Origin of the sequence: Streptomyces sp. ISL-1, from assembly GCF_018614585.1 — a bacterium.
Taxonomy (GTDB): domain Bacteria; phylum Actinomycetota; class Actinomycetes; order Streptomycetales; family Streptomycetaceae; genus Streptomyces; species Streptomyces maoxianensis.
This window is the reverse complement of the sequence record NZ_JAGGOI010000004.1, coordinates 286160-343209: the sequence shown is the minus strand read 5'-3', so window position 1 is coordinate 343209 and position 57050 is coordinate 286160. Positions and strand designations below refer to the sequence as shown.

Sequence of the window (57050 nt, the reverse complement as noted above, 5' to 3'; positions counted from 1 at the left end):
AGGAGGGGAGCGGACGCGGCGAGGGCCTGCCAGGCGGCGCGGTCGACGGCGGGGTGTACGTACATGGGCACGAGCATGGTCATGCCGGTACGCCGCTCACCGGGAGGCCACCGGGTCGCCAGGTCCGGCCCCGCCCACTCATCGCGGGACCCCCGCCGGTGCCGGGCGCGCCCACAGGTCCTGCAGCGAGTCGACCAGAGCGCGCTTCGGCCGCCAGTCGAGGGCCCGGACGGCCGACGTGATGTCAGCGCACTGCCAGGAAACCGCCGTCGAGCGCGCGGACCCCGCGCCGGTCTCCTCCAGGCGGCCGCGGAAACCGGCCGCCCGGACCAGGCCATGGGCCAGGTCTCGTGCCGAAGTCGCCACGCCACTGCCGATGTTGAGCACCGGCGGCAGCGGGCCCTCGGCCGTCGCGGCGCGCACCACGGCGTCCGCCACGTCCCGTGCGTCGACGAAGTCGCGGTGCGCCGAGAGGTCGCCGACCCGCACCGTGTCGTCCTCTTCGGCGGCCCGCCGCAGCTCCGCGGCGAGCCGCCCGGGCAGGCCGGCGCTGGGCGCGCCGGGCCCCACCGGGTTGAAGACGCGCAGCACGACCGCGTCGAGCCCCGAGGCGCGGACGGCGACCGTGCCGGCCAGTTTGGTGGCGCCGTAGGGGCCCAGCGGCCTGGTCGCGGTCGCTTCGGTGACCGGCTCGCCGGGCGCGGTCGGCCCGTACTCCGCGGCGGAGCCGAGGTGGACGAGCCGGGCGTTCGGTGCCGCGTCGCCCAGGGCCTCGCAGAGCGCGGCCGGGCCGCGTGCGTTGACGTCGGTGAGGTGGACGGCGCTGCCGGCCACCAGGCCCGCGCAGTTGACGACGACGGACGGCCGGGCCGCCAGCAGCGCGTCAGCCAGGACACCGGGACCGGCGGTGAGATCGAGCCGTATGTCGGCCTCCGCGGACCGGCCGCCGACGAGCAGCCGCACGCCCGGCAGGGCGCGCAGCTGCTCGGCGGTGTGCCCGCCCAGGAATCCGGTGGAGCCCAGGAGGAGGATGCGCACGGACCGTCACGCTCCCTTGAGCAGCAGGCCGCGGTGCGTGGTGAACTCCGCGTTCGCCCGGTCGTAGTCGTCGGGCCGGCCGATGTCGAGCCAGTAGCCGTCGAACTCGTAGGTGTGCGGCGGGTTCTGCTCCTTGAGCAGGTCGAGCACCAACTCGTCGAAACCGAGCGGGAGACCGGGCGTGTAGTGGGCGAGCGTCTCGCGGGTGAGTCCGTACACACCCATGGAGACGCGGTAGTCCATGCTCGGCTTCTCGGCGAAGTCGACGACCCGGCCGGACTCGGTGGTGAGGACCCCGAAGTCGATGGAGACCTTGCGCGCGTATGTGGCGACAGTGAGCGGCGCACCGGAAGTCTGGTGCTGCTTGAGGACGTCCCCGTAGTCGAGATCGGTGAGGATGTCCCCGTTCATCACGAGGAAGTCGTCGGGCAGCCGGTCCATCATGGTGAGCAGCGGACCCATGGTGCCGAGCGGACTCTCCTCGGTGGAGTAGCCGACGCGCAGCCCCCACTGCGAGCCGTTGCCGACGTAGGCGCGGATGATGTGGCCGAGATGGCCGATCGCGATGGTGCAGCTGACGAAGCCGGCGGCGGCCAGCTGGCGCAGCACGATCTCCAGGATCGCGTGCTGGTCGCCGATCGGCACCAGCGGTTTGGGCAGAGCGGTGGTGTACGGCCGCAGCCGGACGCCCTTGCCTCCTGCGAGTATCACTGCGTGCATGGGGACTCCCCTGTCAGGTCCAGTGGTTCAGACGTGGCTCGGATGAGGCTCAGATGTTGTAGATGCCGGTTTTGTACCGGGCGAGATTCGCCGGATTCCGGAAGAACTCGATGGTGCGCAGCAGCCCTTGCTCCAGGTCGTGTCCGGGCTGCCAGCCGGTGGCGTCGCGCAGCCGCGTCGCGTCGGCGACCAGCCGCATCACCTCCGAAGCCGCCGGCCGGACGCGCTCCTCGTCCTCACGTACATCGAGGTCCGTGTCCATCAACTTGCCGATCAGCCAGCTGAGTTCGCCCACCGAGATCTCACCGCCGGTACCCGCGTTGAAGGTGCGGCCGACGACGGCTTCGGCGGGCGCCGTGCCGACGGCGAGGAAGGCGCGGGCGGTGTCCTTCACGTACAGGAAGTCGCGGGTGGGGCGCAGATCCCCGAGGGTGATGACCTGTTCGCCCGCCGCGACCTGGCCGATGACGGTCGGGATGACCGCCCGCATCGACTGGCGCGGCCCGAAGGTATTGAACGGGCGCAGGGTGACGACCGGAGTGCCGAAGCTGGCGTGGTAGCTGTCGGCGAGCCGGTCCCCGCCGGCCTTCGACGCGGCGTACGGGGACTGGGTGTTGATGGGGTGGTCCTCGGTGATCGGCACCGTCTGCGCGGTGCCGTACGTCTCGCTGGTCGAGGTGTGCACCAGCCGCGGGATCCCCAGCTTGCGCACCACCTCCAGCACATTGAGGGTGCCGGTGACATTGGTGTCCACGTAGCTGTGCGGGGCCCGGTAGGAGTACGGGATCGCGATCAGCGCGGCGAGGTGGTAGACGGCCTCGGCGCCCTCGGCGAGATCGTGCACGGAGCCGGCGTCACGGACGTCGCCGAGGACGATCTCGACCTGGTCGAGGGTGTCGGGGGAGAGCGTTTCCAGCCATCCGTATGAGGAGAATGAGTTGTACTGGGCCATGGCGCGGACCCGGTAGCCGGCGGCGACGAGGGTCTCGGTCAGATGCGATCCGATGAAGCCCTCGGCTCCGGTGACGGCGACAAGCGCGTTGGATGTCACGGCGGTTGCTCCTGTTGTCGTGGTCGGTAGTGAGTACTGAGCGGTCGGTGCGTTGAGGTGGGATGCGGTCAGCGGTGTGCGGTGGGCCGGCCGAGCATTCGGCAGGCCGCGGCGACCAGGGCGGCCGCCGCCGCGGTGCGACAGATGACTTGGGCGGGCCCGGACGACAGCCCGGCGAAGTGGGCCGCGGCTTCGAGGGCCGCGGCGGCGAGCGTGACCGCGGCCGGCGTCCAGGCCTGCGAGAACGCCTGCAGCAGCAGCGCGGTCCACAGCACGGCACCGAGGCCGAGCAGCGGAGCGGGCCCGGTCCCCGCGACCAGAGAGCCGATGCCGAGCACTGCCAGATACGCGCCGAGGCAGTACGCAAGGGCCCGTCCGGAGCGCAGCGTGAAGCCGCGACTGGTGGTGCTCGCCCGCAGCGCGGCCAGCGCGAGCGAGCGGTAGCGGTACAGCAGCCACTCGGCGAAGCCCATGCTGAGCGTGAGGACGACGACCGAGCGCGGGTCGTGCGACCCGGCCAGCGCCGCGAGCACGCCCGCGGCGAGACCGAACAGCCCGTACGGAAGCGAGCGCGGCAGTGCGGGGGTTGCCCCCGCGGCCATGGGCCCCGATCGCACGGCGTTGCGCACGGCGTGAGCGGCGGCCAGGACCGCGAGCGTCACCGTCGCCAGCAGCAGCCCGAGTGCGAGCGGTGGCGGAGGCGGCCACACCAGCACGGCTCCCGCACCCGCGGTCACGGGCAACAGGGTGAGCAGCAGGGCCCGTTCGCGGCCGAGGACCAGCAGGACGCTTGCCGCCGCGAGGTAGCAGGACTGACCGGCGGCGAAGGCCGCGCCGGTACCGGGACCCGACACGACCAGCCCGGTGACTGCCGCCCCCAGCGCACCGGCGGGCGCGCCCAGGCGAAGGGTCCGCCCGGCTGCGGCCTTCCCCTCGGCCGCGATCCGCAGATACGCCCGATGGCTGAGCGCCTGGTTCCATGCCCAGGCCGCGAGCGCGGAGGCGATGAGCCCGGACACGTCCGCCGTACCGTGCCACAACCCGGCCCCCAGCACATAGGCGAGGCCCGGCAGGGCGAAGACCAGACCGCGCAGCGCACAGCGCAGATGGTCGGGTCGCCAGGGGTCGGGCGCGGGCGGCGGCTCCGGGTAGAGGCGCGGCACGCGGGCGTACAGGTCCTCGGCGAGCGTGAAGAGGTCCGGACGGGCGTAGCGTTTGGTGATCTGCTCACCCGTCAGGCCGTCCGACTCCAGCAGCGCGGCCACCTCGTAGGGATGGACGGCGGTCGCGACCTGTTCGACCAGCCGCTCGGCGAGCTCGTCGATCGGGTCCTCGGCCCAACTGGGCCGGGAGCGGGTCCGGGCGCGTGGCCCGGGTATGTCGGGCAGGGCGTCGCCGTCGCCCGGCAGCAGGCGTAACGGGCCGCTCATGCGAGGACCTCCGCAGGCCATGCCGGGGCAACCGACTCATGGGCGCCGAGGGCGAGTTCGAGATAGATCGAGCGGAAGGTGTCGACGGTCTGCCGGAGCGTGAACTGCTCGATCACCCGCAGCCGCGCCGCCTCGCCCATCGCGGCCCGCCGCCGCGGATCACGCAGCAGCTCGAGCGCGGCGCGTGCCATCGCCTCCGGCTCCCGCGGCGGCACCACGAGACCGCTGTCGCCGACGGCCTCGCGCACCCCGCCGACATCCGTGGAAACGGTGGCGCGCCCACAGGACATGGCCTCTATCAGCGTGAACGGGAAGCCCTCGCTGATGCTGGACAGCATCACGACATTGCCGGCCGCGTACGCGTCCCGTATGTCGTCGACCCGCCCCTCGAAGGTGACGGCATCCGCGTGCCCGAGCTCGGCGGCGAGCGCCTCGCAGCGCTCCCGGTATGCCTCGCCGCCGCGCGGGGTGCCGCCGAAGAGCCGCAGTCGCGCGTCCGGCAGCTCCTTCCGTACGAGCGCGAAGGCCCGGATCAGGGTCTGAAGGTCCTTTATCGGGTCGACGCGGCCCGCCCAGCTCAGCGTGGGCACCTCAGGTTCGGGCCCGGCGGGCGGAAACGCCGCCGGGTCGACGCCGTTGTAGACCGTGCGTATGAGCTGCGGGTCCGCGCCACCGCGCTCCTCCCACAGCCGGTTGTAGCGATTGCCGGGAGTGATCAGCGCGGCCGCGCGGTACGTCTCCTCGGCGAGCAGCCGGAAGAAGCCGAGCAGCAGTGCCTTCACCGGCCAGCGGTAGGGGCCCGTGCGGTAGCCGAGATAGCGCTCGCGCAGATACACCCCGTGCTCGGTGAGCAGCAGCGGTACGCCGTGCAGCTGTCGGCCGACCAGACCGGGCAGGACCGCGATGCCGCCGCTGACCGCGTGCGCGACGCCCCGCTGAGGCGGCTCGGCCGCGAGCGGCCGCAGCGCGTGTTCCAGCAGATCGGTGGCGGTGAGCGCGTCGTGCAGGGTGGGCCTGGCCGCGTACACCGGCAGGTCGCGGCGGTTCCAGACGCCGGTCAGGGTGCGCACGGCCCGGTCGGTGCGCAGCACGGGCGCCAGCACCCCGTCCCGGGCCGCCCTGGCAAGTTCGTACAGCGCGGGAGCGAAGTGCGACTCGGCCGCCGGGTCGAGGAGCGCGGTCAGAAACCTTTCGTACGTCCCGATCAGCTGCCGCAGCCGGCGTCCGCGCGGCGCGGCCCCGGCCGGGTCGGGCCCCCACATGGGGACGCTCACGGGCTCGGCGACATGGGCGGGCAGCTCCCAGGCAACGGCCTCCCGGCCGGTGCCGGTCACCGCGATGACGCGGAAGTCGAAGTCCGGCATCGCGCCCACGAGTTGGTCGCACCACACGCTCACGCCGCCATGGCTGTGCGGGTAGGTGCCTTCGGTGAGGAGGGTGACCAAAGGCGCGCCGGATCGCGGCGCGTACAAGGATTCGGCCATGTGGAACTGATCCCCTGGGTACGAGAAAGGAAGGGGGCGCCTCGCCCCGAGAACGGTCAGCGGCGCGTCGATCGCGCGGTCCCGGGGGAGCTTTGGGCCCGGGACCGCGCGTGCCGAGGTGTCAGCCGGTCACGCCGTACGGGACTCGCTGGCGCACGCCCGCGGGCAGCGGCAGCTTCGGTGCGGACTCCTGGACCGGCGCTGCGATTGCCGAGCCGGCCGCGGTCGGCGCCGCGGCGGGCAGGGTGAGCGTGACCCGGTCCTGGAGCAGCCCCGGGCCGACCCATCCGGAGACCGCACCGGCGTACGCGCTGCCGAAGCCGGTGGTGCCGAGGAGCAGGTTCTGCCGGGTGCCGGCCGGCATGGTCGCGGTGACCCGGACGCCGCCGGGGGCCTGCACGGTGACGGTGTCACCGATGCGGTAGGCGGTCACCCGGCCCGCCTTGACGGCGGTGTTCCAGGCGGCCCGGTCGCGCAGTTCGGCGCCGATGTCGCGCTGGCGCAGATTCACCAGCGGGGTGCTCTCCGCGTACAGCGCCGCGTAGTCGTCGAGGACGCGGTTCAGCACGGGGTACGCGATGCGGTCCTCGGCCAGGTTGGACTGGTGGATGAAGTGCGGCCGGGGGTCGTTGGCCAGGGCGTGGCCCAGTCCGATGCGGGCCTCGAGCGGCACCACGTAGTCCGTGTACCCGGTCGTGGTGTCCAACGGCTCCGGCAGGCAGGTGGAGTTGGCGGCCGTCTCGCAGATGCCGCTGCCGCCGTCCGCCGCGCGGGTGTAGATCCAGTTGTACTCGTCGATCTGCTCGGCGGTGCGGCCCGCGTTGTAGAAGACGTTCATCGGGTAGCGGGGCACGGTCAGGGCGGGGCCGACCCGGCGCTGGGCGCGGTCGCGCGAGTTGTCGGAGCCGAGCCAGGCGACGGCGTTGTCGGCGAGGGCGGGGGCGAGGTTCGGATTGTCGTCCGGCTGCTGCGGCAGGATCCGCAGCCCGGAGTGCTCACCGGTGACCAACTCGTCGTTGCGCAGGGGGAGTCCGGCCCGCTGGGCCCACGAGCGGTTGTCCGCGATCTGGGCGGAGATGACGGAGCGGCTGACGTACTTCGTGCTCCCGTCCGCGTTCTTGGCGCACACCCAGGGAACGACGGTGACGTCCTGGACGCAGCCGAGGAAGGGGTGGTTGTAGGTGTGGTTGACCCATCGGTAGGCGTCCTTGTCGGCGGTCAGCTGCTGCGCGAGCGGATCGCTGCCGCCGGACTCCTCCTTGAACAGCTCGCTGCCTCCGCCGTTGTAGACCATGTCGAGGGTGAAGCCCTTGGAGGCGGACCACTGCGCCGTGTACTGCGCGTCGGCGGACGTCATCCGGATCGGGTCCGGCTCGCCCTGTCCCGGCGCGCAGTCCACGTCGCCGGGGGTGCAGTTGAGGACGCTGTCCCAGCGGTCGTCGGCGCCGAAGACATCGTCGACATGGACGGCGAAGTAGTTGCGGGCCGCGCCGATCTGGACGCCCTGCGTCAGCCAGTTCACGATGCCGCGGGCGAGCAGTCTGAACTGCTGCTGGTGCTGGTTGTAGACAAAGGTGACGACGAGCTCGCTGCGGCCGTCGTGGCGGTACTCGCCGACGATCGATCCGCGCTCTTGCGAGCCTGGGAGCGGCGCGTCCACATAGGTGGTGAAGTCGGCGCCCGCGGCCGGCTTGGCAACATGCGCGTAACTCTCGCCCACGGAGGGCGAGTTGTCCTCGAAGGGAACGGACCCGTCGAGATAGCCGAAGGGGCCGGCCTTGCCGGCGGCCGTCACCTCGGCCCGCGCGCCGTCGAGCGAGCCGCTGTAGCCGCCGTGGACGGGGTAGTCCAGGCCCACTTCGGGGCGCGCGTAGGTGTACGCGTCGACCTGTGGGATCGCGAAGCTCTTCTCGTACGAGGCGAGCGCGGCCATCTCCGCCGAGTCGGCCCCGAAGGGGTTGTCGTTGGGCAGCACCACGGCCTGGTACTTGGCGCGCGGACGCCCGGCCACGGTGTCGGCGAGGAAGCCCGCGTCGATCACGGGACGGTCCGCCTTACGCAGATCGAGCAGGGTGTACGGCGTTCCCGAGCCGTCGAGTTCGTCGGTGATGGCGGCGGTGGCCGGGCCTCCGTCGTCCACCACCAGGACTCTCAGATCGATACGTGGTGCCGGTGTCGCTGCGCCTTGGGCAGCCGGTGCGGCGAGTGCGAGCAGAAGTGCGCTCGTGGTGGACAAGGCAGCCGTACGGACGCTGCGCCTCATGTGTTGTTCCTCCCCGGAAGGGCATGCCGGACCCAGATCCGGCATGCCCTTGCCCCCCAGCGGTTCGTCGGCGCGTCAGAACGCCCCGCCTGTCCCGCTCTCTGTCGGATCACATAGTGGGGCGTAATTTGGGGAACCTGTGTGGGCTTTGTGAAACCTGGCGCAAAACGTATGCATGCCTCTTGCGGGGCGCCGCGCCGATCACCGTCTCTGACGGCCTGTTGGGTGCCTCCTCCGCCGCACGTCGGCGCCGGATGTGCAGGTCGGGGAAGCGGGAAGCGGCCCCTGGGTGCGAGGGGGCCGTGAAGGGTCTGGACCAAAGGGAATTCCGCAGGGTTTCTCACAGGATTCGGCCAGTTACGCTCTCCGACAATGAAATGAGTCTGGACAAAATAAGTTGTCGGTGAGACGGTGGAGACATGTTGGACGTGACCGTGATCGAGGACTCGGCGGCTGCCGCCGTCTCGCTGGACCCCATGCGCTCCAGGCTGCTCGCCGAGCTCGCCGGCGGACCGGCGTCGGCCGCCATGCTGGCCGGCCGGGTCGGGCTTCCCCGCCAGAAGGTGAACTACCACCTCAAGGCGCTGGAGCGGCACGGTCTGGTCGAGCTGGCCGGCGAGCGCAGGAAGGGCAATGTCACCGAGCGGCTGATGCGGGCCACCGCGGCCTCGTACGTCATCTCCCCGCTCGCGCTGGCCGCGGTGCAACCCGACCCGGCCCGCTTCCGCGACCAGCTCTCCGCGCGCTGGCTGCTCGCCGTCGCCGCGCGGCTGGTCCGCGATGTCGGCACCCTGATCACGGGCGCCGCCAAGGCCCGCAAGGGCCTCGCGACCTACGCGCTCGACGGCGAGGTGCGTTTTGCCTCCGCCGCCGACCGGGCCGCGTTCGTGGCGGAGCTGACCTCGGGCATCGGGGCCCTGATCGCCAAATACCACGACGAGAACGCCGCCGGTGGCCGCGACCACCGCATCGTCGTCGCCCTCCACCCAACCGTGAAAACCCCGCCCGCCATCGAGGAGTCGTCATCCCCGCCCGCCATCGAGGAGGCGTCATGAGGAAGCCGGTCGTCACCGATTTCCTGTGGCGGGCCACGAGTTTCGGTTCGGGCATCCAGCACATCGTCTACGCGCCGCAGTGCGCCTGAGTATCAGGAGTCACCATGTCCAAGGAATTCGAGATCGTCCGCGAGTTCGAGGTCGACGCGAGCCCCGAGCAGGTCTGGGACGCGATCACCACCGGCACGGCGGGCTGGCTGTGGCCCATGGAGTACGAACCCAAGGAGGGCGGAGCGGCCCCCTACGGCGGCACCGTCACCGCATGGGACCCGCCGCACCGCCTCACCGGCCGCACCGAGGACGCGGAGGGCGTGTCCCAGCAGACCTTCAACCAGCTCGACCATGTCATCGAGCCGCGCGAGGGCGGCGGCTCATGGGTGCGCTATGTGCACAGCGGCATCCTCATCGAGGACTGGGACAACCAGTATGACGGCGCGAACAAGCACACCGACTTCTATATGCACACCCTGCGGCAGTACCTCAAGCACTTCAGCGGGCGGGCGGCCACGTTCGCGACGCTGGATGCCCCCGTCGCCTCCAACGCTCCCGGCGGCCTCGAAGTCGTCAGCCGCGGACTCGGGCTGCCGGACGACGCGGTCCAGGGCGCGACGGTACGGGTCGAAGTGCCGGGCGCCGGACCGGTGGACGCGGTCCTGGACTACCGCAACCAGTACTTCATCGGGCTGCGCACCGACGAGGCGATGTACCGGATCTTCGGCCGTAACCACTTCGGTGCGCCGGTCGGCGTCAGCGTGCACGACTTCGCCGGTGGCGCGGACCCGGCGAGGAACGAGGACGCCTGGCGGACATGGCTGACCGGCCTGTTTGCGTGAGGCCCGGGTGGGAGAGCCGGGGGCTTGGACCCAAGCCCCCGGTTCCGGGATTTTGTCGTCACCCTTTTGCTCAGTAAAGTTGCGCTTTTGAGAACCCCAAGCGCACGAGTGATCGAGGAACGATTAAGGCAATGACGGTGACAGAGGACAGCCCGGTGTACGGCCCGGGCATCGACCCGGAGCGCCTGGCCGTCTGCCTCGGCGTGCTCGACGAACTCGACAAGCTGGACGTCGACCACCCCGACGCGATCAAGGTACGGCGCGCCACCGCCGGCATCTACCGCACCGTGAAGCAGCGCCGCCGCCAGGAGCGCCGGGCCGCCAAGACCGCGCACGACAAGACGGTCACCGAGGCCACCGCCACGGGCTCCGCCGAGCGCATCGACGACGAGACGGAGGGCTTGCTGCCGTCCTCGTCCGTCATCGGCGAGATCGCGGGGATACTCCAGCGCCCCCGGTCCTGCTACATCTGCAAGACCCGCTATATCGAGGTCGACGCCTTCTACCACCAGCTCTGCCAGGAGTGCGCCGCCGAGAACCGGGCCCGCCGTGACGCCCGCACGGACCTGACCGGCAAGCGCGCCCTGCTCACCGGCGGCCGGGCGAAGATCGGCATGTACATCGCGCTGCGACTGCTGCGTGACGGCGCCCACACCACGATCACCACCCGCTTCCCCAGCGACGCGATCCGCCGCTTCAAGGCGATGCCGGACAGTGACGAGTGGATCCACCGGCTCAAGATCGTCGGCATCGATCTGCGCGACCCGGCGCAGGTCGTCGCCCTCGCCGACTCGGTGGCAGCCGAGGGCCCGCTGGACATCCTGATCAACAACGCCGCGCAGACCGTACGCCGCTCCCCGCAGGCGTACAGCGAACTGGTCGCCGCCGAGTCCGCCCCGCTGCCCGTGGGCGAGCTGCCGCCCGCCCAGGTCATCGGCACCTTCGGCAGCGGCGCCGTGGTTTCCGTCGCAGCCCTGCCGTCCGCCGCCGGCGAGGGCCTCACCGCCCAGGACGTCACCGGCCTCGCGCTGGTCTCCGGCTCGGCGTCCCTGGAGCGCATCGCGGCGGGCACCGCGATCGACGCCGGTGGCCTGGTCCCCGATCTGCACGACACCAACAGCTGGATCCAGACCGTTTCCGAGGTCGAACCGGTCGAGCTGCTCGAAGTGCAGCTGTGCAACTCCACCGCGCCGTTCATCCTGATCAGCCGGCTGCGCCCGGCCATGGCCGCCGCCGAGGCCAAGCGCACCTACGTGGTGAACGTCTCCGCCATGGAGGGCGTCTTCAGCCGCGGCTACAAGGGCGCGGGCCATCCGCACACCAACATGGCCAAGGCCGCGCTGAACATGCTCACCCGCACCAGCGCCCAGGAGATGTTCGAGTCCGACGGCATTTTGATGACCGCCGTCGACACCGGCTGGATCACCGACGAGCGCCCGCACCCCGACAAGATGCGCCTTGCCGACGAGGGTTTCCACGCCCCGCTCGACCTGGTCGACGGCGCCGCACGCGTCTACGACCCGATCGTGCGCGGCGAGGACGGCGAGGACCTCTACGGCTGCTTCCTCAAGGACTACGCTCCGGCGAACTGGTAGCCCGCAGCTGGTCATGGACGGCGTACGAGCCCGTGCCCGCCGCCGCGCGCACCCTCGTACCGCCGTCCACCAGCAGATCGGCCCCGGTCACCCACGCGGACTCGTCCGAGACCAGCCACAGCACCGCCCGCGCCACATCGTCGGGCTCGCCGATCCGTCCCAGCGGCATCCCCTCGGCGATCCGCCGCTCGGCGCCCTCCCACACGAAGCGCGCCATCTCGGTGCGAACGAGACCCGGTGAGACCGCGTTCACCCGTACCGCCGGGGCGAGTTCGCCGGCGAGCTGCTGTGTGAGATGCCGCAGCGCCGCCTTGCTCGTGCCGTACGCACCCACCCGCGGGCCCACTCCGTGCGTTCCCTCGGTGCAGATGTTGACCACCGCGCCGCCGTGCTCACGCATCCAGGCCCGCCAGGCGAGTTGCACCAGCCGCAGCGCCGCCTCCACATTCACCGCGAACGCCTGCCGCCACTGGTCGGGATCGGCCTCCATCAGCGGACCGTAGGGTGCGTTCGTGGCGGCGTTGTTGACCAGGATGTCGAGCCGCCCGAACTCCCGCACGGCGAGGGCGGTGCAGCGATCGAGATGGGCAGGGTCGGCCACGCTCCCGGCGCAGCCCGCCGCCCGCGCTCCCGCGTCCCGCAGCTGGGCAACGGCCGCTGTTACTCCATCCGGGTCCCGGGCGGTGACCACCACACCGGCCCCCGCACCGGCCAGTGCTCCGGCGATGGCGAAGCCGATGCCACGGGAAGCCCCTGTCACCAGGGCTGTCCTGCCTTCGAGGCAGTTTTGCGCGGGCCAGGAAATCATCCGCGCACGATCCCATGAAGCACCGCACAGGGAAAGATCGTTGGCCGGAATTAAGTCGGTTTACCAGAGGTTTACAGGCCCCATCGAGCGGAGCTCTGCTCATTTGGTTACTCTTGGGTGAACGGACGCCACCAAAGGGCCCACGAAACCCCCTTGGCCGTCCTGGGACAGGTCTGCAACCAGGCTGCGGTCCCGCCCGAATACCGGCGCCACCGCGACCGAACTGCCCTTGTCCCAGTTACGCGACACAGAGGAGTGCGCGGTGACATCAGATGTGAAGAAGCACGAGAAGCGACCGCCGGAACGCGGCGGCGAGCGGGTCGCCCGGCCCGACGAACTCGGCAGTCTGGAAGTCTGGGCCCGTTCGGCCCCGATCAGGCTGGCCGGCTACGAGGACGACCTGGCCGAGCCGCACATCCTGCCCGGCATCGACTGAGCGGATCGCTTCGCCCCGTACCCCCTGCCGCACGGGCGGGGGGTACGGGGCGTTCGGGGGCCGAGAACCGGGCCGCGCCCATCGCGGTGACCGTCAACAACCATTCGGGGATCCGCCCGCACGACTTCACGACTCCTGAGCACATGAGCGCGTCCGGGTGCTCAACGTAGCCTGGTCGGCCTGAGGAACTCGCGCACATAGGTCCGGTGCCACCAGGCGCCGGTGGCCCGCAGTTCGCGCCAGGTCGTGTACCGGTAGCGGTACAGCCTGGCGCGGACGTACGCGGGCGGGGCGTGGGGGAACGGATTGCGGCGCAGCAGCCGCAGCGTGTCCCGGTCACCGTCCAGCAGCCGCTCCACGAACGGACCGAACCAGGGGGCCGCGTAGGCGGGGGAGAGCGCGGCGAACCACATCAGCCAGTCGAGCCGCAGATGGTACGGCGCGAACTGGCGGGGCATTCTGCGCACATCACCCGGTTTGCCCTTGAATTCGTACTCCTGCCATACCGTGCCCGGATGCAGGACCATTTCTTCGGTGCCCTCGACCACCACTTCGTGCCGCACCCGCCCGACGGAGCCGAACGCGCCGTACGCGTTGACCAGATGGAGCGGATCGTAGGACCGGTTCATCTGCTGCCGCCGCGAGAAGAGATTGCGCGCCGGACGGTAACTGAGGCCGACGATCAGGGCGGTGACGGCGATCACCACGACCTCGTGCCAGAGCGGGGGCGCGGGCAGCGCGGGCGGATCCGCGAACAGCGAGCCGTCCACGGCGGAGAGGGCGAGCACGATGGTCAGCCAGTTCAGCCAGGCGAAGTTGCCGGACACCACCAGCCACAGCTGGGTCAGCACGATCACGCCCGCCGCCGCGCCGGCTACCGGCTGAGGTGTGAACAGCAGGACGGGGAGGACGAGCTGGGTCACATGGTTTGCCGCCACCTCGACCCGGTGGAGGGGTTTGGGCAGATGGTGGAAGAACCAGCTCAGCGGTCCCGGCATCGGCTGGGTCTCGTGGTGGAAGTCCAGACAGGTCAGTTTGCGCCAGCACTCGTCGCCCCGCAGCTTGATCAGCCCCGCGCCGAACTCCACCCGGAACAGCACCCAGCGAAGCAGCCACAGCACCAGCACCGGCGGGGCCGTGCGGTCATTGCCGAGGAAGATCGCGAGAAAACCCGTCTCCAGGAGCAGTGACTCCCAGCCGAAGCCGTACCACGTCTGGCCGACATTGACGATCGACAGATACAGCACCCACAGCGCGGCCCACCACGCCATCGCGGCCGCGAGCGGGATATGGTCGGCCGCGCCCGCCACCAGCGCCGCCGAGAGCAGAGCGCCGGCCCAGGCGCAGAGGGCGAACAGGCGGTCGGAGTAGCGCAGTTGGAACAGGCTCGGCGCACGGCGCATCGGCGCCCGGCGTACGAACGCGGGCACCGGCAGCATGCCCCGCTCGCCGATCAGCGCCCGGAACTGCAGGGCGGCGGTGAGAAAGGCGAACAGATACACGGCGGCCAGAGCCCGCTGGAAGACCAGCCGGCCGAGCCAGTAGTCAGGGTCGCTGAACCACTCCATCACGTCCAGTATCGGCCGCGGCAAGCCGTCGCACCGTACGGCCGAGCCGCTTGGCGTACCACTTCTGCACCACGGGTACGAGCGGACCGGCGAGCCGGGTGTACCAGCTCGCCGGACGGCTGAAGGCCGTGACCGTGAACCACACCGAGCCGTCGTCGCGGATGTCGACGATGAACGACTCCTCGCCGCGCTCGGGATGCCCGGCCAAAGTGCCGTACGCGAATCCCGTCCGGTCCTTCTCGTACGCCGTCCAGATCACCTCGCACGGCGCGGTGAACCGCAGCCGGCCGACGCCGAGCGAGACCTCGACCCGGGCGCCGGGCTCCGCTCGCGCCGCCGTGGCGCGCAGCTGGGCGCCCGACCCGCGGTGCATCCGCCAGCTGGTGACCGCCGCGCCCGCCGCCTCGAAGACGGCGCGGCCCCGGCCGATCCTGGCTGTGTGGTGGAGATGGTGGTAGCCGTCGGGCAGCGGGCCGACCCGGGTGGCGCCGGTCTCGGGATAGTTGAGGGCGGGTACGGGATTCATGGGGCCGTCTCCTTGAGTCGTTGCCGGGCCAGCACCGAGCAGAGTGCGAAGCCGAGGGCGTTGCCCAGGCCGTGGGTGGCGGCCATCCAGGTCAGGGTGGGGTGGGGCAGACCGGTGGCTTCGCCGAGCGCCCAGCTCAGGGCGAGCAGCATCGTCACCACAAGCACCGCGGCCGAGACGGCCAGCAGGCCGCGGGTGAACCGGTCGCGGGGGAGCGGGTCGCGGGTGAACCCGCCGCGGTCGCCGGTCCGGATGTCGCGCCAGGTCAGCAGCGCGACGGCCCACATGCCCGCGGTCAGTACGAGTGCACCGAGCAGTTCCGCCCAGTCGTCCAGGAAGTAGCCGGCCAGGACCAGAAGGGTGCCGAGTGGAACGCTCAGCGCCGCGAAGCGCCCGGTGGGACCGGCTGACGTGCGGCAGACCAGGCCCGCCACCAGCGCGGCCGCGAACCCGGCGAAGTGGAAGTGCGGCACGGTCAGCGCCAGGATCGGCAGGCTGAAGCCGAAGAGCTCCTGCCCGGAGCGTTCCGCGACGAGTGCCACACCGGCTACCGACGGGGTCACCAGGGCCGTGAGCACCGCGATCTCCGCGGGTGCGAGCGATCGGGTGCGGGCGAGCCTGCGTGGGGCCTGCGCGGCGAGGACCAGCGTGCCGAGCGCGTACACGGCCGCGAGCCCGGTCGCCGTGGCCGATCGCGGCAGCCAGAGGGCGACGGCTCCCGGGACCGCGAACAGCGGCCATGTCCGCCGAATGGCCGCGAGCCCGGCGGCGTCGATGAGGCGGAGTCCCGCGGGCACGATCACCAGCATGCCGAGCATCACGATCAGGCTGACCAGCACGGACATCGCGCACCCCACCCAGGCTTGAACGTGTTCAATTCCCTGCGGGTTGAGACTATGCGCTTACTTGAACGCGTTCAAGTCGCGGGCGTGACAGGAATCCGGCAGTACTTAGAGGCACCAATTGGGAAGAGGCGGGAGACTTTCGTGCGTCCACCCATTCGCCGTCGGTACGCCGCGGTCGCCGGGCTGTCCGCGGCGCTGTCGTGCACGCTCCTGGTCGCCGGATGCGGCGGCAACAGCAGGACGGCGGCCACCGACCCGAACGAAGTCTTCCTCCAGCCCGCCGCGGCCAGGGGCCCGGACCCGTACACCGCCTCCACGGCCAGGATCGATGTCGGGCCCGCGCCGGCCGACCCGTCCACCGTGCCGAGCAGGCCCGCCGGGGGCCAGACGCTGCGCACCGTCTCCGGCTCGACGCCCGGCCTGTACGGCGGCACGCAGTCGCTGGGCAGCTGCGACGCCGAAAGGCAGGTGAGCCTCCTCGTCGCCGACCAGGCCAGGAAGCGCGCCTTCGCCAAGTCCGCCGGCGTCTCCCGGTCGAAGGTCCCGGACTATCTGCGCGCACTGACGCCGCTCGTGCTGCGCGCCGACACCCGCGTGACCAGCCACGGCTTCCGCGACGGCTCCGCCACCAGCTACCAGGCCCTGCTGCAGGCCGGGACCGCCGTGCTGGTGGACGAGTTCGGGACGCCGCGGGTCCGGTGTGCCAGCGGAAGTCCGCTGAAGCCGCCGGTCGCCGTCAACGGGACCTTGGTCCACAACGGCCAGTCCTGGGCGGGCTACCAGTCGGACCGGGTCGTCGTCATCAAGCCGACCACCCAGGTCATCAACAATTTCGTCATCGTCAACATCGTCACCAACACCTGGATCGAGCGGCAGGCCGGGACCGACGGCGAGCTGGACAAGCGGCCCGATGTGCTCCCGCCCGTGGCCCCTGACGACGTCTTCACCTATCCGCCGGTGACGCCGCCTCCGGCTGACTCCGGCATGCCGAGCGACGGCAGCCTCACCCCGACGACACCCCAGGCGCCCGTCAGCCCGCCCGTGAACCCGCCCGTGGCCCCACCCGTGGAGCCGCCGGTGGACACCCCGAGCGAGGCACCGCCCCCGCCGCCGAACCCCGATATGCCCCCCGAGGACGGCGGTACCCCGTCCCAGCCGGACCTGCTCACCCCCAGCGTGGAGCCGGTGTCGCCGGACACCTTCCAGGGCTGAGCACACCGTCCGAACCGGTCGAAGAATCCGACAAATGATGGCAGAGTGGCCCCATGGTTGATCGGGCAGCGGGTGCCCTGTCGCTTCCCGACGACTGGCCGGCCGACCCGGATCAGAGCCTGACCCTCAACCGCATGGGCAGCTTCGACTGGGACCTGGTCAGCGGGCTGATGCACTTGGACCGGCCCGCTCACGAGGTGTTCGATCTGCGCCCCGGCGAGTACGACGGCCGCCCGGAGAGCCTGGCCTCCCGGGTGCCGCCGGACGAGGCCGCCCGGCTGGACACACTGGTGGCGCAGGCGCTCAAGAAGGGCAGCGACCACTACGGGGTGTATTTCCGCATCCGCCGCCGTGACGGCAGCCTGCGCTGGACGCACACCCAGGCCAGCGTCCGCCGCGACGAGACGGGCCGCCCGCTGCGCATCATCGGCATCATCCGCGACGCCACCGAAGAGCTTGCCGAGGCCAGGGCACGACTCGAAGTCGACGTCGAGCGCCGCCGGCAGACCAGCGTCGTCGAGAGCACCACCGCCGCCCTCGCCCACGCCAGGACCGTCCAGGACGTCATCGACGTACTGAAGGACTCGCACGGCCTGGAGCACTTCGGCGCGACCAGCCTGGTCATGGGGCTGCTGGAATCGGGCCGGATCCATCTGGTCGCCGAGGGTCCGGAAGGCTCGTTCGTGCCGGGCACCCGCTTCACGCGCGTCGACGAGGCCTACCCGATGAGCGAGGTGGTACGTACACTCACGCCCCGCTTCATCGAGTCCGAACAGGACTTCGCCGAGTCGTATCCGTTGCTGTGGCCGCACATCGAAGGGCTCCACATCACCTCCGCCGCCTATCTGCCGCTGATCGCCCAGGCCCGCCCCATCGGGGCGCTCGGCCTGCTGTACAGCGACAAGACCGGTTTCAGCGCCGAGGAGCGCAATCTGCTGGTCGCCCTCGGCAGCAGCATCGCCCAGAGCCTTCAGCGCGCCATGCTCTACGAACAGGAGCACGATCTCGCCGAAGGCCTCCAGCAGGCGATGCTGCCGCGCCGGATCCCCATTGTGCCCGGGGCGCAGATCGCGGTGCGCTACCGCTCCGCCCGCATGGGCCGGGACATCGGAGGCGACTGGTACGACATCATCGCGCTGCCCGGCGGGCGGGTGGGCGCGGTCATCGGCGACGTACAGGGGCATGACACGGACGCGGCCGCGGTGATGGGGCAGCTGCGCATCGTGCTGCGCGCGTACGCGGCCGAGGGGCACACCCCGGCCACCGTGATGGCGCGCGCCTCCGTCTTCCTCGACGAGCTGGACACCGACCGGTTCGCTACCTGCACGTACGCGGAGGCCGATCTGTCCACCGGTGTGGTGCAGGTGGTGCGGGCGGGGCATGTCGACCCGCTGATCCGGGACGTCGACGGAAACTGCCGACGGCTGCCGGTGGAGGGCGGGCTGCCACTGGGGCTCTCGGCGGAGTTCGGGCAGCTCGAATACCCCGTCAGCACCGTCGAGTTGGACCCCGGCCAGACCCTGCTCCTCTATACTGACGGGCTGGTCGAGCAGCCCGGCGCCGATCTGGACGACGGCATGCAGCTGCTCACTTCGCTGGTGCGCGGCGGCCCCCGCGATCTGCAGCTGCTCGCCAACCATTTGTGCGAGGTGGTGGACGAGCGGGGCGGCGACGACGACGTGGCACTCCTGCTGCTGCGCCGCAAGGGCGCGTACACCCCGCAGACGGGCGGCCGGCTGCGGCAGCATGTCGCGCAGAACGACCCGGAGGCGCTGCGTTCGGCCCGGCACATGATCCGGGCGGCGGTACGGGCCTGGGGTGCGCGCGAGCGGTCGGACGAGATCGAGCTGGCTGCCGACGAGATGATCACCAATGCGCTGATGCACACGGACGGCGGCGCGATCGTGACCATCCGGGTGCTGTCGGGCCCGGAGCAGCGGCTGCGGGTGGAGGTCGAGGATCGGTCCAGTGCGCTGCCCCGCCGGCGTGATGCGGGCGAGTCGGGCGTGTCCGGACGCGGGCTGATGCTGGTGGACCGGCTGGCGGAGGCCTGGGGTGTCGAGTCCCGAGGCAGCGGCAAATGCGTTTGGTGCGAGTTCATAGTCCAGGACAGACCGCCCAACTGATGGAAACCTGTTGTTAACTGTCCGTGAAGTGATCGTACTTGACCGTAGCCGACCGCAGGCGTTTGACTTCGCATTCCGTGGCCTTTTAGGACACCCTTTAGGACACCTTCTAGGACAAGAGGTCCCCTTGAGCACCGAGCTTCTTGCCCCCCTCGACCTGGCGTTCTGGCACCTCGAGTCCGTCGGTCACCCGATGCACCTCGGCGCCCTAGCCTTCTTCGCGCCCGCCCCCGGGGGGCGAAGCGGCGACGGCGTCCTCGATTTGCTCGCCACGCGCGCCGCCGCGATCCGCCGGCTGCGGATGCGGGTGAGGGACGTCCTGCTGCCCGTCGGCGGCGCGCGCTGGACCGTGGCCAAGGACTTCGACGTACGACGGCATGTGCACCATGTCCGCCTCCCGGACGGCGACTTCGCCACCGAGGCCGCCGGGATCGCCGGCGAGCTGATGGAACGGCCCCTCGAACGAGGTCTGCCGCCGTGGGAGATGTACCTCCTGACGGGTGAGTCGGGCGGCCCGTTCGCGGTGCTGGTGAAGCTGCATCACGCACTGGCGGACGGCATGCGCGCGGTCGCCATCGGGGCCGGCATCTTCGACCAGATCGCCGACGCCCGCACGGTCGGCGTAAAACGGGCGCGTACCGTGCCGCCCCGACCTTGGTTCACGGGTCCCTCGCAGGTGGCCGGTTTCGCCCGCGGCCGGATGGAGGAGTTGGGCCGGGCTCTCGGGGTCGGTGCCTCGGTCGTACGGGCCAGCAGGCTCGACCCCCGCGGCATGACCGCACTGACGGCCGGTTCGAGCGGCACACGGCGGCTCGGCACCGCCGTACTCGACCTGGAAGACGTGCAGCGCGTACGAAGGGCGGTGGGCGGCACCGCCAACGATGTGCTTCTCGCCGTCGTCGCGGGCGGGCTGCGGCGCTGGCTGGACGAGCGCGGCGAGAAGCTGCCTGCCGCCGACCCGCGTGCCCTGGTGCCCGTCTCCCAGCGCAGGCCCGGCAGTCCGCCCGGCTCGGGCAACAAGTTCTCCGCGTATCTGCTGGAACTTCCGGTCTCCGACCCCGATCCGCGCTCACGGCTCGACGCCGTACGCACCGCCATGAACCGCAACAAGGCGGCAGGGCCGTCGCGCGGCGCGGGGGCGCTGGCCGTGCTCGCCGATCAACTGCCACCGCTGGCACACCGGTTCGGCGCACCCCTGGCGGGCGGTGCGGCGCGGATGCTCTTCGACGTCCTGGTGACCAGCGTGCCGCTGCCGCGCTCGGCCCTGTCGCTGGGCGGTTGCCCGCTGCGCGAGGTCTATCCGATGGCGCCGCTCGCCCGAGGGCAGTCCCTGGCGATCGCCATGTCCACCTATGACGGGCGCGTGCATGTCGGCCTGGTCGCCGACGCCAAGGCCCTGCCCGACCTCGACCGGCTGGCGCGGAATCTGGGGGAGGAGCTCGTAGAACTCCTCGACCTGACTCGAGATGCCTCGCTCGACATCCCGGCCCGATAGATCGGACAGCTCGGCGGGCCGGCGCAAGACCTAGCCCCTTCAAGGGTGTTGACGCCCCGCAGTGATCCGATGAATATTCGTCGTGATCGGTGAACGCCAACAGGGAGGGGCAGCAGCGGGATGCGACGGAGCACGCTCGGACGCAGCGCGGTCGAGATCACCGAACTCTCCTTCGAGCCGCCGGAATCGGCAATCTCTACACCCCCGTGACCCCGCCGTCGCCGCGGCGGCGGTCGACGCCGCCTGGGACGCGGGCATCCGGACCTTCGACACCGCGCCGCACTACGGGCTCGCCTGTCCGAACGCAGACTGGGAGAGGCCCTGCGCACCCGCCCCCGCGACGCCTGCACCCTCTCCACCAAGGCCGGGCGGCTGCTCGAACCCTGCCCACCCGGCGGCGACGACCTCGCAAACGGCTTCGCCGTCCCCGCCGACCACCGCCGGGTATGGGACTTCAGCGCGGAGGGCATACGCCGCAGCGTCGAGGAGAGCCTTCTGCGGCTCGGTACGGACTTCCCCCGCACGGCGAATCCCGGTGAACCTGCGCCCGCCCCGCCACTTTGGCACCCTGGATGCATGCCGGAGCTGCCCGAAGTCGAAGCGTTGAGAGAGTTCCTCGGCACCCACCTGGTGGGTCAGGAGATCGTCCGCGTCCTGCCGCTGGCGATCAGCGTTCTGAAAACGTACGACCCCCCGCTGACCGCCGTCGAGGGCGCCGAGGTCACCGCCGTGGACCGGCACGGGAAGTGGCTCGACATCAGCGTCGGCGGACTCCATCTGGTCACCCATCTCGCCCGCGCGGGCTGGCTCCAGTGGAAGGACGAGTTCCCGGCCGCGCCGCCACGCCCCGGCAAAGGCCCGCTCGCCCTGCGTACCGTTCTCGCCTCGGGCGGCGGCTTCGACCTCACCGAAGCGGGAACCACCAAGCGCCTCGCCGTCCATCTCGTACGTGACCCGGCCGAGGTGCCCGGCGTCGCCCGTCTGGGCCCCGATCCGCTCGCCGACGGCTTCGACCGGGACGCCTTCGCGGCGCTGCTCGCCGGGGAACGGCGGCAGATCAAAGGCGCGCTGCGCGACCAGGGCCTGATCGCCGGCATCGGCAACGCGTACAGCGACGAGATCCTGCATGCCGCGAAGATGTCGCCCTTCAAGCCCGTGCGGAACATCGACGAGAACGAAATCACCGACCTGTACGAGGCGCTGCGCTCCACGCTGCGTGACGCCGTCGAGCGCTCGCGCGGCCTCGCCGCCGGCCGGCTCAAGGCCGAGAAGAAGAGCGGCCTGCGCGTCCACGGCCGCACCGGTCAGCCGTGCCCCGTCTGCGGCGACACCATCCGCGAGGTCTCCTTCAGCGACTCCTCACTGCAGTACTGCCCCACCTGCCAGACAGGGGGCAAGCCGCTCGCCGACCGCAGACTCTCCCGGCTGCTGAAGTAGCGCGGGATCTGCAGCCCCGTGTCACCCCTTGAGGGAGACCAGAGGCTGCCCGCCGAGGGTACGAACCTCCCACCGGCCGATCTCGCCGCTCGGCAGGTCCGTACCCCCCTCGATGTCCAGCGGCTGCTCGTGCCCCGGGGAGCCCGGTATCCCGTAGCCGCCGGCCGGCACCGCCCAGGTGAGGACCGGGTGTTCGATGCCGTCCTTGCCGATGGCGACAAGACGGCAGGCGCCAGGCCCTTTGAGACCCGACAGACGCAGCGCGACCGCCGTGCCCCAGACCCGGTCCTGCGTCGCGGCGGTCGCCGAGACGCCCGTCGTGGCATCCTTCGCCACGATCTGCTGAACGGCGGGGCTGCGGCTCCCGGCGTCCCGGAGTGCCACCGCCGCGGCAGGCAGGGCGACGACAAGCGCGGCGGCCGCCGCGACCAGCTTCAGCCGGCGCCTGCGGCTGCGTCGCCGCACCACGGCGACCTCGTCGGTCATCCGGTCGAGCAGCCGCCGGCTGGGGCGGACCTCGACGCGGTCGGGTCCGGCGAGTTCGGCCAGGGACGCCGCGGCCGAGGTGAAGTCGGAGAGCTGTACGGTGCACATCACACAGTCGGCCAGATGCTCCTCGAACCGGAACGCGTCCGCGGGCTCCAGGACGCCCAGCGCATAGGCGGCCACGTCCTGGTGCCGCTGCTGCAAACTCATGGCGTCCTCGATTCGTCTTCTTGCCCCGTTGCCGTGCTGCGTCCGATGCGGTTCCGTCGCGGGTCAGACGCGGGTCTGTCGCCCTGAAGTACGGACCAGATGCGCTCCGTGCTCAACTTCGCGCGCGTCAAGCGCAACCGCCGCGAAGCGCGCACCGTGCCGGAGTGTGAACGGGCCGCCGGCCGAACTGCCTGCTCGAGGGCCGGGGGGCCGGCGGGCTCGGCGACCGGACGCCGTGGTCCGGCCGTCGAGGCGCGCCTACACTCCGTGGCATGCTGCGCGTACTGGCTGTCGACGACGAGAAACCGGCACTCGAAGAGCTGCTCTACCTCCTGCGCTCCGACTCCCGCATCAGGAGCGCCGAAGGAGCCACGGACGCGACCGAGGCACTGCGCCGCATCGGCCGCGCACTGGACGCGGGCCCGGACGGCGACGACGGCATCGACGTCGTCTTCCTCGACATCCACATGGCCGGTCTCACCGGCCTCGACGTGGCCAAACTGCTCGCCGGATTCGCCCGTCCGCCGCTGATCGTCTTCGTCACCGCCCACGAGGGCTTCGCAGTCCAGGCCTTCGACCTCAAGGCCGTGGACTACGTCCTCAAGCCGGTGCGCAGGGAGCGGCTCGCCGAAGCCGTCCGCCGGGTCCGCGACCTGGTCGTCTCGGCGCGCGAGTCCCGGCAGCCCGACCCGGCGGGCCACGCGGGGCGCACCCCCGTACCCGGCATCCCGCCGACCGTCGCGCAGCATGCCCAAGGGGGGAGTACCGCCGAGCAGATACCGGTCGAACTGGGCGGTGTCACACGGTTCGTACCGATCGACGACATCGCGTACGTGGAGGCCCAGGGAGACTACGCCAGGCTGCACACCGAGGACGGCAGCCACCTGGTGCGCATCCCGCTGTCCACCCTTGAGGAGCGCTGGGCGTCGCGCGGCTTCGTACGCATACACCGCAGCCATCTCGTCGCCCTCGCGCGTATCGACGAACTGCGCCTGGACGCCGGGGCGACCACCGTCCGGGTCGGCTCCGCCGAACTCGCCGTCAGCCGCCGCCATGCGCGCCAGCTGCGCGAACTGCTGATGCGGCACGCCAGGGGCTGAACCGCCGCCGCGCACCCCCACCCCGACCCGGCCGACCGTTGGACGGGTGGACGGAGCCGCTCGTCGCCCCGCCACGGCCGTACGGCGACGCGCGTCATCCGCTGACCGAGCCGCCGCCGGATACGGCGGCAACCGCTCCTGCCCGCCGCCTAGCCTTGATCGGGCACGGGAGAAGGGGCCTGATGTCCGACATCGAAGCACTGCTGGAGGAACTCCGGAGCCTGCCGGCGACCCGGGTGTCCAGCGCCCGTGACCTCGAGGCACTCCTCACCACCGCGAAGAGCGCGGCCGGGCGCTGGGCGGATGTGCTGTACGAGATCCAGGAATCGGCACAGGGGCTGGCCGGCCCGCGCGCCGAAGCCGCCCTCGAAGTCGCGTTCCGCAGGGCGGAGGAGTCATACGTCGAGCTGGAGATCGCGCTGAGTGACTGCGTCCAGCGCGCGGGCCACTGACAGGGCCCACCGAGAAGCGTGGCGGTCTCGAGGCGCGGCAGGTGTCTACCGTAGGTAATCGCCGCTGCGTAGACTCCACAGCTCCCGAGATTCCGCCGACACACGCTGGAGCGGACGACGATGTCTGCAGAGCAACAACCCCGCCGTGAGGTGGTCACCGGCGTGCCGCGCGGGGCCAGGCGCACGGCGCGGCACGCCCCCGCCCGGTCCGAGATCAGCGAGCAGACGACGCTCGGCGCCACCTATGTGCGCTCGCTCATGCGCAGCCAGCTGCGGGCCGCGCTCTACGCGCTCGGAACGCTCGCCCTGCTCGTCGGCTCGCTGCCGCTGCTCTTCGCGCTCCCGGCCGTCTTCGGCGGCTCCCTCTCCTCGCCCGAGCCCTTCGTCTGGGCGGCCCTCGGCGTCGCGGTCTACCCCGTGATGTGGCTGACCGCCCGCTGGTATGTACGCCGGGCCGAGCGCAACGAAGAGGACTTCACCAGGCTCGTCGAAGGACGCTGACCTCGTGAACCAGACCTACGCGGTGACGGCCGTCACCGTCGTGGTGCTCGCCACCGTGCTCATCGGCGCGCTCGGCCTGCGAATATCCCGCACCACTTCCGACTTCTACGTCGCCTCCCGCACGGTGAAACCCGGCCTCAACGCCGCCGCCATCAGCGGCGAGTATCTCTCCGCCGCCTCCTTCCTCGGCATAGCCGGACTGGTCCTGCTGCAGGGCCCGGACATGCTCTGGTACCCGGTCGGTTACACCGCCGGATATCTCGTCCTGCTGGTGCTGGTCGCCGCCCCGCTGCGCCGCTCGGGGGCGTACACCCTTTCCGACTTCGCCGAGGCCCGCCTGGAGTCCGCCGCCGTGCGCAGGCTCGCCAGCCTCTTCGTCGTCGGCATCGGCTGGCTCTATCTGCTGCCCCAACTACAGGGCGCGGGCCTCACCCTGGAGATCCTCACCGGCGCACCCGACTGGGTGGGCGGCCTCGTCGTCGCCTTCGTCGTCACCGGGGCCGTCGCGGCCGGCGGCATGCGCAGCATCACGTTCGTACAGGCCTTCCAGTACTGGCTCAAGCTCACCGCCCTGCTGGTGCCCGCGCTGTTCCTCGTCGCCGCCTGGGCCGGTGACGACACGCCCCGGGCGCGCTTCGACGCGCCGGCGCTCTTCCGCCAGCACACGGCCGTACGCATCGACGACACCGTCCGCGTCGACCTCGACGGGCCACTCACCCTCACCGTCAGCGGCCACGTCGACGGCACACCGTACGAGGACCAGAAGGTCACTCTCGACAAGGGCACCCATCGCATCGGGGCCGGCACGACCCTTGGCTTCCCGCAGGGCGCCAAAGTGCCCGAACGGGCCTCGTCGGGCACCGATCCGGCCAGTTGGTCGCAGCCGCTCTCCGGCGGCCGGGACGGCTACCACCTGTATGCGACGTACGGACTGATCCTCGCCACCTTCCTCGGCACGATGGGGCTTCCGCATGTCGCTGTCCGCTTCTACACCAGCCCCAACGGACGTGCCGCGCGCCGCACCACCCTCGTCGTCCTCGGGCTGATCGGCGCTTTCTATCTGCTGCCCCCCGTCTACGGCGCGCTCGGGCGGATCTACGCTCCCGAACTCTCCCTGACCGGGGACGCGGACGCGGCCGTGCTCGTACTGCCGGAGCGGATGGTCGGCGGAATCGCGGGGGACCTGCTCGGGGCGCTGTTGGCCGGCGGCGCTTTCGCGGCGTTCCTGTCCACCGCGTCCGGACTGACCATGTCCGTCGCCGGCGTCATCACACAGGACGTGCTGCCCTCGCGAGGCGTACGGCACTTCCGCCTCGCGACCCTCCTCGCCATGGCGGTGCCGCTCGCCGTCAGCATCGTGGCCACCAATGTGCCCGTCGCCGACGCGGTGGGCCTCGCCTTCGCCGTCTCGGCGTCCTCTTTCTGCCCGTTGCTCGTGCTCGGCATCTGGTGGCGAAGGCTCACCCCACCGGGGGCCGCGGCGGGGCTCGTCGTCGGCGGCGGGGCCGCGCTCACCGCTGTGATGGCCACCCGCGCGGGCCTCGCTCCCGAGGGCTGGGCGCACACCCTGATGGCCTGGCCCGCCGTGTGGTCGGTGCCCGTCGGATTTTTGACCATGGTGCTGGTCTCGCTGGCCACGCCGAGCCACATACCTTCCGGCGCCACCGCCATCCTCGCGCGGCTGCATCTGCCGGAAGACCTCGTCGGCAGGCCGCAGCCCGAAGGAGCGGAACGGTGACCGGGATGGGGATGGCCGCACTGGCAGCGGCCGGAGCGGTGTTGCTGGTGGCCGGAATCGCGCTTGGCAGGCTGACGGCACGGCGCGGCGTCAAGTCCGACCTCGACCTGGGCACGCCCGTCGAACGGGCCACCTTCCACACCCTGCACACCGCTTCGCTCGCCGCGCCCCCGCTGCGCGCCGGCCTCACCGAGGACACCGCACGCAAGGCCGCCCGGCGGCTGCGCTCGCTGCTCGGCACCGAGGCGCTCTGCCTCACCGACCGCGAGTCCGTCCTCGCCTGGGACGGTCCCGGCGCCGACCACCATGAGCAGCGTGTGATGGTGCGCGTCGCCGAAATGCTGGACTCCGGGCGCAGCCAGAGCGTGCACACCGAGTGCGATGACCTGGAGTGCCCGCTGCGCTGGGCCGTGATCGCCCCGCTGACCGGCGAGGAGGGCGTGCTCGGCGCGCTCGTCGCCTACGGCTCGCGGGAGTCGGCCGTCCTGGTGAGGGCCGCGACCGAGGTGGCCCGCTGGGTCTCCGTACAGCTGGAACTGGCCGAGCTCGACCGGTCCCGCACCCGGCTCATCGAGGCTGAGATCCGTGCGCTGCGCGCCCAGATATCGCCGCACTTCATCTTCAACTCGCTCGCCGCGATCGCCTCCTTCGTCCGCACGGATCCCGAGCGGGCCCGTGAACTGCTCCTGGAATTCGCCGACTTCACCCGCTACTCCTTCCGCAGGCACGGTGAGTTCACCAACCTCGCGGACGAGCTGCGCTCCATCGAGCAGTACCTGGCGCTCGCCGGGGCCCGCTTCGGCGAGCGGCTCAAGGTGACCCTCCAGGTCGCGCCGGAAGTGCTGCCCGTGACACTGCCGTTCCTGTGTCTGCAGCCGCTCGTCGAGAATGCCGTCAAACACGGCCTGGAGGACTCGAAGAGCGAATGCCGCGTCACCATCGCGGCTCGTGATGCCGGCGCCGAGGCGATGGTGACCATCGAGGACGACGGCGTGGGTATGGACCCGGACGTGCTGCGCGGGATTCTCGCGGGGGAGCTGACGTCGTCGTCGGGCATCGGGCTTTCCAACGTCGACGAACGGCTGCGCCAGGTGTACGGGGACGAACACGGGCTCGTCATCGAGACGGGCGTCGGCGCGGGCATGAAGATCACGATCCGGATCCCCAAGTACCGGGCGGGCGTGCACTCTTCGGCGGGCCGCAGGTCCGGGTACTGAGACTGCGGCGGCCACCCGAGCCGTGCGGCAGCTCAGCCGCCGGGCGAGGCGGCTCCGCGCCGCCGTGGCCTTCCCGGTGGCCATCCCACGGGTTGCTCAGGTGTCCCCGGGGAGGCGGACGGTCGGCGGGCCCGCCTCAGCAGTAGAGGTGGATGGCCAGATGGCTCAGCGGAAGTCCCAACTGCCAGGCGGGCGTCCATATCTGCGCGTACTCGTCCACGGCCGCGTCCATCGGGTTCGGCGAGCGCCACGCTTCGCTGCCCTGGCCGAGGTCGGCGGCGAGCAGCTCGGTCTGCCGCAGCCAGCCCCAGGCGCCCAGCGCGAGGGCCAGATCCGGGTTGGCGCCGTCGCCCAGTTCGCTCTCCCGCTGCCGCCGGGCGGCCAGCCGCTCCTCCACCCACTCCCGCCAGGGATGGCCGTACGAGGTCAGCGACAGCCACTCGTCGATGCGGGAGATGACCCGGACGCCCGCGAGCTCTTCCGCGCTGTCACACAGATAGATGGTCAGCGCCAGCGTCTGGCGGCCCGCCCGGTACTCGAGCGAACCGCCCTCGACGAGAGCGCCCGTGCGCAGCATCTCGTCGGCGATGTACTCGGCGCAGAGCCACGCCATGGGGACTGCCAGCCCGCCTCCGCTGGTGCCGTTCGAACTCTCGGGCCGCACGCTTCCCACCTTCCTCCCGGACGACTTCGCTGGGCGGCTTCGTGTGCCGACCCGACGAAGAGCCTCCACCGAGAAACACGGCGGGGAGCCCGTCTTTACTCAACTTGAGCGTGAGGTTTCGCATACTGTCGCCCTTTGGCCGTGACCGCAGGGGGACGAGGACACCGGCGGGACATCCGGGGCGCGCGTGACTCGGCCGCGCTCCCGGCGACGAACGGCCGAACGATCGCGACGCGCGTTGCGGAGGCTCCTGTCGGCGCCCCGTGTGTGGGACGGCCCGCGCCTCGAGTGTGCTGGAGTCAGGGACGGCCCGCGCTCGCCGTCGCGCGCGGACGGGAGTAGCCCGGCAGGCAGCGGGCGAGCGCACGCAGTGCGTAGTACGAACGCGACTTGACCGTCCCTGCCGGTATCCCGAGCGCCTCGGCGGCCTCATTGACACTCAGCCCGTGGAAGTAGATCTGCACCAGCACCGCGCGGTGCTCGCGGCTCAGTGACTCCACGGCGGCGCGGACGTCGAGCGCGGCGACGGCCGCCTCCGTGACGTCCGCCGGGTCCGGCGTGGAGGCCAGGACCGCGTCGCCGATCTCGGTGGGACGGGCCAGCCGGGAGCGGCGGGCGTCGATCGCCAGGCGGCGGCCGACCGTGAAGAGCCATGGCCGCATCGACTCGTAAGGGCCGTCGAACGCCTCGGGGTGCTGCCAGGCCCGTACGAGCGTCTCCTGCAGCAGATCCTCGGCGCGCTGCTGGTCCCCATAGGTCAGACCGAGCAGAAAGCTGAACAGAGCGGGGCCGTGTTCACGCTGCAGATCCGCCATGGCCCGCTCGTCGGTCGTCACTGAAGCGGTCGCGGTCGCCATTGCCAATGCCCTTCCCTGCGGAGGTCGCTGCCACGTGGCGTATACGAACGCATTCGGGCGCGGAGGGACAGACGGCGCACAGCTGTCTTCGGCGAGCGGTCGCACGGAGCGACGAGTGGTGCGGTGAACGGTCGGCGCACGCAGCAGGGACCGGCGGCCGCCACCGGCGGCCGCCACCCGGGCTAGGGAACGACGGTCACCGGCCAGCGCCCGGCCTTCACCAGACGGACCGCCACCGACCCGATGATCCGGTGTCCCGCCGACTCCGAAGCCCCGACCACGACGGCGTCCGCCTTCAGCTCGTCGGCCGCGGTGACCAGTCCGTTGTACGGGTCACCGCGGACGGTGTGGAACTCCCAGCGGACGTCCCAGATCCCCTTGACCCGCTCGGCGGCGGAGCGGATCTCGGCCACCAGTTCCTCGGCGATCTCCCCGGTCGTGTCCCCGACCGGGACACCGAACGCCGCGCCCACCGGCATCACCGGCTGGACGTACACGATGGCGAGCAGGGCGTTCTGCCGACGGGCGAGACCGCCCGCGTACGAAGCCGCACGCAGCGAGGAATCGGAACCGTCCAGGCCGACGACGATGACCTTGGGGCCGTCGGTGCCGCGTTCGAATTGCTGCGGTTGCTGCCGAGGCTGCTGCTCTGTCACACCATCGAGGCTAGTCGCTCCCGACAGGCGGCCCGCCGGTGGCCTCCTTAGAGTGCAGATCATGAGTGTCGCCGTGCAGGAGCCGACTCCCGCCCGTGGCAGCTTGCTGAGCAGGGTGCCCGGCGCATTCGCGATGTTCTTCGGCGCACTCGGCGTGTTCTGTGTAGTCCTCGCGCTCATCCCTCCGCTGCGGCAGGTGCTGCGACCGGTCGCCCTCTTCCTGGACCGGGTCACCGTTCCCGTCAGCGCGAACCTCGCCTACGCCGCGTTCCTGCTGCTGCTCGCCGCGGCCGTCGGCGCCCGCAAGAAGGCCGCCTGGTGGCTGGTCGTCGGCTATCTGACCTTGCTGCTGCTCGCCGACGTACTGGTGCTGATCTTCGACCAGGACTGGACCTGGATCCCCAATCTCGTGCTGTGCGCGATCGCCGTGGCGGTGCTCGTCACGGCGCGCGGGGAGTTCTACGCGGAGACCCGGCGCGGTGCCCTGCGGCGCGCGCTCCTCGTCCTGGTCCTCGGGCTCGCCGCCGGCATCCTCGTCGGCTGGGGTCTTGTCGAGGCGTTCCCGGGCGGGCTGCCGCAGGGCCAGCGGCTGCTGTGGGCCGCCAACCGGGTGCTCGGCGGACTGGTCTCCAGCGACGAGTTCGACGGCCGCCCGCCGCGCCTGCTCTTCTTCCTGCTCGGTCTCTTCGGCGCGATCGCCCTGCTCAGCGCGGCCGCGACGCTGTTTCGCTCGCAGCGCCTGGAAGCCGCCCTGCACGGTGACGAGGAGCCCCGCATCCGCGCCCTGCTCGGCGCCTACGGCTCCCAGGACTCACTCGGCTACTTCGCCACCCGCCGCGACAAGGCCGTCGTCTTCTCACCCAACGGCAAGGGCGCCGTCACCTACCGGGTCGAGGCAGGCGTGTGCCTCGCCAGCGGCGATCCGGTCGGTGACCGGTCGGCATGGCTCCCCGCCATCGAGGCCTGGCTGGACGTAGCCAGACGGTACGCCTGGGCCCCCGCCGTGATGGGCGCGTCCGAGGAGGGCGCCAGGGTCTTCGCCCGCGCCGGGCTCGGGGCGATCCAGCTCGGCGACGAGGCGATCTTGAACGTCGGCCGCTTCGACCTGAACGGCCGCGACATGCGGGTCACCCGGCAGGCCGTGAACCGAGTACAGCGGACCGGCGCCACCACCCGGATCCGCCGTCACTCCGCCCTGACCGACGAGGAAATGCGGCGCATCGTCGACAAGGCCGACGCCTGGCGGGACACCGAGACCGAACGCGGGTTCTCCATGGCGCTCGACCGCCTCGGCGACCCGGCCGACGGCGACTGCCTGCTCGTCGAGGCCCTCGACCGGGACGGCAATCTGATCGCCCTGCTCTCCTTCGTGCCGTGGGGCAGGGAAGGCATCTCGCTCGACCTGATGCGCCGGGACCGCACCGCGCCCAACGGCGTCGTGGAGTTCATGGTCGCCGAGCTGTGCGCCCATGTGTCCCGGCTCGGCATCCGCCGGGTCTCCCTCAACTTCGCCGTCTTCCGCTCCGCCTTCGAGGAGGGCGCCCGCATCGGCGCGGGCCCCGTCCTGCGGATCTGGCGCAGGCTGCTCCTCTTCTTCTCCAAGTGGTGGCAGCTGGAAGCCCTTTACCGGTCCAACGTCAAGTACCAGCCCGAGTGGTATCCGCGTTTCCTGTGCTACGGCGACGCCGGCTCCCTCGCCCGTGTGGGCCTCGCCTCCGGGATCGCCGAGGGCTTCGTCTCCGTACCGAGCCTGCGCAAGCTCTGGGGCAACGGCAAGGGACGGCCCAAGGGCGCGGTCACCCCCGTCACCACGGAGGGGCTGCCGTCCATCGACGCGCTCGGCCTGGTGGGTCCGGACTCGCCCGACGCGACGGGGGCGAAGCGGCTGCCGGAGCAGGTGCGGATCCGCCACCGCAAGCTGGAGCGGCTGCGCGCCAACGGCACCGACCCCTACCCGGTAGGCATCGCCCGGCCGACAGACACCCTCGCCGAGATCCGGGCCGAGACCCCCACACTCGAACCCGGCACCCGCACCGGCCGCAAGGCCACCGTCGCCGGGCGCGTGATGGCCGTACGCGATCTCGGCGGCGTCGTCTTCGCCGTACTGCGCGACTGGTCCGGCGACCTTCAGCTCGCTCTCACCCGTGAGGACTGCGGTCAAGGCCTGCTGAAGGACTTCACCTCCGTCGTCGACCTCGGCGACCACATCACCGCCGGCGGCGAGATCGGCGCCAGCGACAAGGGCGAGATCTCCGTCTTCGTGACCGAGTGGCGGCTGACCGGCAAATGCCTGCGCCCGCTGCCCGACAAGCGTCACGGCCTGGCGGACCCCGAGGCCCGGGTCCGCCGCCGCTATCTCGACCTGGTGTCGAGCCCCGAGGCCCGCGATGTCGTACGCCACCGGTCCACCGCCGTCCAGGCACTGCGCCAGGGACTGCTGGACCGCGGCTATCTCGAGGTCGAGACGCCGATGCTCCAGCAGATCCACGGCGGCGCCAATGCCCGCCCCTTCACCACCCACATCAACGCCTATGACCTCGACCTGTATCTGCGCATCGCGCCCGAGCTGTATCTCAAGCGGCTGTGCGTGGGCGGCATGGAGAAGGTCTTCGAGCTGGGCCGCACCTTCCGCAACGAAGGCGTCTCCTACAAGCACAACCCCGAGTTCACGATGCTGGAGGCATATCAGGCCTTCGCCGACTACGACGTGATGCTCGATCTGACCCGTGAGCTGATCCAGGGCGCGGCCACCGCGGCGTTCGGCGCCCCGATCGCGCACAATGCCGGCCCGGACGGCAAACTCGTCGCTCACGACATCTCCGGCCCCTGGCCGGTCAAGACGTTGTACGGAGCGGTGTCCGAGGCGCTCGGCGAGGAGGTCGACGCCGACACCGACGAGGCCGTGCTGCGCCGACTCTGCGACCGGGCCGGCGTCCCGCACATCCCCGACGACACCCGCGGCGACGTGGTGCTCGAAATGTACGAGCGCCTCGTCGAGGAGCGGACCAGGATGCCCACCTTCTACAAGGACTTCCCGACCGACGTCTCCCCGCTCACTCGCCAGCACCGCCGCGACCCACGGCTCGCCGAACGCTGGGACCTGGTGGCCTTCGGTACGGAACTGGGCACTGCCTACTCGGAGTTGACCGACCCCGTGGAGCAGCGGCGCAGGCTCACCGCCCAGTCGCTGCTCGCCGCCGGAGGCGACCCGGAGGCAATGGAGCTCGACGAGGACTTCCTGGGCGCGCTTGAGTACGCCATGCCGCCGACGGGAGGTCTCGGCATCGGAGTCGACCGGCTCGTCATGTTCCTCACCGGGCTGACCATCCGCGAGACGCTGCCCTTCCCGCTGGTGCGCCGCAGCTGACGGCCTGAACCGGCGGCCGGAGCCGGTGGACCTGAGCCCTGTGGCCGGAGCCGGTGGACCCGAGCCGTCCCGCTGCTCCCATCGGGTGCTTTCGCTTGTATTACCGGTGTTGATGGGGTGCCCGGGGCGTCAGCCGTGCGAGCAGTTGGTCATGAAAAAGGATCAGATGCTCCCGGGGCGTCGGTCGGTGATGCGCCTCGGCGCCTGCCTCGGCGCAGCCGCCACCGCCGGGCTGCTCTTCACCGAACGGGCGCCGACCGCCGCCGGCACCGAGGCAGCGCTCCCAGTGGGGGGTCCCCGGGCCGTCGCACACCGGCCGGTCAAGGCATCGGCCTACCGGCTGCAGCCCATGACGGCGATCTCTCCGCCGAGATTCGGCCGCGCGATGCCACCCGTGCGCCGGCAGCCCATCCTGAAGATGGCGGAGGCCGGGCGCACCATGGTGCTCACCTTCGACGACGGCCCCGATCCCCGCTACACGCCGGACATCCTGAGCACCCTGCGCAAGTACCAGGTGCCCGCGATGTTCTTCGTCTGCGGCGAGATGGCAGCGGACAACCGAGATCTGATCTGTGAGATGGCCGACGACGGGCATGTCGTCGGCAACCACACCTGGTCGCACCCGCTGATCCCGAAGCTCCCGCCGTCCCGGATCCGCGACGAGCTGAGCCGTACCAGCGAAGTGATCGAGGAGACGACGGGCTCCCCGCCGCTCTGGTACCGGGCCCCCTTCGGAGCCTGGAACAAGCACTCCTTCGAGATCGGCGCGCAGCTCGGCATGGAGCCGCTGGCCTGGACCCTCGACACCCGCGACTGGACCGAGCCCGGAACGAAGACAATCGTCCGCCGGGTGCTGAACGGTGCGGGGCCCGGCGTCGTCGTCCTGTCGCACGACGCGGGCGGCGACCGCTCGCAGAGCGTCGCCGCGCTGCGCCGCTATCTGCCCGAGCTGCTTGACGCCGGGTACCGCATCACCGTTCCGCGCCGCTGAACCGCGTGGCGGCTGCTGCCCGGCGGTCACGCGGCGGTGACTCGGCGGCTTTCGCACAAGGGCCTGGATCAGCGGATCCTGACCATCCGCCCGAACACGACGACGTTCCCGGAGTAGCCGTTCGCCTTGGTGTAGCCGCCGCCGCAGGTGATCACCCGCAGCTCCGCCTGCCCTGTGTCGCCGTACACCTGGGAGCCGGGGAAGTCCTGCTTGGAGAACACCTCGACGCCGTACACCTCGAAGACCACGGTCTTGCCGTCGAAGCGGCTCACCTCGACGTGCTGACCCTTCTGGATGGAGCCGAGGCCGTAGAAGACGGCGGGCCCCGACAGGTTGTCGACATGGCCTACGACGACCGCCGTGCCGCGCTGGCCGGGGGCGATGCCGTTCTGGTACCAGCCCGCCATATTGGATTCGTGCGCGGGCGGCGGGGCGATCCAGCCGTCCTTGTCCAGGCCCACGTTCATCACCGGAGCGTCCACGCCGATCGCCGGGATCCGCACGCGTTCCGCGGGGGCGTACGCGAGCGGCTCGAGGTTGAACGGGAGGAACGTCTCGCCCTGGCCACGACCGGCGATCGATGCGGCAGCGGCCGGCTGGGGCGGCCCGAGGGAGACATCCGCGCCATTCCTTATCATGGCGATTCCGCTGAGCAAGGCGAGGGCCAGCACGCCCCAGGGTGAGCGCCTCTTCTTCTCCGAGTCGCCGTAGTGCAGGCGCATGGTTCTCCCTTCGTGGCCTCTGTGAGCACGCTAAGCGCGCCCTGTCCACACGGCGAGGAGAGAGGGGCGAACGGGTGGTGGGCACGGAGCGATGCCCCATCCGAGTATTTAGGCAGATAAATGTTCTGACGGTCTGTGACCTGCGGCTCCGTCAGGCCCTCCGGCGTGTCGTCGGCGTGTCGGCTCACTGGGGTGGACCAGTGCCGAAATGCGTGGGTTGTCGGTCCCAGTGAGTGTTCGTCGTGGAAGGCGTACTCGTCGAATCTCCCGGAGCGCCGCTTTGGGGCGTCTTCCACAGGAGGGTTCACGATGCAAGCACGCTCTCTCGCAGTGGCCGCGGCCGCCATCGCGGCCGTCGCGCTCTCTGCTCCGCCGGCCGCCGCGGGCGGCGACGTCGATCCAGGGGGAAACGGTCAGATTGACAACAATCTGGGGGGCACCATTCTGGGGGACACCAATCAAGGGGACACCGGTCGTCTTGGCACCATTCTTGGGGATACCAGCCAGGGCGGTAACGGCCGGGGGGATAACAACCTGGGGGGCATCGGCCGAGGAGACAACAACCAAGGAGGCAACGGCCGAGGGAACAACAACGAAGGGAACAACAACGGCCGAGGGGACAACAACCAGGGCAACAACAACGAAGGGAACAACAACAACAACCAGGGCAACAACAACGGCCGCGGGGACAACAACAACAACGGTCGAGGGGACAACAACAACAACGGTCGAGGGGACAACAACAACAACGGTCGAGGGGACAACAACAACCAGGGGAACAACAACAACCAGGGGAACAACAACGACAACAACAACGGCCGGGGGGACAACAACAACCAGGGCAACAACAACGGCCGGGGGAACAACAACGACAACAACAACGATCGGGACAACAACGGCCGAGGCAACAACAACGACCGGAACAACAACGACCGGAACAACAACGGCCGGAACAACAACGATCGGAACAACAACGGCCGGGGGAACAACAACCTGGGCGGTATCGGCCGGCTTGACATCGGCCCAGGCCCCCTGGTCGGCGGTCTGGGTGGCACCAGTGCCCTGGGCGTCACCGTCAACCCGCAGTCCGTACACCAGGGCGGCACCCTGACGATCACGGCCCGGGGCTGCACCCGTGGTGGCACGGTTACGTCCAACGCCTTCCCTCAGACCAATCTCTCCGTGGGCACTGCGACCGCCACCGCGCGAGTCCACAACGACGCGGCGCCGGGTCAGTACAACCTGGCGGTCAGGTGCAGTGACAACGCGCAGGTGGCAACCCAGCAGTTCACCGTGCTCGCAGCCAAGGGCGCGCTCGGCGGTCTCGGCGGGTCCGTCGGTCCCAGCTCCACCGAGATGGCGATCGGCGCCGGCCTGGTGCTCATCGCGGCCGTGGGCGGCAGCTTCTTCATCGTCCGTCGCCGCCGTACGGTCAGCAGCCCTCACATCTGACCGGCTGAATGAACCTCCCGGATACGCCCGTCGCCCCGAGTCCTGGCTCAGGACTCGGGGCGACGGGCGTATCCGGGCGTATCAAGACAGAGCGATACGGGGCACAGCCCTCAGTGCCGACGGCCCTCCGCGCGCCTGCGGACGAGGAAGATGGTGGCCGTGGCCGCGGCCACGACCAGTGCGGTGCCGGCCGCGAGCTGTCCGGCGTTCAGCCCGGCGATGCTGCCGCCGAGCCCGCCCCTGACGGCTCCGGGCGCGGTGGCGGTGGTGGTGGTTCCGGTGGTTGCGGTGCTGCCGATGGTCGGAGTGGACCTTCCGCCCGCGATGGTGATGTTGAACGATCCGGTCCCCTGCCCGGGGCAGTTGAACTGGACCGAGTACTGCCCGCCGACTCTGGCGTCGGAGTCGACAACGGCCGTGGTCGAGGTGCCCAGACGGATGGAGACGGTGTCGAAGACCCCGGATGTGGCGGTTGCCGTGGTGTTGCATCCGCTGGCGGAGAGAGTGACACGCCCGCCCGGCGCGACGGTCGCGGGGCTGACGCTGAAGACGGGCGATGTCACCTGGTTGTCGGTTGCCACCGCGGTGGGGGTGGTCAGCGTGAATGAGGCCACTCCCAGCAGAGCGGCGGATGCGGCACGTATCGCACGCATGGACATTCCTCCGGGTCTCCGAGGAGCAGCTGCGGAACGGATTTCCACAAAAGGCAGAGAATGCGCCTCGATGACCGAAACGCTAAGAGGGGCTGTTACCCCCACGCGATCGCTGTCGCGCGAATGGGGTATCGATGTCCCCCGTGCGGGCGCACCGCCCGGGCGTGTCGCGGCGTCGTCTCCGGTGCCGGAAGATGGCTCGGCCGGTGCCGGCGAGCGTGGGACCGGGAGGGCTCCCGGGACGGCAGCCGTCCCGGCAGACAAGGAGCACAGGCATGTCGGAGCTGTATCCGCCGATCGAACCGTACGCACAGGGGATGCTCGATGTCGGCGACGGACACCTCGTCCACTGGGAGGTCTGCGGCAACCCCGACGGTAAACCTGCCCTCGTCGTCCACGGCGGTCCGGGCTCCGGGTGCTCCACCGGCGTACGCGGCTACTTCGACCCGGACCGCTACCGCGTCGTCCTCTTCGACCAGCGCGGCTGCGGCCGCAGTACGCCGCACGCCGCCGATCCGGAATCCGGCCTGACCCACAACACCACCGGCCACCTCCTCGCCGACATGGAACAGCTGCGGGAGCACCTGGGCATCGAGCGCTGGCTGCTCTTCGGCGGATCCTGGGGCTCGACGCTGCTCCTCGCGTACGCCGAGCGGCATCCTCGGCGGGTGTCCCAGATCGTCGTCAACGGAGTCACGACAACCCGGCGGTCGGAGATCGACTGGCTCTACGGCGGCGTCGCGCGGTTCTTCCCCGAGGAGCATGAGCGCTTCCGGTCCGGCGTCCCCGAGGCCGACCGCGACGGCGATCTCGTCGCCGCCTACGCGCGCCTGATGGCGGATTCCGACAGTGGCGTACGGGAGCGGGCCGCCGCCGAGTGGTGCCGGTGGGAGGACGCCGTACTGTCCCTGGAACCCCAGGGCGGGTCCAGTCCCTACAGCGGCCGCCCCTCGGCCGCGCGACTGGCGCTCGTACGGATCGCCTCCCACTACTTCGCGAATGGTGCCTGGTTGGAAGAGGACGCCCTGCTGCGCGACGCGGATCGGCTCAAGGGAATTCCCGGTGTTCTCTTCCACGGCCGGCTGGACCTGAGCAGCCCGCTCGACACCGCATGGGAACTGAGCCGCGCCTGGCCCGAAGCCGAACTCGTCGTCGTCGACGACTCGGGGCACAAGGGCAGCGCGTCGATGGGGGAACAGGTACGTGGCGCACTCGACCGGTTCGGCTCCCTGAGTGACTGACGGAGTCAGTGGTGCAGTTGAGATCAAGCCATTCCGTCTTGGGGTGAATTCTTCTGGTGGAGGGGGGATTTCGACGATTCGCGATCGCGACTCAAGAAGATTTTTTCAGACGCGTTGAACACATCGCCCACCGCTGTCCGTACCTAGGGCCATGAAGGCGCATCGAGGCGCCGAGGCAAGCTCGATGGATTACGGGAGTGGACATGAACACCTGGCGGAACGCCTCGCTCGCGGTGACTGCAACGGCCGTACTCGCGCTGACGACGGCGTGCGGTCAGGACAAGGGCGTTGAGAACCCCAATGGTCAGGCGGTCGGCGCGGCCAATCCGGCGGCCCCTGCCGACGGCGGCTACGGTTCGGACTACGGCGCCGGCGCCGCAGACCAGGCAGCCGCCAAGCCGGGCGGCCAACTGGCCGTCTGGGACAGCAAGGAGCTCGGCAAGGTCGTCACCGACAGCGCCGGCTTCACGCTTTACCGCTTCGACAAGGACACCGCCAGCCCGCCGAAGTCCAATTGCGAAGGTGAGTGCGCGAAGGCATGGCCCGTCGTGGCCGCCGGTGGCGCCTCTGCCGCCCCCGGCACCGACGCCTCGCTGATCGGCGAGGTCACCAGGGCTGATGGCTCCAAGCAGCTCACCATCGGTGGCTGGCCGATGTACCGCTTCGCCAAGGACACCAAGCCCGGCGACGCCAAGGGCCAGGGCGTGGGCGGCACTTGGTACGCCTCCGCCCCCGACGGCAAGAAGGCCGGCGGTGGCGCGGGCGTCGGCTCCGGCGGCGATTACGGCGACGGCGCCGCTGAGGAAGCGGGCGGCGAGGCCGCCGACCTGGCGGGACTCTCGGTCCGTAAGGACGCCAAGCTCGGCGAGATCATCGTCGACAAGAACGGTATGACGGTCTACCGGTTCAAGAAGGACTCCGCCTGGCCCATGAAGACGGCCTGCACCGGTGAATGCCTCAAGAAATGGCCGGTTGTCGACCCCGTAGCCAAGAACGACACCGAGGGAATCCTCAAGAAGGGCTTTGTCACCTTCAGCCGGCCCGACGGAATCAAGCAGCAGACCATCGACTGCTGGCCGATCTATACCTTCTCGGGCGACGCCAAGGCCGGTGACACCAACGGTCAGGGCGTTGGCGGCACCTGGTACGCGGTATCTCCCCAGGGCAAGCTGGTCGGAGCGCCCAAGTAGTCCCCACGCCGCGCATCCGGCCCGGCCGGCCCGTCTCACGCCCCCCGCGTGAAGACGGGCCGGCTGCTGTGTAACGTCGGCGTGTGACCAAGAACGGACCGGTAATTTCCGTTTGGGCTCGCTCTCTTGGCGGGCGATCAGTAGCCTCGGCTCGAACACTGGCCATGGACATGGCCGAACTCCCCCGTGGCGACTTGTTGGAGACATCGATGGAGCGTCCCGCCTGGGCCCCGCAGGGCATCGACATATCGATGCCGAGCGTGTCCCGCATTTATGACTACTACCTGGGCGGCTCGCACAATTTCGAAGTCGACCGGGAAGCCGCCCGCAAGGCCATGGAGTTCATGCCGGGCCTCCCCAAGATCATGCAGGCGAACCGCGCGTTCATGCGCCGGGCCGTGAATTACGCGGTCAGCGAGGGCGTCACCCAGTTCCTCGACATCGGCTCCGGCATTCCGACCTTCGGCAATGTCCATGAGGTGGCGCAGAAGGCCACCGCCGAATCCCGGGTCGTCTACGTCGACCACGACCCGGTCGCCGTCTCACACAGCCGGGCCGTGCTGGACGGCAATGAGCAGGCCGTCGTCCTCTCCGCCGACCTGCGCAAGCCCCGGCAGATACTCGAGAACCCCGAGACGACTGAACTGCTCGACCTGGAGCGGCCGGTGGCGCTGCTCCTCGTCGCCGTACTGCACTTCCTCGAGGACGAGGACGACCCGCAGAGCGCCGTCGCCCAGCTGCGGGACGCGCTCGCGCCCGGCAGCCTCATCATCCTCACCCACGCCTCGTACGAAGGAATCCCGGTGCCCGAGGAGCAGGCGGGCGGCGCCGTCGGCGTCTACCAGAACATACGAAGGCCGCTGGTCATGCGCTCGCGCGAGAAGATCGCGCGGTTCTTCGAGGGGTACGAGATGGTCGAGCCCGGTCTGGTGTCCATGCCGCACTGGCGGCCCGGCACCCCCGCCGAGCAGGAAGACCCATATGCGTTCGCTGGTTTCGCCGGGGTGGGGCGCAAGGCGTGATGGCGCCGTCGCAGGCGGCGGGTTCCGCGGCGGACCCGGACGGCCTGGAGGACAGACTCCGCAGATTCGCGACGATCTGGAGCCGGGCCATCTTCCCGGTGACGGCCACATCGCTGACCCGGCCCGAGGTCGAAGAGCATCTGCTGCCGCTGGCCCGGGAGTTGAGCCTCTCGCTGCACGCCTTCCCCTTCGACCCACAGGTCGCGCAGCGGGTCGGAGCCGCCCTCGTCGAGGCCCACTGCACGGACCCCGAGGCGCTCAGCCGCACGCTCGGCGTCATCGACGCGTACCTGGTGCTGTACTGCGGCGGCGGTAATCCCGAGCAGACGGCCGGGCCGACGGCCGAGGAGAGCCGGGCTCGCTGCGCGAGGCTGCAGCACGCGCTGGCCGCCGGCTTCGCCCAGGGGCTGCGCGAGCGCACGCTGGCAGAGCAGGAGGCCATCGCCCGCTCCTCGCTGCTGGCCCGCAGTGACGCGATGCAGGCGCTGCACGCCACCGAGGCGCGCTTCAGCGCGGTGTTCGAGGGGGCCGCGATCGGCATCGGGATCGCCGACCTGGACGGCAATGTGCTCGAGGTCAACGACACTCTGACGCGCATGTTCGGCGGGCTTGAGCACCATGTGCGCGGCCGGAAGGTGACCGACTGGGCGCATCCCGAAGACCGCCCGCATGTCTGGGAGTTGTACGGAGAGCTGGTCCGCGGCGAGCGCGAACACTTCCGGGTGGAGAAGCCGTTCTTCCGCAACGACGGCACCGTGCTGTGGACCAATCTGACGGTCTCTCTGCTGCGGGACGCCGAGGGTCAGCCGGAGTACCAGCTGGCGCTGATGGAGGACACCACCGAGCGCCGGCTGCTCAATCTGCGGCTGCGCTACGAGGCCACGCACGACGCGCTGACAGGACTGCCCAACCGCACACTGTTCTTCGAACGCCTGGAGAAGGCGCTCTCCGCGGGCGACGGCGCCCGCTTCGGCCTGTGCTACCTCGATCTCGACGGGTTCAAGGCGATCAACGACAGCCTCGGCCATGCGACGGGGGACCGGTTGCTGGTGGAGGTCGCGGACCGGCTGCAGAGCTGCGCCACCGCGCCGGGCGAGATGGTCGCCCGGCTCGGCGGCGACGAGTTCGTGGCGCTGACGACCGGCCCCGACACCCAGCGCGAGGTCGAGGAACTGGCCACCCGTATCCTCGCCGTGCTCTCCTCGCCCGTCTGCGTCGACGGCCGGGAGTTCACCGTCCGCGGGAGCATCGGCGTCGTCGAGGGTCCGGCCGGCGAGCGCACCACGGCCGAGGTGCTGCGCAGCGCCGACATCACCATGTACCGGGCCAAGTCCGCGGGGGGCAACCGCTTCCAGCTCGCTGACCCGGAGGCGGACGCGCGCGCCATAACCCGGCACGGTCTGACCACCGCGCTGCCCGCGGCGCTGGAGCGCGGTGAGTTCTTCATCGAGTACCAGCCGCTGGTGCACCTGGGCGACGGGAGCGTGCACGGCGCGGAGGCATTGGTGCGCTGGTGCCATCCGCAGCACGGCGTGCTCGGGCCGGACCAGTTCATACCGCTCGCCGAGCACACCGGGCTGATCGTGCCGCTGGGCCGCTGGGTGCTGGGGGAGGCCGTACGCCAGGCGAGATACTGGCAGGAGCGCCACTCCGACGGAGGCCCCCTGCGGATCAATGTGAACCTCTCGCCCACCCAGCTGCACCACCCGGGTCTGGTCGCCGACACCGTAGACGTCCTGGAGCGTTCCGGCCTCGAACCGGGTGCGCTCTGCCTGGAGGTCACCGAATCCGCGCTGATCGGCGCCGACGAGGATCTGCTCAAGCCGCTGCGTCAACTCGCCGAGATGGGCGTGGACATAGCGCTGGACGACTTCGGCACGGGCTACTCCAACCTCGCCAATCTGCGCCGGCTGCCGGTCAGCGTGCTCAAGCTGGACCGGTCCTTCACCCAGGGCATGCAGCGCCACCCCGCCGACCCCGTCGATCTGAAGATCGTGGAAGGGATCGTCTCGCTGGCGCACAGCCTTCAGCTGGCCGTCACGGTCGAGGGGGTGGAGACGGGCGCCCAGGCGGAACAGCTGCGGGAGCTCGGCTGTGACACCGCGCAGGGCTGGTACTACGCCCGGCCGGGCCCGCCGGACAAACTGCATGCCCTGTCTCTGGCGGACGCGGTGTAGCTTCCCCCCGGGGCTCCGCCCCGGACCCTGTATGCGACCTTCGGCCGCATCTCCTCAATCGCCGATTCAGCCTCGCCGGCGTTTGAGGCGCGGGGTCCGGGGCTAGACGACGGCGGCCTGGGTGTCCAGCAGCACCCGCTGCAGCTCACGCGCGGCACGCGGCGGGGCCACGTCGCTGCGGTGCGCGAGCGCGATCGTACGGCGCAGTCCCGGCCGGGCGAGCGGTGTGACCCGCAGGTCGCGGCCGGCCCGGTCGGCGACCATGCTCGGCACCACCGCGATGCCGAGCCCCGCCCGGACGAAACCGAGCACCGCGTCCATCTCGCCGCCCTCCACGGTGAAGCCCGGCTCGAAGCCTTCCGCGCGGCACGCGGTGACCGTCAGCTCGCGCAGGTCGTAGCCGTGCCGGAACATCACCAGCGGCTGATCGCGCAGATCGGCGATCCGCACCGGGCTGCTCGGCGCCGCAGCCGTGGGGGCACCTCCCAGGCGAAGCTCTGGGGGAGACACCACGACCAGCTCCTCCCGCAGCAGCTCCACGGTCGTCAGCGCCGGCGACGCGGGCGGCAGCGGCAGCACGATCAGGGCCAGATCGAGGGAGCCGCGTGCCAGCTCCCGTACAAGATCGTGCGAACCGCTCTCCTCGATCAGCAGCTGGATACCCGGATGCAGATCGTGGAAGGTGCGCAGCGCATCCGGGAGCAGGCCGGTGCAGAGACTGGGCGTCGCGCCGAGCCTGACCCGGCCGCGGCGCAGCTGAACCAGTTCCTGCACCTCGTGCCGGGCGGTGTCGGCGTCGGCGAGGATGCGCCGGGCCAGCGGCAGCAGCGCCTCGCCCGCGTCGGTCAGCGCGATATTGCCGCGGGCCCGGCTGAAGAGCTCGGCGCCGAGCTCCTTCTCCAGCGCCCGGACCTGCTGGGAGAGGGAGGGCTGGGAGACATGGACACGCTCGGCGGCGTGGGTGAAGTGCCGAGTCTCGGCCACCGCCACGAAGTAGAGGAGCTGCTGGAACTGCATAGGATCCACGATAGGGCATGTCTATGGAGATGAGCCGGATCATGTCTTGGACCTCTGGATACCTTCGCTTTAGCGTTCCTCGTATGGCTCTGGCAACGCGGACGGACCGGAAACCGCCCCCCACGCGCACCTTCTGGGGATCGACGGTCGGCAAGAAGACGGTCATGGCCGTGAGCGGCCTGATCATGCTCGGCTATCTGGTCGCGCATGTGATGGGCAACCTCAAGGTCTTCTTCGGCCCGGAGGAGTTCAACGCCTACGGCCACTGGCTGCGCACCATGGGCGGGCCCGTACTGCACTACGAGTGGGCCCTCTGGATCGTCCGCGTGGTGCTGGTCGCGGCCGTCGTGGGGCACGCGGTATCGGCGTACCAGCTGAGCCGCCGTGACCTGAAAGCCCGGCCCACTCCGTACGCGCACAAGCGGCGGCGCGCGAGCTACGCCACCCGCACCATGCGATGGGGCGGCATCATCGTCGCGCTGTTCATCGTCTGGCACCTGCTCGACCTGACGACGCTCACCGTCAACGAGAACGCTCAGCCCGGCCATCCGTACGAGAACGTCGTCGCGACCTTCTCCACCTGGTACGGGAACGTCATCTACATCGTCGCGATGCTCGCCGTCGGTCTGCACATCCAACACGGATTCTTCAGCGCGGCGCAGACCCTCGGCATGGGCAACGCCACCCGTGACCGCGCGCTCAAGGCGCTCGCCGGCGTCCTCGCGCTGCTGCTGACCGCGGGCTTCGTCTCCGTACCCGTCGCCGTCATGACCGGAGTGGTGAGCTGACATGAACGACTACACCCACTACACCGACCACACCCACTACCCCGACTACACGGCCTACGAGACCGGCGCGCCGATCGCCGACACCAAGGCTCCGGAAGGACCCATCGCCGAGCGCTGGGACCGCCGGCGCTTCGAGGCGAAGCTGGTCAACCCCGCCAACCGCCGTAAATACACCGTCATCGTGGTCGGCACCGGCCTCGCGGGCGGCGCCGCGGGCGCGACACTGGCCGAACAGGGCTACCACGTCGAGCAGTTCTGCTACCAGGACTCCCCGCGCCGGGCCCACTCCATCGCAGCCCAGGGCGGCATCAACGCGGCCAAGAACTACCGCAACGACGGCGACTCGGTCCACCGACTCTTCTACGACACCGTCAAGGGCGGCGACTTCCGGGCCCGCGAGGCAGGCGTCCACCGGCTCGCCCAGATCTCGGTCGAGATCATCGACCAGTGCGTGGCTCAGGGCGTCCCCTTCGCCCGGGAGTACGGCGGACTGCTCGACACCCGCTCCTTCGGCGGCGTCCAGGTCTCCCGTACCTTCTACGCCCGCGGCCAGACGGGACAGCAGCTCCTGCTCGGCGCCTACCAGGCCCTGTCGCGGCAGATCGCCGCGGGCACCGTGACCATGCACGCCCGTACCGAAATGCTCGATCTCATCGTCGTCGACGGGCGCGCCCGCGGCATCGTCGCCCGCGATCTGATCACCGGCGAGATCTCCAGCCACTTCGCCGACGCGGTGGTCCTGGCCTCGGGCGGGTACGGCAACGTCTTCTATCTGTCGACGAACGCCATGAACTCCAACGCCACCGCCATCTGGCGCGCCCACCGGCGCGGCGCGTACTTCGCCAACCCCTGCTTCACCCAGATCCACCCCACCTGCATCCCGCGCACCGGCGACCACCAGTCCAAGCTGACCCTGATGAGCGAGTCGCTGCGCAACGACGGCCGCATCTGGGTGCCCGCGGCGAAGGGCGACGACCGGCCGCCGAACGAGATCCCCGAGGACGAGCGCGACTACTACCTGGAGCGGATCTACCCGTCCTTCGGCAATCTCGTCCCCCGCGACATCGCCTCGCGCGCCGCGAAGAACGTCTGTGACGAGGGCCGTGGCGTCGGCCCCGGCGGGCAGGGCGTCTACCTGGACTTCGCCGACGCGATCCGGCGGATGGGCCGGAAGGAGGTCGAGGAGAAGTACGGCAACCTCTTCGACATGTACGAGCGGATCACCGCCGAGAACCCGTACGAAGTCCCGATGCGGATCTACCCGGCCGTGCACTACACGATGGGCGGGCTGTGGGTCGACTACGACCTCCAGACCACCGTCCCGGGCCTCTTCGCGATCGGCGAGGCCAATTTCTCGGACCACGGCGCGAACCGGCTGGGCGCGTCCGCGCTGATGCAGGGCCTGGCGGACGGCTACTTCGTACTGCCCTCCACGATCAGCGACTATCTCGCCCGCAACCCGCACCCGACGAGCGTGGATGCCTCGCACCCGGCGGTGACACAGGTGCTCGCCGAGACCGAGGATCGGCTGAGGCAACTGCTCGCGGTGGACGGCGACCGCACCCCCGACTCCTTCCACCGCGAACTGGGCGAAGTCATGTGGGAGTTCTGCGGCATGGCGCGCACGGACGCGGGCCTGCGCAAGGCGCTCGACCGCATCCCGCAGATCCGTGCGGAGTTCTGGCGCCGCATCAAGGTGCCGGGCACCGGTAAGGAGTTCAACCAGTCGCTGGAGAAGGCCAACCGCATCGTCGACTATCTGGAACTCGCCGAGCTGATGTGCCTCGACGCGCTGCACCGCGCCGAGTCCTGCGGCGGCCACTTCCGTGAGGAGTCCCAGACACCGGACGGTGAGGCCGCCCGGCACGACGAGGAGTTCTCGTACGCCGCCGCCTGGGAGTTCACGGGAACGGGCAAGGCTCCGGCCCTGCACAAGGAAGACCTCGTCTTCGAGTACGTCCACCCCACCCAGCGGAGCTACGCATGAAGCTCAAACTGCGCGTCTGGCGCCAGCGGAACACCGACGCACCCGGCGCCATGGCCACCTACGAGGTGGACGGGATCTCCCAGGACATGTCGTTCCTGGAGATGCTCGACACCCTCAACGAGGAACTCATCCTGCGCGGAGAGGACCCCGTCGCCTTCGACCACGACTGCCGCGAGGGCATCTGCGGAGCGTGCAGCCTGGTCATCAACGGCGACGCGCACGGCCCCGAGCGCACCACCACCTGCCAGCTCCATATGCGGTCCTTCAAGGACGGCGACAGCATCGACGTCGAGCCGTGGCGGGCCGCCGCCTTCCCCGTTGTGAAGGACCTGGTCGTCGACCGCAGCGCCTTCGACCGGATCATCCAGGCCGGTGGCTACATCACCGCCCCCACCGGCGCGGCTCCCGATGCGCACGCGACGCCCGTGGCCAAGCCGGACGCCGACTTCGCCTTCGAGCACGCGGAGTGCATCGGCTGCGGAGCCTGCGTCGCGGCCTGCCCCAACGGCTCGGCGATGCTCTTCACTTCGGCGAAGGTCAACCACCTCAATGTGCTGCCGCAGGGCGCGCCCGAGCGTGAGACACGGGTGCTCGACATGGTCGCGACGATGGACGCGGAGGGCTTCGGCGGCTGCACGCTGGCCGGTGAATGCGCGACAGCCTGCCCGAAGGGCATTCCGCTGCCGTCGATCTCGGCGATGAACAAGGAGTGGCTGCGGGCCACCCGGAAGGTGCGCCGCTGAGGCCTCGCGCGGCCTTCGGGCCGTGAGATTCAGGACAGCTTTGCTGTGTGAGGGCGGCCACCCTTCTCCGGCCCTCGCAACAAAGTATTCACACAACTGCCACATTGGCCGCAGAATTTACGTTCGAAGTATCGTCTGGGCGCGTGGACAACAAGATCGATTTTGTTCAACTCTGCACTGTGTGTAGGGACATGTCCGCATAGCGGCCAACCGGTTCCCAGTGATTTCCCCGGCGCTCAGGTGTGCCGGTAGGCATGGCCAGGTCACGGGTGGGCTGACCTCCGTCCGTGGCCCACCGAACCACTGCCATCTCTGGGGGCTTTGCCATGCCTGAACTCACCCGCCGACGAGCTCTGGGCGCCGCCGCGAGCGCGCTTGCCGGACTCGCGGTGGCCGATCTCGTCATCGCCGGCCCCTCGCGGGCCGAGGCGTCCGTCCCGAATGCCTCCGACCCGGTGGCGTTCGACGAGGTCTTCCTGGGCCGCCGCATTCAGGGTGGGGCGGCCTCGCACGAGGGCGGACACCACCACGGCGGGGGTTACCGCGTGCGGATAGACGGCGATGAACTGCATGTGATGCGGAACGCCGACGGCAGCTGGATCAGCGTCGTCAACCACTACGAGACGTTCGCCACGCCCCGCGCCGTGGCCCGCGCCGCCGTACGGGAACTCCAGGGCGCCGACCTCGTCCCCCTCGTCCTCGCCTGATCCGGGAGCACCACCATGACCGTACGCAAGAACCAGGTTCAGCTCACCGCCACCGAGAAGCGGCGCTTCGTCGACGCACTGCTCGAACTCAAGCGCAACGGGCAGTACGACACCTTCGTCACCACCCACAACGCCTTCATCATGAGCGACACGGACAACGGCGACCGGGTCGGCCACCGTTCGCCCTCGTTCCTGCCCTGGCACCGCAGGTACCTCATAGAGTTCGAACGTCAACTCCAGGCCGTGGACCCGGCCGTGGCGCTGCCCTACTGGGACTGGAGGACGGACCGCACGGCCGGTTCCTCACTGTGGGCGGCGGACTTCCTCGGCGGCACCGGCCGCGCCAGGGACGGGCAGGTGATGGACGGTCCGTTCTCGCTCGCCTCCGGCGGATGGCCGCTGACCGTGGGCGTGGACGGGCGCGGCTTTCTGCGCCGGTCCCTCGGCGCCGGCGGGCGGCAGCTGCCGACCCGGGCCGAGGTCGACTCCGTGCTGGCCATGTCCACCTATGACGCTCCGCCGTGGAACAGCGCGTCGGACGGCTTCCGCAACCACCTCGAAGGCTGGCGCGGCGCCAACCTGCACAACCGGGTGCATGTCTGGGTCGGCGGCCAGATGGGCACCGGAGTCTCCCCGAACGACCCGGTGTTCTGGCTGCACCACGCCTTCATAGACAAGCTCTGGGCCGAGTGGCAGGCCCGCCACCCGGGCTCGTCCTACCTCCCGGCCGCCGGCACACCCAACGTCGTGGACCTGCACGACACCATGCGCCCGTGGAACGACGTGACACCGGCCGACATGCTGGACCACACCCGCCACTACACGTACGACACGGTGGCCTGAGGCGTCTGCCCCGCGGCGCCACACCTTCCCGGCACAGGGCTTCCGGCAGCTCCGCCCCACGCACGGGGCGGGCTGCCGGACGCCCGACGCTGCCGCCGAGAGCCGTCACCGGCCGAGCGACCTGGCCAGACAGCCGGGCTGGTCGGGGTGGCCGGTCGGCTCGCGCGATGTGGTCGGGGCGGCGAAGCCGGGCAACATTGCGACCCGGACCCGGACCCGGACCCGGACCCGGGCGCGGATCCGGGCGCGACGGGGTCGCCGGTCAGCCGTGTGTTCCCGCTCGCGCCGCGTCGCCGCTGAGGCCGGCAATCCCGGCGAGCCGCCGGTAGGACTCCAGCAGCGCCGCACGGTCATACGTACTCGACGTGACCAGCACCTCGTCCGCGCCGCTGTCCTTCACCACCGCCTCCAGCGCATCCGCCACCTGCTCCTCCGTGCCGGCGATATGGCCGCGCAGCCCGGACTCGTAGAACCCGCGCTCCTTCTCCGTCATCGTCAGCTCCTCGATCCGCTCGGGCGGCACGAGGGGCGGGAAGACACCGTGCGTCCGGGAGTACGCCAGCGCCCACGCCTCCGGCATCAGCAGCCGCCGGGCCTCCGCCTCCGCGGCGGCCACCATGACCGTGCCGGAGACGACCACATACGGCCGGGCGGACCAGGGGGACGGCCGGAAGTCCCGCCGGTAGCGGTCGACGGCCGCCAGCATCCGCTCGCGGCCCCGTATGTCGCCGATCACCAGCGGCAGCCCGGCCGCGGCCGCGATCTGCGCGCCCTCGCCGGTCGCCAGAAGATACGGCGGCACGCGCAGCCCCTCCGCGGGGCGGGCGTGCACCTGCGGATGCGCGCTCTGCTCACCCGTGAACCAGCCCAGCAGCTCCGCCAGCTGCCCGGCGAAGTCCTCGGCGTCCTTCTTGTCCCGGCCCAGCGCCCTGCGTATCCCGCCCGTGAAGCCCACCGAACGGCCGAGCCCCATGTCGATCCGGCCGGGGAAGAGCGATTCGAGCACCCCGAACTGCTCGGCGACGACGAGCGGTTGATGGTTCGGCAGCATGACGCCGCCGGTGCCGACGCGGATTGTCGAGGTCGCGGCCGCGACGGCCGCCGCGAGGACGGTCGGCGCCGAGCCGGCCACCCCCGGCACGCTGTGGTGCTCGGACACCCAGAAGCGGTGATAGCCGAGCGCCTCCAGCTCCTGCGCGAGACGAACCGTGTCGCGCAGGGCGGCGGGCTCGTCGTACCCCTCGCGGGTGCGGGAACGGTCGAGTACGGACAGCCGGGTGGACGCGATCACTGAGCTCACATGCAGTTCAACGCGCTCACGGCGGCGGGATTCCCCCGCCCTTGCCTAAGGTGGGGGCTGTGACGCGAAACAGCAGGCCACTGGCCATATTCGACCTGGACGGGACGCTCGCCGACTCCGGGCACCGGCAGCGCTTCCTGGAGCGCAAGCCGCGTGACTGGGACGCCTTCTTCGCGGCGGCCCCCGACGACCCGCCGCTGGCGAAGGGCATCGAGATGTGCCTGCGGGCGGCCGAGGAGTGCGAGGTCATGTACCTCACGGGCAGGCCGGAGCGGTGCCGCCGGGACACCCTGACCTGGCTGGCCGAGCAGGGGCTGCCCGAGGGCAGGGTGTTCATGCGGCGCAACGACGACCGCAGGCCGGCCCGCACTACCAAGCTGGAGATCCTGCGGCGGCTGGGCCGCGACCGGGAGATCCGGATGCTGGTGGACGACGACGAGTTGGTGTGCGACGGCGCGGAGCGGGCCGGTTTGCGGGTCGTACGGGCGGGATGGGCGGCAGGCACGACTGAGGCGATGAAGGACGCGCAGGAACGGGAGGGCCGCACCTGATGCGTCGTACGTGCCGGGCCGGGCCGGCCTGGTTGGCCGCACGGGTCCGGCGGGGCGTACTGGTTCCGCGGTCAGTCGCCGTCGTCGAGCCGGAAGCCGACCTTGAGACCGACCTGGTAGTGCTCGATCTGCCCGTCGACGATATTTCCGCGGACCTGGGTCACCTCGAACCAGTCGAGTCCCCGCAGGGTCTGGGTCGCACGGTTGATGCCGTTGCGGATGGCTTCGTCGACGCCCTCGTGGGAGGTGCCGACGATCTCGGTGACCCGGTAGGTGTGATTCGTCATGTGTGTCGCACTCCTCTCGATGCGTTGACTCCACCGTGCCCCACCAGGAGGCAGTCCGCGAGGCGTCGGGAGCCGGACGGCCGTCCGCGGCCGGGCCGAGCGCCGGCCGCGAGACGATGGGGTACCGGTCGCCGCGCCGGAGGGACCGTACGTCCCGGACCGGCCTGCCCCCGCTGTGAGAGGGGCACCCGTTCGCGTTTGCGCACCGCCTCAGGTGAGGGGTTGTCGTTCACTCGCGTTCCCCTCCCGGCTCCTGCGGCCCCTGGGCCGGGGCGTGCGAGCATGCGGGGCGCCGCCGCCCGCCGCCGCGTGGCACGCGCCACGGCCGTCCGCCCGGGCGACGATCCGGCCTGCCGCGATACGGACGGCGGCCTCGGTCGCCTCGCTCACGACGGGCACGCCGGCCGCCGCCGCGACGGCGCCCGAGTCGTCGCAGAGCACCTGAAGGCGCGGCCGTGCCGACGGCGGGAAGGCGTGGCGCAGGCAGTCGCGGAGGCCGGCGACGGTCAGCCGTGCCAGGGGCGCCAGCTCGCCGGGGTTGGCAGTGACAAGGACGGCGGTGACGGTAGCGCCGGGCGGTGCGGCCCGCACCAGTTCCTCGGCGGCTTCGAGGCGGTGCAGCCCGAGGATGCCCACCACACCGTCGTCCGCGAGCCGCGCGGGCTCTCCGCGCAACGCGTCCACCGCGGGCGGAGGGTCCCACGGCTCGCCGGCCGGGCGCGCATGCGGGGTGTAGCGGAGGTACGGCGGGGGCCACGTGTCGTTGAGATCGAGGCCCGCCATTTGCTCGCAGGCTCTGACGACGTTGAAGGGGTCGATGAACCCGGGTGCGGCGCCGGCCAGTTGGGTCGCCCCGTACAGCGTCGTGAAGGCTGCCTCCGCTACGCGCACCAGGCGGCCTTGAGGCGAGTCGGCCGGTCGCAGCCGCTCCAGGGCCAGCCCGAGGAGTATCGCGTCCAGTTTCAGCAGCTGCCCGAAGGGGCGCCGTATCGATTCGTCGGCGAGGATCTCCGGCATCAGGTGCATGCCGAGCCGGGCCAAGCCGCGCTTCTCATGGGCGTCGGTGTCGGCGTCGGCTTCGGTCAGCGGCAGCCGGGCGACCCAGGCGCGGGCGAACGCGCCGAGCGCCTCGGAGACGGTGCTGTCCGGTATTGGACGCGGCGGCTCGGGCGACGCGTCATCGACCACCGCATCCCGGACCACCGCATCGCGGAGCGCATCCCGGACCAGCGCGTCCGGGGCCGCCCCGTCCAGAGCCGGCGGCTCGGGCACGCGCTCGGCGAGGTCGGCCAGAACAGCGAAGTAAAGGGCCCGCTTGCCGGGGAAGTTGGAGTAGACGGCACCCCGGGTCAGCCCGGCGCGCTCGGCTATGCCGTCCACCTTGGCATCCCGGAAGCCGCGCCCGGCGAACTCGTCCCTGGCGGCGGCGAGCACCTTGGCCCGGTTGAGCTGCTGCAGCTCCGCTCGGCTGAGCCGGCCCATTGCCCCTCACTCATCGCCGTGTTGCCGTCTGTAGCGGTTCAAGATACCGTCGCCATTCAGATGGTGACGTCATATGGTCCGGGCATTGCAAGTCGTAACCGGCGAGGGGACGCTTCCGAGTGACACACATCGGTGACGGCGGCTCCGTGCTGAAATGCACGTTCTGCGGGAAGAGCCAGAAGCAGGTCAACAGACTCATCGCCGGCCCGGACCAACTGTGCATCTGCGACGAGTGCGTCGTGCTCTGCAACGAGCTCATCGACGATGAGCGGAGCGAACCCTCCGAGGTGCGGTGGGAGGAAGTGCCCAAGCCGCGCGAGATCTTCGATTTCCTCGAGCAGTACGTCATCGGGCAGGAGAGCGCCAAGAAGACGCTCTCGGTGGCCGTCTACAACCATTACAAGCGCATCCGTTCCGAGGGCGGCGGCACAGAGCGGCGTGCCGAGCTGGAAGAGCCGGTGGAACTCGGCAAGTCCAACATCCTGCTGATCGGCCCGACCGGATGTGGCAAGACCTACCTCGTCCAGACGCTCGCCCGGATGCTCGACGTACCTTTCGCGATCGTCGACGCCACCGCGCTCACCGAGGCCGGCTACGTCGGCGAGGACGTCGAGACCATCCTGCTGAAGCTGATCCAAGCGGCCGACTACGACGTCGCGAAGGCCGAGACCGGCATCATCTACATCGACGAGATCGACAAGGTCGCCCGCAAGAGCGAGAACCCCTCGATCACCCGTGACGTCTCCGGCGAGGGCGTCCAGCAGGCGCTGCTGAAGATGCTGGAGGGCACGACGGCCTCAGTGCCGCCGCAGGGCGGACGGAAGCACCCGCACCAGGAGTTCATCCAGATCGACACGGGCAATGTGCTGTTCATCGTCGGTGGGGCGTTCGCCGGTCTTGAGCGGATCATCGAGCAGCGGGCGGCGCGCAAGGGCATCGGGTTCGCGGCCGCGCTCACCACCGCGCAGGAGCGGGCGGACCGGGACGCCTTCGCCGAGGTGATGCCCGAGGATCTGCTGAAGTTCGGGCTGATCCCGGAGTTCGTCGGCCGGCTGCCGATGGTGTCGACCGTCCGGCCGCTGGACCGTACGGCGCTGATGCGGATCCTCACCGAGCCGCGCAACGCGCTGATCAAGCAGTACCAGAAGCTCTTCGAACTCGACGGCGTCGAGCTGGAGTTCACCGATGATGCCGTCGGAGCGATCGCCGAACAGGCCCTGCTCCGCCGCACCGGAGCCAGGGCGGCCCGCGCGGTCCTCGAAGAGGTTCTGCTCAACGTGATGTACGAGGTGCCGAGCCGGGACGACGTGGCCCGCGTCGTGGTCGACCGGGACACCGTGCTCGACAACGTCAACCCGACCCTGGTGCCGCGCGAGCAGCCGGGCGAGGCGGGCGAGCGCCGGGACAAGTCCGCCTGAGGGGGGCCCTTTCCGGCCTCGGTGTGTTCAGTGCGCGATGGAGTCGATCAAGTCCCGTGCGCCCTGGCGGAGGAGGGTGACGGCGACGGAGGTGCCGAGGGTGGCCGGGTCGAGGGGGCCCGCCCATTCGTGCGCGTTGAGGACCGTCTTGCCGTCGGGCGTGAACACACAGGCGCGCAGGGAGAGATCGCCGCTGCGCTCGGACTTGGCGTAGCCGGCGATCGGGCTGTTGCAGTGACCCTGGAGGACGTGGAGGAACATGCGTTCCGCCGTGGCCTCGCGGTAGGCGTCGGGGTCGCCGAGGTCGCTGACGACGTCGATCACGTCGGTGTCGCCTTCGCGGCACTGGAGGGCCAGGATCCCCGCGCCGATCGGCGGGCACAGCACCTCGGGCGCGAGTACCTCGGCGATCACATCCGTACGGCCGATGCGCTCCAGGCCGGAGACGGCCAGCAGCAGCGCGTCGGCATCGCCGTGGGCGAGCTTGTCCAGGCGGCGGTTGGCGTTGCCGCGCATCGGTACGCACTCGAGCTGCGGGTGAGAGGCGGCGAGTTGAGCCCTGCGGCGTACGGAGGATGTGCCGATCCGCGTCCCGTCCGGGAGTTCGTCGAGAGTGAGCCCCGCGGGGTGGATGAGGGCGTCGCGGATGTCGTCGCGCTTGAGGAAGGCGGCGAAGACGGTGCCGGCGGGCAGCGGCCGGTCGGCGGGCACGTCCTTGACGCAGTGCACGGCGAGGTCCGCCTCGCCGGCGAGCAGGGCGGCGTCCACCTCCTTGGTGAACGCGCCCTTCCCCTCGACCAGGGAGAGGTCGCCCATCCACTTGTCCCCGGTCGTCTTGACCGGGAGGACCTCGGTGCGGATGCCGGGGTGGAGCGTGGCCAGTTCGGTGCGCACGCGCTCCACCTGAGCGAGCGCCATGGGCGAGTCGCGGGAGACGATGCGGATCAGTTCAGGGGTGGACATGGCACCCACGATAGAGGCTGGGACTCGAGCTACTGCCATCCGACCTGCCCCTCATCTCGGCGATGCGGCAAGGAGGTTGGGCCATTCGGGCAGGTGTGCGGGATGCCGGGCGGGCGAGTCGGCGCGGCCGTCGGACCGCGTGCCCGCACGGTGCGGCACGGCGGCCCCGCCGCCGGACCCCGATACGTCTTGAGGGGGGCTTGACCGGTTTCCTTGGTACATACCAAACTCCGGTCACACCCGTGCGAGCGCGGAGCGCGCTTCCCCCCACGTCGGGTTCACACTCCCGTGCTCCCACGCCGAAGGTGACTACGTGAAGAAGCGGTCCCACATCCTGTCCGTCTTACTCGTGTCCGCCCTTACGCTCGGTGGCTGCGGCATCATCCCGGGCGGGTCCGAGACCCGTACGGTCCGGATCTGGCTGATGAAGGACAGCGTCTCCGACGGCTTCCTGAAGCGCTTCATCACCGCCTACGAGAGGGACAACCCCGCCGTACGGCTGGAGTTCACCTTCCAGGAGTGGACCGGCATCGGAAAGAAGGTGACGGCCGCGCTGGAGAGCGACAAGGCGCCGGACGTCATCGAGGTGGGCAACACCCAGGTCGCCCAGTACGCCGAGAGCGACGCGCTGCGGGACCTCACGCTCGAATCCGTGCGGGATCTCGGCAACGAGGAATGGCTGCCAGGACTCGCCGAACCGGGCAGCGTCAACGGCTCGCAGTACGGCATTCCCTGGTACGCGGCCAACCGCGTCGTCATCTACAACAAGGACTTGTTCGCCGACGCCGGGATCAGCCGGCCGCCCAGAACCCGCGCCCAGTGGCTCAAGGACTGCGAAAGACTCAACCGCGACGGCACACAGGGCATCTACCTCTCCGGCCAGGACTGGTACACCCTCGCCGGCTTCATCTGGGACGAGGGCGGCGAACTCGCCGTCGACCAGGGCGGCGAATGGCAGGGCACGCTGGACACCCTGGCGGCGCTGCGCGGCATGGCGTTCTACAAGAAGCTTCAGGCGCACGGCGGCGGGCCGAGGAACGCGGACGAGGAGACCCCGCCGCAGGCCGAGGTCTTCGCCCGAGGTGACGTCGCCCAGATGATCGCGGTGCCCAGCGCGGCGACCCTCATCGAGAAGTACAACCCCGACCTGCGGGGCAAGCTCGGATTCTTCCCCGTACCCGGCAAGACGGCCGCCGCGCCCGGTGCCGTCTTCACCGGCGGCTCCGATCTGATCGTGCCCGAGAACGCGCGCGAGCGGGCCGCCGCGATCGAGGTCGTCAAGGCGCTGGCGGGCGAGAGGTGGCAGACCGACCTCGCCCGCACCATGAACTACGTACCCAACAAGTCGACCCTCGCGGGCGTCATCAAGGGCGAGGAGAGCACCGCGGCCATGGCCGCCGGCGCCGCGCGGGGCAGGGCCACACCCAACTCGCCGCAGTGGGCCGATGTCGAGGCCGACAACCCGATCAAGCCCTATATGACGGCCGTTCTGGAGGGCAAGGACCCCGGGCGCGCGGCGCGGATCGCGTCCGCGCGCATCACCGAGGCCCTCGCGCCTCACTGAGCCGTCTGCTCCCGCTACCCTCCGTGCACTGTGCCCACCGCATTGCCCGGCATTCAGCCTTCGCACATCCACACTCCGCCGGGGTGTCATGTCGAATCCAGCCGACCACGGAAGAAGTAAGTAGCCGGGCCGCCGCACCCGCGGTCCGTCCCCTTCCGTCCGGCACAGGAGACCGTCATGCCCGCATCGCCAGCAGTCATCCCCGCCCCAGTCACCGCCGCCCTCCCCGCGCAGCTCTCGGCGTCCGCGCCCGCCCCCGCGCCGCTCGCCGAGGGCGACCAGCCCCGCTACGTCGTCGCCCTCGCCCGGGACCAGGAGGACGTACGCGCCGCGCAGCGCCTGCGCCACCAGGTGTTCGCCGGTGAGATGGGCGCCAGGCTCGAGGGCCCGGAGCCGGGTCTGGACATCGACGCCTTCGACGCGTACTGCGACCACATCCTGGTACGCGAGGCGGAGACCGGCGAGGTCGTCGGCACCTACCGGGTGCTGCCGCCCGAGCGCGCCAAGGTGGCGGGCCGGTTCTACTCCGAGACCGAGTTCGACCTCACCCGACTGGCCCCGATCCGCGACGACCTCGTCGAGGTCGGCCGCTCCTGCGTCCACCCGCTGCACCGCAACGGCGCCGTCATCGCCCTCATCTGGGCCGGACTCGCCCGCTACATGACCCGCACCGGCCACACCTGGCTGGCCGGCTGCTGCTCCATCCCGCTCGCGGACGGCGGCACCCTCGCGGCGGCCACCTGGGACACCGTGAAGGCCAAGAACCTCGCCCCCGAGGAGTA

At 70.5% G+C, this 57050-nt stretch carries 51 protein-coding genes (2 of these 51 running past the window's edge); 29 read left to right on the top strand and 22 right to left on the bottom strand.

The window, feature by feature from the left end; genetic code table 11:
- The 7 genes from J7E87_RS03535 to J7E87_RS03505 form a co-directional block, all read right to left on the bottom strand.
- Positions 1-83: the start of a spherulation-specific family 4 protein gene (locus tag J7E87_RS03535; protein WP_215089720.1), read on the bottom strand. The gene continues 577 nt to the left of window position 1, outside the view; 83 of the gene's 660 nt are visible here — the first part of the coding sequence; the start codon lies at positions 81-83; its stop codon lies off the left edge, out of view.
- A 55-nt stretch (positions 84-138) separates the two neighbouring features.
- Positions 139-1038, bottom strand: a complete 900-nt coding sequence (locus tag J7E87_RS03530; protein WP_215089718.1) for an NAD(P)-dependent oxidoreductase — start codon at positions 1036-1038, stop codon at positions 139-141.
- A 6-nt stretch (positions 1039-1044) separates the two neighbouring features.
- Positions 1045-1758 (bottom strand): sugar phosphate nucleotidyltransferase, encoded by a 714-nt coding sequence (locus tag J7E87_RS03525; RefSeq protein ID WP_215089716.1) that lies wholly within the window; start codon positions 1756-1758, stop codon positions 1045-1047.
- A gap of 49 nt (positions 1759-1807) precedes the next feature.
- Entirely contained in the window at positions 1808-2809 is a 1002-nt protein-coding gene (locus J7E87_RS03520) for an SDR family NAD(P)-dependent oxidoreductase (protein WP_215089714.1), read from the bottom strand.
- Between the two features lie 68 nt (positions 2810-2877).
- On the bottom strand, positions 2878-4239 hold the full coding sequence (locus tag J7E87_RS03515) for a hypothetical protein (RefSeq protein ID WP_251016870.1): 1362 nt from the start codon (positions 4237-4239) through the stop codon (positions 2878-2880).
- The gene (gene pelF, locus J7E87_RS03510; protein WP_215089710.1) at positions 4236-5723 is read right to left on the bottom strand and encodes a GT4 family glycosyltransferase PelF; all 1488 of its coding nucleotides are present in this window, start codon (positions 5721-5723) and stop codon (positions 4236-4238) included. Before pelF ends, J7E87_RS03515 begins: the two co-directional genes overlap by 4 nt.
- Positions 5724-5844: 121 nt before the next feature.
- Positions 5845-7986 carry a hypothetical protein gene (locus tag J7E87_RS03505; protein WP_215089708.1) on the bottom strand — a complete coding sequence of 714 codons (2142 nt, stop codon included), beginning with the start codon at positions 7984-7986 and terminating at the stop codon, positions 5845-5847.
- A 419-nt stretch (positions 7987-8405) separates the two neighbouring features.
- Between J7E87_RS03505 and J7E87_RS03500 the strand changes: the two genes are divergently transcribed.
- The 3 genes from J7E87_RS03500 (at position 8406) to J7E87_RS03490 (ending at position 11469) form a co-directional block, all read left to right on the top strand.
- Complete coding sequence (locus J7E87_RS03500) at positions 8406-9041, top strand: helix-turn-helix domain-containing protein (RefSeq protein WP_215089706.1); 636 nt, start codon at positions 8406-8408, stop codon at positions 9039-9041.
- Positions 9042-9145: 104 nt separating this feature from the next.
- On the top strand, positions 9146-9874 hold the full coding sequence (locus J7E87_RS03495; RefSeq protein WP_215089704.1) for an SRPBCC domain-containing protein: 729 nt from the start codon (positions 9146-9148) through the stop codon (positions 9872-9874).
- Positions 9875-10005: 131 nt separating this feature from the next.
- Positions 10006-11469, top strand: coding sequence for an SDR family NAD(P)-dependent oxidoreductase (locus tag J7E87_RS03490; protein WP_215089702.1), 1464 nt, complete (start codon positions 10006-10008; stop codon positions 11467-11469).
- On the opposite strand, the gene J7E87_RS03485 is transcribed toward J7E87_RS03490, so the two are convergent.
- Positions 11441-12277: an SDR family oxidoreductase gene (locus J7E87_RS03485; protein ID WP_215089700.1), complete on the bottom strand. Its 837-nt coding sequence runs from the start codon at positions 12275-12277 to the stop codon at positions 11441-11443. The two genes, J7E87_RS03490 and J7E87_RS03485, sit on opposite strands and share 29 nt — an antisense overlap.
- A 262-nt stretch (positions 12278-12539) precedes the next feature.
- Here J7E87_RS03485 and J7E87_RS03480 point away from each other — a divergent pair, with 262 nt between their 5' ends.
- Positions 12540-12713, top strand: a complete 174-nt coding sequence (locus tag J7E87_RS03480; protein WP_215089698.1) for a hypothetical protein — start codon at positions 12540-12542, stop codon at positions 12711-12713.
- 161 nt (positions 12714-12874) lie between these two features.
- Here J7E87_RS03480 and J7E87_RS03475 read toward each other — a convergent pair whose 3' ends face one another.
- Genes J7E87_RS03475 through J7E87_RS03465 form a run of 3 tightly spaced genes read right to left on the bottom strand, consistent with a single transcriptional unit; the run spans position 12875 to position 15652 of the window.
- On the bottom strand, positions 12875-14281 hold the full coding sequence (locus J7E87_RS03475; protein ID WP_215089696.1) for a lipase maturation factor family protein: 1407 nt from the start codon (positions 14279-14281) through the stop codon (positions 12875-12877).
- Positions 14259-14807, bottom strand: a complete 549-nt coding sequence (locus tag J7E87_RS03470) for a DUF1990 family protein (RefSeq protein WP_215089694.1) — start codon at positions 14805-14807, stop codon at positions 14259-14261. Before J7E87_RS03470 ends, J7E87_RS03475 begins: the two co-directional genes overlap by 23 nt.
- Positions 14804-15652 carry a YndJ family protein gene (locus tag J7E87_RS03465; protein WP_215089692.1) on the bottom strand — a complete coding sequence of 283 codons (849 nt, stop codon included), beginning with the start codon at positions 15650-15652 and terminating at the stop codon, positions 14804-14806. Before J7E87_RS03465 ends, J7E87_RS03470 begins: the two co-directional genes overlap by 4 nt.
- A 141-nt stretch (positions 15653-15793) precedes the next feature.
- Here J7E87_RS03465 and J7E87_RS03460 point away from each other — a divergent pair, with 141 nt between their 5' ends.
- The 4 genes from J7E87_RS03460 to J7E87_RS03445 all read left to right on the top strand — a co-directional run bounded on the left by J7E87_RS03460 (position 15794) and on the right by J7E87_RS03445 (position 21922).
- Complete coding sequence (locus tag J7E87_RS03460; RefSeq protein WP_215089690.1) at positions 15794-16864, top strand: DUF6777 domain-containing protein; 1071 nt, start codon at positions 15794-15796, stop codon at positions 16862-16864.
- 53 nt (positions 16865-16917) lie between these two features.
- A complete protein-coding gene (locus tag J7E87_RS03455; RefSeq protein ID WP_215089688.1) occupies positions 16918-18990 on the top strand; it encodes a SpoIIE family protein phosphatase in 2073 nt (690 codons plus the stop codon).
- Between the two features lie 127 nt (positions 18991-19117).
- A complete protein-coding gene (locus J7E87_RS03450; RefSeq protein WP_215089686.1) occupies positions 19118-20485 on the top strand; it encodes a wax ester/triacylglycerol synthase family O-acyltransferase in 1368 nt (455 codons plus the stop codon).
- A gap of 576 nt (positions 20486-21061) precedes the next feature.
- Positions 21062-21922 carry an Fpg/Nei family DNA glycosylase gene (locus J7E87_RS03445; RefSeq protein ID WP_215089684.1) on the top strand — a complete coding sequence of 287 codons (861 nt, stop codon included), beginning with the start codon at positions 21062-21064 and terminating at the stop codon, positions 21920-21922.
- Between the two features lie 21 nt (positions 21923-21943).
- Here J7E87_RS03445 and J7E87_RS03440 read toward each other — a convergent pair whose 3' ends face one another.
- Positions 21944-22618 (bottom strand): zf-HC2 domain-containing protein, encoded by a 675-nt coding sequence (locus J7E87_RS03440; RefSeq protein ID WP_215089682.1) that lies wholly within the window; start codon positions 22616-22618, stop codon positions 21944-21946.
- Between the two features lie 272 nt (positions 22619-22890).
- Between J7E87_RS03440 and J7E87_RS03435 the strand changes: the two genes are divergently transcribed.
- The 5 genes from J7E87_RS03435 to J7E87_RS03415 all read left to right on the top strand — a co-directional run bounded on the left by J7E87_RS03435 (position 22891) and on the right by J7E87_RS03415 (position 27626).
- Positions 22891-23718, top strand: coding sequence for a LytTR family DNA-binding domain-containing protein (locus J7E87_RS03435; protein ID WP_215089680.1), 828 nt, complete (start codon positions 22891-22893; stop codon positions 23716-23718).
- A gap of 182 nt (positions 23719-23900) precedes the next feature.
- Positions 23901-24170 (top strand): hypothetical protein, encoded by a 270-nt coding sequence (locus J7E87_RS03430; protein WP_215089677.1) that lies wholly within the window; start codon positions 23901-23903, stop codon positions 24168-24170.
- Between the two features lie 120 nt (positions 24171-24290).
- On the top strand, positions 24291-24671 hold the full coding sequence (locus J7E87_RS03425) for a hypothetical protein (RefSeq protein ID WP_215089676.1): 381 nt from the start codon (positions 24291-24293) through the stop codon (positions 24669-24671).
- 4 nt (positions 24672-24675) lie between these two features.
- Complete coding sequence (locus J7E87_RS03420; RefSeq protein WP_215089674.1) at positions 24676-26409, top strand: cation acetate symporter; 1734 nt, start codon at positions 24676-24678, stop codon at positions 26407-26409.
- Entirely contained in the window at positions 26406-27626 is a 1221-nt protein-coding gene (locus J7E87_RS03415) for a sensor histidine kinase (protein ID WP_215089672.1), read from the top strand. Before J7E87_RS03420 ends, J7E87_RS03415 begins: the two co-directional genes overlap by 4 nt.
- A gap of 136 nt (positions 27627-27762) precedes the next feature.
- Here J7E87_RS03415 and J7E87_RS03410 read toward each other — a convergent pair whose 3' ends face one another.
- The 3 genes from J7E87_RS03410 to J7E87_RS03400 form a co-directional block, all read right to left on the bottom strand.
- Entirely contained in the window at positions 27763-28290 is a 528-nt protein-coding gene (locus tag J7E87_RS03410; protein ID WP_215089670.1) for a hypothetical protein, read from the bottom strand.
- A gap of 299 nt (positions 28291-28589) precedes the next feature.
- Positions 28590-29147 carry a sigma-70 family RNA polymerase sigma factor gene (locus tag J7E87_RS03405; protein WP_215089668.1) on the bottom strand — a complete coding sequence of 186 codons (558 nt, stop codon included), beginning with the start codon at positions 29145-29147 and terminating at the stop codon, positions 28590-28592.
- Positions 29148-29329: 182 nt separating this feature from the next.
- Positions 29330-29866 (bottom strand): universal stress protein, encoded by a 537-nt coding sequence (locus J7E87_RS03400; RefSeq protein ID WP_215089665.1) that lies wholly within the window; start codon positions 29864-29866, stop codon positions 29330-29332.
- Between J7E87_RS03400 and lysX the strand changes: the two genes are divergently transcribed.
- Together lysX and J7E87_RS03390 are read left to right on the top strand one after the other, a co-directional pair.
- Positions 29865-33170, top strand: coding sequence for a bifunctional lysylphosphatidylglycerol synthetase/lysine--tRNA ligase LysX (gene lysX / locus J7E87_RS03395; protein ID WP_215089663.1), 3306 nt, complete (start codon positions 29865-29867; stop codon positions 33168-33170). The two genes, J7E87_RS03400 and lysX, sit on opposite strands and share 2 nt — an antisense overlap.
- Positions 33171-33321: 151 nt before the next feature.
- The gene (locus J7E87_RS03390; RefSeq protein WP_215089661.1) at positions 33322-34161 is read left to right on the top strand and encodes a polysaccharide deacetylase family protein; all 840 of its coding nucleotides are present in this window, start codon (positions 33322-33324) and stop codon (positions 34159-34161) included.
- A gap of 68 nt (positions 34162-34229) precedes the next feature.
- On the opposite strand, the gene J7E87_RS03385 is transcribed toward J7E87_RS03390, so the two are convergent.
- Positions 34230-34883: a class F sortase gene (locus tag J7E87_RS03385; protein WP_215089659.1), complete on the bottom strand. Its 654-nt coding sequence runs from the start codon at positions 34881-34883 to the stop codon at positions 34230-34232.
- A gap of 1017 nt (positions 34884-35900) precedes the next feature.
- Between J7E87_RS03385 and J7E87_RS34775 the strand changes: the two genes are divergently transcribed.
- Entirely contained in the window at positions 35901-36335 is a 435-nt protein-coding gene (locus tag J7E87_RS34775; RefSeq protein ID WP_308312837.1) for a hypothetical protein, read from the top strand.
- Between the two features lie 110 nt (positions 36336-36445).
- Here J7E87_RS34775 and J7E87_RS03375 read toward each other — a convergent pair whose 3' ends face one another.
- Positions 36446-36988 carry a hypothetical protein gene (locus tag J7E87_RS03375; RefSeq protein WP_215089655.1) on the bottom strand — a complete coding sequence of 181 codons (543 nt, stop codon included), beginning with the start codon at positions 36986-36988 and terminating at the stop codon, positions 36446-36448.
- Positions 36989-37263: 275 nt separating this feature from the next.
- On the opposite strand from J7E87_RS03375, the gene pip reads away from it, so the two are divergent.
- The 4 genes from pip (at position 37264) to J7E87_RS03355 (ending at position 42618) form a co-directional block, all read left to right on the top strand.
- Positions 37264-38229, top strand: a complete 966-nt coding sequence (gene pip, locus J7E87_RS03370; protein WP_215089653.1) for a prolyl aminopeptidase — start codon at positions 37264-37266, stop codon at positions 38227-38229.
- A 203-nt stretch (positions 38230-38432) separates the two neighbouring features.
- Entirely contained in the window at positions 38433-39419 is a 987-nt protein-coding gene (locus tag J7E87_RS03365; RefSeq protein ID WP_215089651.1) for an SCO0930 family lipoprotein, read from the top strand.
- Positions 39420-39628: 209 nt separating this feature from the next.
- Positions 39629-40441: an SAM-dependent methyltransferase gene (locus tag J7E87_RS03360; RefSeq protein ID WP_215089832.1), complete on the top strand. Its 813-nt coding sequence runs from the start codon at positions 39629-39631 to the stop codon at positions 40439-40441.
- Positions 40441-42618 carry an EAL domain-containing protein gene (locus tag J7E87_RS03355; protein ID WP_215089649.1) on the top strand — a complete coding sequence of 726 codons (2178 nt, stop codon included), beginning with the start codon at positions 40441-40443 and terminating at the stop codon, positions 42616-42618. The genes J7E87_RS03360 and J7E87_RS03355 overlap by 1 nt, the downstream gene beginning before the upstream one ends.
- Before the next feature lie 102 nt (positions 42619-42720).
- Here J7E87_RS03355 and J7E87_RS03350 read toward each other — a convergent pair whose 3' ends face one another.
- A complete protein-coding gene (locus tag J7E87_RS03350; protein ID WP_215089647.1) occupies positions 42721-43635 on the bottom strand; it encodes a LysR family transcriptional regulator in 915 nt (304 codons plus the stop codon).
- 83 nt (positions 43636-43718) lie between these two features.
- Between J7E87_RS03350 and J7E87_RS03345 the strand changes: the two genes are divergently transcribed.
- The 5 genes from J7E87_RS03345 to J7E87_RS03325 all read left to right on the top strand — a co-directional run bounded on the left by J7E87_RS03345 (position 43719) and on the right by J7E87_RS03325 (position 48703).
- The gene (locus J7E87_RS03345; protein WP_215089644.1) at positions 43719-44423 is read left to right on the top strand and encodes a succinate dehydrogenase; all 705 of its coding nucleotides are present in this window, start codon (positions 43719-43721) and stop codon (positions 44421-44423) included.
- A gap of 1 nt (position 44424) precedes the next feature.
- A complete protein-coding gene (locus tag J7E87_RS03340) occupies positions 44425-46410 on the top strand; it encodes a fumarate reductase/succinate dehydrogenase flavoprotein subunit (protein ID WP_215089642.1) in 1986 nt (661 codons plus the stop codon).
- Entirely contained in the window at positions 46407-47153 is a 747-nt protein-coding gene (locus J7E87_RS03335; RefSeq protein ID WP_215089639.1) for a succinate dehydrogenase/fumarate reductase iron-sulfur subunit, read from the top strand. Before J7E87_RS03340 ends, J7E87_RS03335 begins: the two co-directional genes overlap by 4 nt.
- A gap of 326 nt (positions 47154-47479) precedes the next feature.
- Entirely contained in the window at positions 47480-47860 is a 381-nt protein-coding gene (locus J7E87_RS03330) for a tyrosinase cofactor (RefSeq protein WP_215089637.1), read from the top strand.
- A gap of 15 nt (positions 47861-47875) precedes the next feature.
- Complete coding sequence (locus J7E87_RS03325) at positions 47876-48703, top strand: tyrosinase family protein (protein WP_215089635.1); 828 nt, start codon at positions 47876-47878, stop codon at positions 48701-48703.
- 262 nt (positions 48704-48965) lie between these two features.
- On the opposite strand, the gene J7E87_RS03320 is transcribed toward J7E87_RS03325, so the two are convergent.
- Complete coding sequence (locus J7E87_RS03320) at positions 48966-50003, bottom strand: LLM class flavin-dependent oxidoreductase (protein ID WP_215089633.1); 1038 nt, start codon at positions 50001-50003, stop codon at positions 48966-48968.
- Positions 50004-50062: 59 nt separating this feature from the next.
- Between J7E87_RS03320 and J7E87_RS03315 the strand changes: the two genes are divergently transcribed.
- Positions 50063-50554, top strand: coding sequence for a hypothetical protein (locus J7E87_RS03315; protein WP_215089631.1), 492 nt, complete (start codon positions 50063-50065; stop codon positions 50552-50554).
- A gap of 71 nt (positions 50555-50625) precedes the next feature.
- Here the strand turns inward: J7E87_RS03315 and J7E87_RS03310 are convergent, their stop codons facing one another.
- On the bottom strand, positions 50626-50841 hold the full coding sequence (locus tag J7E87_RS03310) for a dodecin (protein WP_215089629.1): 216 nt from the start codon (positions 50839-50841) through the stop codon (positions 50626-50628).
- A gap of 210 nt (positions 50842-51051) precedes the next feature.
- Positions 51052-52323, bottom strand: coding sequence for a TetR/AcrR family transcriptional regulator (locus tag J7E87_RS03305; RefSeq protein WP_215089628.1), 1272 nt, complete (start codon positions 52321-52323; stop codon positions 51052-51054).
- A gap of 119 nt (positions 52324-52442) precedes the next feature.
- Here J7E87_RS03305 and clpX point away from each other — a divergent pair, with 119 nt between their 5' ends.
- On the top strand, positions 52443-53741 hold the full coding sequence (gene clpX / locus J7E87_RS03300; RefSeq protein ID WP_215089627.1) for an ATP-dependent Clp protease ATP-binding subunit ClpX: 1299 nt from the start codon (positions 52443-52445) through the stop codon (positions 53739-53741).
- Between the two features lie 27 nt (positions 53742-53768).
- Here the strand turns inward: clpX and hemC are convergent, their stop codons facing one another.
- Positions 53769-54704 carry a hydroxymethylbilane synthase gene (gene hemC, locus J7E87_RS03295; RefSeq protein WP_215089626.1) on the bottom strand — a complete coding sequence of 312 codons (936 nt, stop codon included), beginning with the start codon at positions 54702-54704 and terminating at the stop codon, positions 53769-53771.
- 313 nt (positions 54705-55017) lie between these two features.
- Here hemC and J7E87_RS03290 point away from each other — a divergent pair, with 313 nt between their 5' ends.
- Together J7E87_RS03290 and J7E87_RS03285 are read left to right on the top strand one after the other, a co-directional pair.
- A complete protein-coding gene (locus J7E87_RS03290; protein ID WP_215089625.1) occupies positions 55018-56268 on the top strand; it encodes an extracellular solute-binding protein in 1251 nt (416 codons plus the stop codon).
- 177 nt (positions 56269-56445) lie between these two features.
- A protein-coding gene (locus tag J7E87_RS03285) for a GNAT family N-acetyltransferase (RefSeq protein WP_215089624.1) crosses the window boundary here: on the top strand, positions 56446-57050 show its 5' portion. It continues 229 nt past the right edge of the window; 605 of the gene's 834 nt are visible here — the first part of the coding sequence; its start codon is at positions 56446-56448; the stop codon falls past the right edge of the window.

Bases quoted from the DNA above. Each gene is read 5' to 3' on its own strand.
- J7E87_RS03525 (WP_215089716.1), bottom strand. From the start codon at position 1,758: ATGCACGCAGTGATACTCGCAGGAGGCAAGGGCGTCCGGCTGCGGCCG.
- J7E87_RS03515 (WP_251016870.1), bottom strand. From the start codon at position 4,239: ATGAGCGGCCCGTTACGCCTGCTGCCGGGCGACGGCGACGCCCTGCCC.
- pelF (WP_215089710.1), bottom strand. From the start codon at position 5,723: ATGGCCGAATCCTTGTACGCGCCGCGATCCGGCGCGCCTTTGGTCACC.
- J7E87_RS03505 (WP_215089708.1), bottom strand. From the start codon at position 7,986: ATGAGGCGCAGCGTCCGTACGGCTGCCTTGTCCACCACGAGCGCACTT.
- J7E87_RS03500 (WP_215089706.1), top strand. From the start codon at position 8,406: ATGTTGGACGTGACCGTGATCGAGGACTCGGCGGCTGCCGCCGTCTCG.
- J7E87_RS03495 (WP_215089704.1), top strand. From the start codon at position 9,146: ATGTCCAAGGAATTCGAGATCGTCCGCGAGTTCGAGGTCGACGCGAGC.
- J7E87_RS03490 (WP_215089702.1), top strand. From the start codon at position 10,006: ATGACGGTGACAGAGGACAGCCCGGTGTACGGCCCGGGCATCGACCCG.
- J7E87_RS03485 (WP_215089700.1), bottom strand. From the start codon at position 12,277: ATGATTTCCTGGCCCGCGCAAAACTGCCTCGAAGGCAGGACAGCCCTG.
- J7E87_RS03475 (WP_215089696.1), bottom strand. From the start codon at position 14,281: ATGGAGTGGTTCAGCGACCCTGACTACTGGCTCGGCCGGCTGGTCTTC.
- J7E87_RS03470 (WP_215089694.1), bottom strand. From the start codon at position 14,807: ATGAATCCCGTACCCGCCCTCAACTATCCCGAGACCGGCGCCACCCGG.
- J7E87_RS03465 (WP_215089692.1), bottom strand. From the start codon at position 15,652: ATGTCCGTGCTGGTCAGCCTGATCGTGATGCTCGGCATGCTGGTGATC.
- J7E87_RS03455 (WP_215089688.1), top strand. From the start codon at position 16,918: ATGGTTGATCGGGCAGCGGGTGCCCTGTCGCTTCCCGACGACTGGCCG.
- J7E87_RS03445 (WP_215089684.1), top strand. From the start codon at position 21,062: ATGCCGGAGCTGCCCGAAGTCGAAGCGTTGAGAGAGTTCCTCGGCACC.
- J7E87_RS03440 (WP_215089682.1), bottom strand. From the start codon at position 22,618: ATGAGTTTGCAGCAGCGGCACCAGGACGTGGCCGCCTATGCGCTGGGC.
- J7E87_RS03435 (WP_215089680.1), top strand. From the start codon at position 22,891: ATGCTGCGCGTACTGGCTGTCGACGACGAGAAACCGGCACTCGAAGAG.
- J7E87_RS03430 (WP_215089677.1), top strand. From the start codon at position 23,901: ATGTCCGACATCGAAGCACTGCTGGAGGAACTCCGGAGCCTGCCGGCG.
- J7E87_RS03425 (WP_215089676.1), top strand. From the start codon at position 24,291: ATGTCTGCAGAGCAACAACCCCGCCGTGAGGTGGTCACCGGCGTGCCG.
- J7E87_RS03405 (WP_215089668.1), bottom strand. From the start codon at position 29,147: ATGGCGACCGCGACCGCTTCAGTGACGACCGACGAGCGGGCCATGGCG.
- lysX (WP_215089663.1), top strand. From the start codon at position 29,865: ATGAGTGTCGCCGTGCAGGAGCCGACTCCCGCCCGTGGCAGCTTGCTG.
- J7E87_RS03400 (WP_215089665.1), bottom strand. From the start codon at position 29,866: ATGATCTGCACTCTAAGGAGGCCACCGGCGGGCCGCCTGTCGGGAGCG.
- J7E87_RS03390 (WP_215089661.1), top strand. From the start codon at position 33,322: ATGAAAAAGGATCAGATGCTCCCGGGGCGTCGGTCGGTGATGCGCCTC.
- J7E87_RS03385 (WP_215089659.1), bottom strand. From the start codon at position 34,883: ATGCGCCTGCACTACGGCGACTCGGAGAAGAAGAGGCGCTCACCCTGG.
- J7E87_RS03375 (WP_215089655.1), bottom strand. From the start codon at position 36,988: ATGCGTGCGATACGTGCCGCATCCGCCGCTCTGCTGGGAGTGGCCTCA.
- pip (WP_215089653.1), top strand. From the start codon at position 37,264: ATGTCGGAGCTGTATCCGCCGATCGAACCGTACGCACAGGGGATGCTC.
- J7E87_RS03365 (WP_215089651.1), top strand. From the start codon at position 38,433: ATGAACACCTGGCGGAACGCCTCGCTCGCGGTGACTGCAACGGCCGTA.
- J7E87_RS03360 (WP_215089832.1), top strand. From the start codon at position 39,629: ATGGAGCGTCCCGCCTGGGCCCCGCAGGGCATCGACATATCGATGCCG.
- J7E87_RS03355 (WP_215089649.1), top strand. From the start codon at position 40,441: ATGGCGCCGTCGCAGGCGGCGGGTTCCGCGGCGGACCCGGACGGCCTG.
- J7E87_RS03350 (WP_215089647.1), bottom strand. From the start codon at position 43,635: ATGCAGTTCCAGCAGCTCCTCTACTTCGTGGCGGTGGCCGAGACTCGG.
- J7E87_RS03345 (WP_215089644.1), top strand. From the start codon at position 43,719: ATGGCTCTGGCAACGCGGACGGACCGGAAACCGCCCCCCACGCGCACC.
- J7E87_RS03340 (WP_215089642.1), top strand. From the start codon at position 44,425: ATGAACGACTACACCCACTACACCGACCACACCCACTACCCCGACTAC.
- J7E87_RS03335 (WP_215089639.1), top strand. From the start codon at position 46,407: ATGAAGCTCAAACTGCGCGTCTGGCGCCAGCGGAACACCGACGCACCC.
- J7E87_RS03330 (WP_215089637.1), top strand. From the start codon at position 47,480: ATGCCTGAACTCACCCGCCGACGAGCTCTGGGCGCCGCCGCGAGCGCG.
- J7E87_RS03325 (WP_215089635.1), top strand. From the start codon at position 47,876: ATGACCGTACGCAAGAACCAGGTTCAGCTCACCGCCACCGAGAAGCGG.
- J7E87_RS03310 (WP_215089629.1), bottom strand. From the start codon at position 50,841: ATGACGAATCACACCTACCGGGTCACCGAGATCGTCGGCACCTCCCAC.
- J7E87_RS03305 (WP_215089628.1), bottom strand. From the start codon at position 52,323: ATGGGCCGGCTCAGCCGAGCGGAGCTGCAGCAGCTCAACCGGGCCAAG.
- hemC (WP_215089626.1), bottom strand. From the start codon at position 54,704: ATGTCCACCCCTGAACTGATCCGCATCGTCTCCCGCGACTCGCCCATG.